The 57,671-nt window shown below is 35.5% G+C and carries 51 protein-coding genes (2 of these 51 cut by a window edge); 25 read left to right on the plus strand and 26 right to left on the minus strand.

Annotated features, from left to right (window positions below):
* The 5 genes from FLA105534_RS05690 to FLA105534_RS05710 form a co-directional block, all read left to right on the plus strand.
* On the plus strand, window positions 1–373 hold the 3' portion of the coding sequence (locus tag FLA105534_RS05690; protein WP_246253171.1) for a hypothetical protein. It extends 20 nt beyond the left edge of the window; the window shows 373 of its 393 coding nt (coding positions 21–393); its start codon lies off the left edge, out of view; its stop codon occupies window positions 371–373.
* 112 nt (window positions 374–485) lie between these two features.
* Complete coding sequence (gene pgi / locus FLA105534_RS05695) at window positions 486–2,129, plus strand: glucose-6-phosphate isomerase (protein WP_173965070.1); 1,644 nt, start codon at window positions 486–488, stop codon at window positions 2,127–2,129.
* A 322-nt stretch (window positions 2,130–2,451) separates the two neighbouring features.
* Window positions 2,452–5,301: a TonB-dependent receptor gene (locus tag FLA105534_RS05700; protein ID WP_173965071.1), complete on the plus strand. Its 2,850-nt coding sequence runs from the start codon at window positions 2,452–2,454 to the stop codon at window positions 5,299–5,301.
* A 105-nt stretch (window positions 5,302–5,406) separates the two neighbouring features.
* On the plus strand, window positions 5,407–5,829 hold the full coding sequence (locus tag FLA105534_RS05705) for a hypothetical protein (RefSeq protein WP_173965072.1): 423 nt from the start codon (window positions 5,407–5,409) through the stop codon (window positions 5,827–5,829).
* Between the two features lie 89 nt (window positions 5,830–5,918).
* Window positions 5,919–6,410 (plus strand): septal ring lytic transglycosylase RlpA family protein, encoded by a 492-nt coding sequence (locus tag FLA105534_RS05710; RefSeq protein WP_173965073.1) that lies wholly within the window; start codon window positions 5,919–5,921, stop codon window positions 6,408–6,410.
* A gap of 64 nt (window positions 6,411–6,474) precedes the next feature.
* On the opposite strand, the gene FLA105534_RS05715 is transcribed toward FLA105534_RS05710, so the two are convergent.
* Complete coding sequence (locus FLA105534_RS05715) at window positions 6,475–6,930, minus strand: DinB family protein (protein WP_173965074.1); 456 nt, start codon at window positions 6,928–6,930, stop codon at window positions 6,475–6,477.
* 77 nt (window positions 6,931–7,007) lie between these two features.
* On the opposite strand from FLA105534_RS05715, the gene FLA105534_RS05720 reads away from it, so the two are divergent.
* The 5 genes from FLA105534_RS05720 (at window position 7,008) to nadD (ending at window position 10,156) form a co-directional block, all read left to right on the plus strand.
* Window positions 7,008–7,358 (plus strand): arsenate reductase family protein, encoded by a 351-nt coding sequence (locus FLA105534_RS05720; RefSeq protein ID WP_173965075.1) that lies wholly within the window; start codon window positions 7,008–7,010, stop codon window positions 7,356–7,358.
* Between the two features lie 230 nt (window positions 7,359–7,588).
* On the plus strand, window positions 7,589–8,449 hold the full coding sequence (locus tag FLA105534_RS05725) for a YicC/YloC family endoribonuclease (protein ID WP_173965076.1): 861 nt from the start codon (window positions 7,589–7,591) through the stop codon (window positions 8,447–8,449).
* Window positions 8,450–8,540: 91 nt separating this feature from the next.
* On the plus strand, window positions 8,541–9,113 hold the full coding sequence (gene gmk, locus FLA105534_RS05730) for a guanylate kinase (RefSeq protein WP_173965077.1): 573 nt from the start codon (window positions 8,541–8,543) through the stop codon (window positions 9,111–9,113).
* 32 nt (window positions 9,114–9,145) lie between these two features.
* Window positions 9,146–9,511, plus strand: a complete 366-nt coding sequence (locus FLA105534_RS05735; protein WP_173965078.1) for a four helix bundle protein — start codon at window positions 9,146–9,148, stop codon at window positions 9,509–9,511.
* Between the two features lie 39 nt (window positions 9,512–9,550).
* Window positions 9,551–10,156 (plus strand): nicotinate (nicotinamide) nucleotide adenylyltransferase, encoded by a 606-nt coding sequence (nadD, locus tag FLA105534_RS05740; protein ID WP_173965079.1) that lies wholly within the window; start codon window positions 9,551–9,553, stop codon window positions 10,154–10,156.
* Window positions 10,157–10,286: 130 nt separating this feature from the next.
* On the opposite strand, the gene FLA105534_RS05745 is transcribed toward nadD, so the two are convergent.
* From FLA105534_RS05745 to FLA105534_RS05785, 9 genes are all read right to left on the minus strand, one after another.
* Window positions 10,287–11,756, minus strand: a complete 1,470-nt coding sequence (locus tag FLA105534_RS05745; RefSeq protein ID WP_173965080.1) for a nicotinate phosphoribosyltransferase — start codon at window positions 11,754–11,756, stop codon at window positions 10,287–10,289.
* Between the two features lie 24 nt (window positions 11,757–11,780).
* Entirely contained in the window at window positions 11,781–12,512 is a 732-nt protein-coding gene (locus FLA105534_RS05750; protein ID WP_173965081.1) for a metallophosphoesterase family protein, read from the minus strand.
* Window positions 12,513–12,515: 3 nt separating this feature from the next.
* Complete coding sequence (locus FLA105534_RS05755) at window positions 12,516–13,355, minus strand: ADP-ribosylglycohydrolase family protein (RefSeq protein WP_173965082.1); 840 nt, start codon at window positions 13,353–13,355, stop codon at window positions 12,516–12,518.
* 42 nt (window positions 13,356–13,397) lie between these two features.
* On the minus strand, window positions 13,398–13,952 hold the full coding sequence (locus FLA105534_RS05760) for an RNA 2'-phosphotransferase (RefSeq protein ID WP_173965083.1): 555 nt from the start codon (window positions 13,950–13,952) through the stop codon (window positions 13,398–13,400).
* Window positions 13,953–13,984: 32 nt separating this feature from the next.
* Complete coding sequence (locus tag FLA105534_RS05765; RefSeq protein ID WP_173965084.1) at window positions 13,985–14,518, minus strand: NADAR family protein; 534 nt, start codon at window positions 14,516–14,518, stop codon at window positions 13,985–13,987.
* 95 nt (window positions 14,519–14,613) lie between these two features.
* The gene (prs, locus tag FLA105534_RS05770) at window positions 14,614–15,447 is read right to left on the minus strand and encodes a ribose-phosphate diphosphokinase (protein ID WP_173965085.1); all 834 of its coding nucleotides are present in this window, start codon (window positions 15,445–15,447) and stop codon (window positions 14,614–14,616) included.
* 74 nt (window positions 15,448–15,521) lie between these two features.
* Window positions 15,522–16,214: an NUDIX hydrolase gene (locus FLA105534_RS05775; RefSeq protein WP_173965086.1), complete on the minus strand. Its 693-nt coding sequence runs from the start codon at window positions 16,212–16,214 to the stop codon at window positions 15,522–15,524.
* Between the two features lie 115 nt (window positions 16,215–16,329).
* Entirely contained in the window at window positions 16,330–16,686 is a 357-nt protein-coding gene (locus FLA105534_RS05780; RefSeq protein ID WP_026110082.1) for a PKD domain-containing protein, read from the minus strand.
* A 67-nt stretch (window positions 16,687–16,753) separates the two neighbouring features.
* The gene (locus FLA105534_RS05785) at window positions 16,754–17,659 is read right to left on the minus strand and encodes a LysR family transcriptional regulator (RefSeq protein ID WP_173965087.1); all 906 of its coding nucleotides are present in this window, start codon (window positions 17,657–17,659) and stop codon (window positions 16,754–16,756) included.
* Window positions 17,660–17,744: 85 nt separating this feature from the next.
* Here FLA105534_RS05785 and FLA105534_RS05790 point away from each other — a divergent pair, with 85 nt between their 5' ends.
* The 3 genes from FLA105534_RS05790 to FLA105534_RS05800 all read left to right on the plus strand — a co-directional run bounded on the left by FLA105534_RS05790 (window position 17,745) and on the right by FLA105534_RS05800 (window position 21,179).
* Window positions 17,745–18,506, plus strand: a complete 762-nt coding sequence (locus FLA105534_RS05790) for a type 1 glutamine amidotransferase domain-containing protein (protein ID WP_173965088.1) — start codon at window positions 17,745–17,747, stop codon at window positions 18,504–18,506.
* A 189-nt stretch (window positions 18,507–18,695) separates the two neighbouring features.
* Window positions 18,696–19,853 carry an iron-containing alcohol dehydrogenase gene (locus FLA105534_RS05795; RefSeq protein WP_173965089.1) on the plus strand — a complete coding sequence of 386 codons (1,158 nt, stop codon included), beginning with the start codon at window positions 18,696–18,698 and terminating at the stop codon, window positions 19,851–19,853.
* Window positions 19,854–20,183: 330 nt separating this feature from the next.
* Window positions 20,184–21,179 (plus strand): NAD(P)H-dependent glycerol-3-phosphate dehydrogenase, encoded by a 996-nt coding sequence (locus FLA105534_RS05800; protein ID WP_173965090.1) that lies wholly within the window; start codon window positions 20,184–20,186, stop codon window positions 21,177–21,179.
* A 299-nt stretch (window positions 21,180–21,478) separates the two neighbouring features.
* Here FLA105534_RS05800 and FLA105534_RS05805 read toward each other — a convergent pair whose 3' ends face one another.
* From FLA105534_RS05805 to FLA105534_RS05815, 3 genes are all read right to left on the minus strand, one after another.
* Window positions 21,479–21,886, minus strand: a complete 408-nt coding sequence (locus tag FLA105534_RS05805) for a hypothetical protein (protein ID WP_173965091.1) — start codon at window positions 21,884–21,886, stop codon at window positions 21,479–21,481.
* Window positions 21,887–21,966: 80 nt separating this feature from the next.
* On the minus strand, window positions 21,967–22,986 hold the full coding sequence (locus FLA105534_RS05810; RefSeq protein ID WP_173965092.1) for a phenylalanine--tRNA ligase subunit alpha: 1,020 nt from the start codon (window positions 22,984–22,986) through the stop codon (window positions 21,967–21,969).
* Window positions 22,987–23,094: 108 nt separating this feature from the next.
* Window positions 23,095–23,451, minus strand: a complete 357-nt coding sequence (locus FLA105534_RS05815) for a hypothetical protein (RefSeq protein WP_173965093.1) — start codon at window positions 23,449–23,451, stop codon at window positions 23,095–23,097.
* 241 nt (window positions 23,452–23,692) lie between these two features.
* Between FLA105534_RS05815 and FLA105534_RS05820 the strand changes: the two genes are divergently transcribed.
* The 5 genes from FLA105534_RS05820 to lepA all read left to right on the plus strand — a co-directional run bounded on the left by FLA105534_RS05820 (window position 23,693) and on the right by lepA (window position 29,552).
* Entirely contained in the window at window positions 23,693–24,232 is a 540-nt protein-coding gene (locus FLA105534_RS05820) for a CvpA family protein (protein WP_173965094.1), read from the plus strand.
* Window positions 24,233–24,367: 135 nt separating this feature from the next.
* Window positions 24,368–25,495: a helix-turn-helix domain-containing protein gene (locus tag FLA105534_RS05825; protein ID WP_173965095.1), complete on the plus strand. Its 1,128-nt coding sequence runs from the start codon at window positions 24,368–24,370 to the stop codon at window positions 25,493–25,495.
* Between the two features lie 326 nt (window positions 25,496–25,821).
* Entirely contained in the window at window positions 25,822–26,814 is a 993-nt protein-coding gene (locus FLA105534_RS05830) for an alpha/beta fold hydrolase (protein ID WP_173965096.1), read from the plus strand.
* Window positions 26,815–26,821: 7 nt separating this feature from the next.
* Window positions 26,822–27,493, plus strand: coding sequence for a hypothetical protein (locus FLA105534_RS05835; RefSeq protein WP_173965097.1), 672 nt, complete (start codon window positions 26,822–26,824; stop codon window positions 27,491–27,493).
* A gap of 262 nt (window positions 27,494–27,755) precedes the next feature.
* Complete coding sequence (gene lepA, locus FLA105534_RS05840) at window positions 27,756–29,552, plus strand: translation elongation factor 4 (RefSeq protein WP_173965098.1); 1,797 nt, start codon at window positions 27,756–27,758, stop codon at window positions 29,550–29,552.
* 80 nt (window positions 29,553–29,632) lie between these two features.
* Here lepA and FLA105534_RS05845 read toward each other — a convergent pair whose 3' ends face one another.
* Both FLA105534_RS05845 and FLA105534_RS05850 read right to left on the minus strand, forming a co-directional pair.
* The gene (locus tag FLA105534_RS05845; RefSeq protein WP_173965099.1) at window positions 29,633–30,127 is read right to left on the minus strand and encodes a hypothetical protein; all 495 of its coding nucleotides are present in this window, start codon (window positions 30,125–30,127) and stop codon (window positions 29,633–29,635) included.
* 10 nt (window positions 30,128–30,137) lie between these two features.
* Entirely contained in the window at window positions 30,138–30,662 is a 525-nt protein-coding gene (locus FLA105534_RS05850; protein WP_173965100.1) for a hypothetical protein, read from the minus strand.
* Window positions 30,663–31,015: 353 nt separating this feature from the next.
* Here FLA105534_RS05850 and FLA105534_RS05855 point away from each other — a divergent pair, with 353 nt between their 5' ends.
* Window positions 31,016–31,972, plus strand: coding sequence for a helix-turn-helix transcriptional regulator (locus tag FLA105534_RS05855; RefSeq protein WP_173965101.1), 957 nt, complete (start codon window positions 31,016–31,018; stop codon window positions 31,970–31,972).
* A gap of 45 nt (window positions 31,973–32,017) precedes the next feature.
* Here FLA105534_RS05855 and FLA105534_RS05860 read toward each other — a convergent pair whose 3' ends face one another.
* Both FLA105534_RS05860 and FLA105534_RS05865 read right to left on the minus strand, forming a co-directional pair.
* Entirely contained in the window at window positions 32,018–32,518 is a 501-nt protein-coding gene (locus FLA105534_RS05860) for a DinB family protein (protein ID WP_173965102.1), read from the minus strand.
* A gap of 54 nt (window positions 32,519–32,572) precedes the next feature.
* Window positions 32,573–33,058 (minus strand): DinB family protein, encoded by a 486-nt coding sequence (locus FLA105534_RS05865; RefSeq protein WP_173965103.1) that lies wholly within the window; start codon window positions 33,056–33,058, stop codon window positions 32,573–32,575.
* A gap of 214 nt (window positions 33,059–33,272) precedes the next feature.
* On the opposite strand from FLA105534_RS05865, the gene thiL reads away from it, so the two are divergent.
* Window positions 33,273–34,319 carry a thiamine-phosphate kinase gene (gene thiL, locus FLA105534_RS05870; RefSeq protein WP_173965104.1) on the plus strand — a complete coding sequence of 349 codons (1,047 nt, stop codon included), beginning with the start codon at window positions 33,273–33,275 and terminating at the stop codon, window positions 34,317–34,319.
* Window positions 34,320–34,540: 221 nt separating this feature from the next.
* Here thiL and FLA105534_RS05875 read toward each other — a convergent pair whose 3' ends face one another.
* From FLA105534_RS05875 to FLA105534_RS05895, 5 genes are all read right to left on the minus strand, one after another.
* Window positions 34,541–35,239 (minus strand): response regulator, encoded by a 699-nt coding sequence (locus FLA105534_RS05875; RefSeq protein WP_173965105.1) that lies wholly within the window; start codon window positions 35,237–35,239, stop codon window positions 34,541–34,543.
* A complete protein-coding gene (locus FLA105534_RS05880; RefSeq protein ID WP_173965106.1) occupies window positions 35,236–37,287 on the minus strand; it encodes a tetratricopeptide repeat-containing sensor histidine kinase in 2,052 nt (683 codons plus the stop codon). Before FLA105534_RS05880 ends, FLA105534_RS05875 begins: the two co-directional genes overlap by 4 nt.
* A gap of 97 nt (window positions 37,288–37,384) precedes the next feature.
* Window positions 37,385–37,618 carry a hypothetical protein gene (locus FLA105534_RS05885; RefSeq protein ID WP_173965107.1) on the minus strand — a complete coding sequence of 78 codons (234 nt, stop codon included), beginning with the start codon at window positions 37,616–37,618 and terminating at the stop codon, window positions 37,385–37,387.
* A gap of 174 nt (window positions 37,619–37,792) precedes the next feature.
* Window positions 37,793–38,602 carry a LytR/AlgR family response regulator transcription factor gene (locus tag FLA105534_RS05890; RefSeq protein ID WP_173965108.1) on the minus strand — a complete coding sequence of 270 codons (810 nt, stop codon included), beginning with the start codon at window positions 38,600–38,602 and terminating at the stop codon, window positions 37,793–37,795.
* A gap of 268 nt (window positions 38,603–38,870) precedes the next feature.
* Window positions 38,871–40,412, minus strand: a complete 1,542-nt coding sequence (locus FLA105534_RS05895) for a glycine--tRNA ligase (RefSeq protein WP_173965109.1) — start codon at window positions 40,410–40,412, stop codon at window positions 38,871–38,873.
* A 98-nt stretch (window positions 40,413–40,510) separates the two neighbouring features.
* On the opposite strand from FLA105534_RS05895, the gene FLA105534_RS05900 reads away from it, so the two are divergent.
* Complete coding sequence (locus tag FLA105534_RS05900; RefSeq protein ID WP_246253172.1) at window positions 40,511–41,194, plus strand: ComF family protein; 684 nt, start codon at window positions 40,511–40,513, stop codon at window positions 41,192–41,194.
* A gap of 91 nt (window positions 41,195–41,285) precedes the next feature.
* On the opposite strand, the gene FLA105534_RS05905 is transcribed toward FLA105534_RS05900, so the two are convergent.
* The gene (locus FLA105534_RS05905) at window positions 41,286–43,826 is read right to left on the minus strand and encodes a zinc-dependent metalloprotease (protein ID WP_246253173.1); all 2,541 of its coding nucleotides are present in this window, start codon (window positions 43,824–43,826) and stop codon (window positions 41,286–41,288) included.
* 356 nt (window positions 43,827–44,182) lie between these two features.
* On the opposite strand from FLA105534_RS05905, the gene FLA105534_RS05910 reads away from it, so the two are divergent.
* The 4 genes from FLA105534_RS05910 (at window position 44,183) to FLA105534_RS05925 (ending at window position 48,029) form a co-directional block, all read left to right on the plus strand.
* Window positions 44,183–45,112, plus strand: coding sequence for a bifunctional riboflavin kinase/FAD synthetase (locus tag FLA105534_RS05910; RefSeq protein WP_173965111.1), 930 nt, complete (start codon window positions 44,183–44,185; stop codon window positions 45,110–45,112).
* 271 nt (window positions 45,113–45,383) lie between these two features.
* Window positions 45,384–45,821: a hypothetical protein gene (locus FLA105534_RS05915; protein WP_017497388.1), complete on the plus strand. Its 438-nt coding sequence runs from the start codon at window positions 45,384–45,386 to the stop codon at window positions 45,819–45,821.
* A gap of 171 nt (window positions 45,822–45,992) precedes the next feature.
* A complete protein-coding gene (bioB, locus tag FLA105534_RS05920) occupies window positions 45,993–47,081 on the plus strand; it encodes a biotin synthase BioB (protein WP_173965112.1) in 1,089 nt (362 codons plus the stop codon).
* Window positions 47,082–47,162: 81 nt separating this feature from the next.
* On the plus strand, window positions 47,163–48,029 hold the full coding sequence (locus tag FLA105534_RS05925; protein ID WP_173965113.1) for a cupin-like domain-containing protein: 867 nt from the start codon (window positions 47,163–47,165) through the stop codon (window positions 48,027–48,029).
* A 69-nt stretch (window positions 48,030–48,098) separates the two neighbouring features.
* On the opposite strand, the gene FLA105534_RS05930 is transcribed toward FLA105534_RS05925, so the two are convergent.
* The 3 genes from FLA105534_RS05930 to FLA105534_RS05940 form a co-directional block, all read right to left on the minus strand.
* On the minus strand, window positions 48,099–51,596 hold the full coding sequence (locus tag FLA105534_RS05930) for a T9SS sorting signal type C domain-containing protein (protein ID WP_173965114.1): 3,498 nt from the start codon (window positions 51,594–51,596) through the stop codon (window positions 48,099–48,101).
* A 575-nt stretch (window positions 51,597–52,171) separates the two neighbouring features.
* Window positions 52,172–56,032 (minus strand): T9SS sorting signal type C domain-containing protein, encoded by a 3,861-nt coding sequence (locus FLA105534_RS05935; RefSeq protein ID WP_246253174.1) that lies wholly within the window; start codon window positions 56,030–56,032, stop codon window positions 52,172–52,174.
* Window positions 56,033–56,205: 173 nt separating this feature from the next.
* Window positions 56,206–57,671: the 3' end of a T9SS sorting signal type C domain-containing protein gene (locus FLA105534_RS05940; RefSeq protein ID WP_173965115.1), read on the minus strand. It continues 2,893 nt past the right edge of the window; the window shows 1,466 of its 4,359 coding nt (coding positions 2,894–4,359); the start codon falls outside the window, past its right edge; it ends in the stop codon at window positions 56,206–56,208.

The raw sequence follows: 57,671 nt of genomic DNA on the forward strand, positions 1-57,671 counted from the left end.
TTCAAACAATATTTCACCACTTCACCTTTCAGGAATGAAGCGAATTTTATTATTCCTCTCTTGCACAATAACAATAGGCTGCTCCAATAATCCCCACACTTTTATTTTAAACGATAAAAAAGAAAACAAATACTTTATAGCAGAATCAATCAACCAGGCATTTGAAGAAGATCTAATCGAGAAATCGCCTTTAATTGTCATAAACGGAGTTCCTTTTAGGTACAACAAAAAGCAGGACACCATATTATTGCCTCTTAAAAAATCTGACATTATTAGCTTAGATTTTCTAAACAAAAACAGCAGCCGCATCATTTACAATGAAAAAGAAAACGATGGTGCCATCATCATAACGGCAAGAATTAAGACCAAATAAACACATATATCGTTTTCGTAACTAATTGTTATATAATCGTGAAGCCTTACACTATTAAAAAGTAATTTCAGTATTTTTGTTTTTTATAACCGCATTCTCAATTAAACAAAAAATGGCTTTAAACACAACAAACCCAACTGGGACTGAAGCGTGGAAAAATCTACAAAACCACTATAACGCAATTCACGAAACAACAATACAAGAATTATTTCAACAAGACAAAACGCGCGTTGAAAAGTTCAATTTACAATGGAATGACTTCCTTGTTGATTATTCTAAAAACAACATTAGTCAGGAAACCATATCTCTTTTATTAGAATTAGCCAACTCAATTGGATTAAAAGAAGCCATCTCACAATATTTTGAGGGAGAAATCATCAACCAAACCGAAAACAGAGCCGTTTTACACACTGCATTACGCGCACGGGAATCGGCAGTTATTAAGGTAGATGGCGAAAATGTAATCCCGGAAGTTTACGAAGTAAAAAACAAAATCAAACAATTTAGTCATGAAGTTATTTCGGGAGAAAGAAAAGGTTTCACCGGAAAAGCTTTTACGGATGTTGTAAATATTGGTATTGGTGGTTCTGATCTTGGACCTGTTATGGCAGTTGAAGCTTTACAATTTTACAAAAACCACTTAAATCTTCATTTTGTATCTAATGTTGATGGTGATCACGTAAACGAAGTAATTAAAAAATTAAATCCTGAAACAACATTGTTCTTAATTGTTTCTAAAACTTTTACTACTCAGGAGACTTTATCCAACTCTGAAACCATTAAAGAGTGGTTTTTGAAATCGGCTTCTCAGGAAGATATTGCGAAACATTTTGTTGCCGTTTCTACCAATATTCAAAAAGTAACCGAATTTGGAATTAATCCTGACAATGTTTTCCCAATGTGGGATTGGGTTGGAGGAAGATTTTCTTTATGGAGTGCCGTTGGACTAAGCATTAGTCTAGCAATTGGTTTCGACAACTATAATGATTTATTGAAGGGTGCGAACGAAATGGACGAGCATTTTAAATCGACAGAATTCGACGAAAACATTCCAGTGATTCTTGCATTGTTAAGCATTTGGTATAATAATTTCTTTGGTGCTGAAAGCGAAGCATTAATTCCATATACACAATACCTGCAAAAACTTGCTCCTTACCTACAACAGGCCACAATGGAAAGTAACGGAAAAAGTGTTGGTCGTGATGGAAAACCGGTTAACTACCAAACCGGAACTATCATCTGGGGAGAACCGGGAACGAATTCTCAACATGCTTTTTTCCAATTGATTCATCAGGGCACAAAATTGATTCCGACAGATTTTATCGGATTCGTTCAACCATTATACGGAAACGAGGATCATCACAACAAATTGATGTCAAACTTCTTTGCTCAAACAGAAGCTTTACTAAACGGTAAAACCGCTGCACAGGTTCAGACCGAATTTGACAAACAAGGATTAACTGCAGAAAAAGCATCTTACTTACTACCATTTAAAGTTTTCACCGGAAACAAACCAACAAATACAATCTTAATACAAAAACTAACCCCAAAAAGCCTGGGATCATTAATCGCTTTATACGAACACAAAATTTTTGTACAAGGTATTATCTGGAATATTTTCAGTTATGATCAATGGGGAGTGGAATTAGGAAAACAACTGGCAAATTCAATTCTGGATGAAATTAACACAAAGACGGTAAAAAATCATGATAGCTCGACTTCATTTTTGTTAAATCACTTTTTGAAAAACAAATAAAACCACCAGAAGTCTCATTACGCAACATACTGAAACGCCTTGATTTAATAAAAATTAAGGCGTTTTTTCATACATATAAACCTTAAAAACAAACCAAACTACCTGTTCTTGCAAGTTTAGCACTACAAGACCACTAGGATCATTACGATTTTAACAAAATTAATGTCTGAAAATTTAAAAAAACCACATTTTATCTAACAAAAAATAGAAAAATCATTTTAATACGCAACACATTATATAAAAGTTAATTTTCTTAACATTTTGATAACACTATCTGATTAAATTGTTATAATTTTGCCAAAAACAATAAACTAATTAACAAATGAAGACAATGAAAAATTGGTTACTTACTGGACTATTGTTCATGATAGTTTCAACCGCATTTTCTCAAGGAAAAATTTCCGGTATGATTACCGACGGAGTGGGTTCACTTCCGGGAGCAAACGTTGTGATCAAAGGATCAACAGTTGCTACTTCTACAGATTTTGACGGTAAATTTACTCTTAATGCAACAACAAGTACAGGAGAAATCGTTATTTCTTTTTTAGGTTACGAGAACTTAACTCTTAGATTTTCAGTTAAAAATGGTCAAACTACTAATCTAGGAACAATTGTTTTGACTTCTAATTCTAATGAATTAAGCGAAATTGTTGTAAAAAGTACAATCGTTGACATCGCAAAAGACAGAAAAACTCCTGTAGCGGTTTCAACTATTAAAGCTGCTGAAATCCAGGAAAAACTTGGAACTCAGGAATTTCCAGAGATCTTAAGAAACACTCCTTCTGTTTATGTAACTAAAGCAGGTGGTGGTTTTGGAGATGCCAGAATCAATATTCGTGGTTTTACTCAAAACAATATTGCTGTTATGATCAATGGTATGCCAGTTAACGACATGGAAAATGGTTCTGTTTTCTGGAGTAACTGGGCTGGTCTTTCAGATGTTACATCTGCTATGCAGGTACAAAGAGGTTTAGGAGCATCTAAACTTGCAACTCCTTCTGTAGGAGGAACGATCAACATTGTAACTAAAGCTTCTGATAGAAAAGAAGGAGGATCTTTTTCTTCTGGTTTCGGAAACGGTAGAAATTTCAAAATTCAAGGTTCATACAATACTGGAAAATTAGAAAACGGTCTCTCTGCATCTATTTTGTTATCTAAAACAATGGGAGACGGGTATATCAACGGAACTCAATTTGAAGGAGCTAACTACTATGTTGCTTTAGGATACGGCAGCAAAAGTGGAAAACATGACTTTCAACTTACGGTAACAGGTGCTCCACAATGGCACAACCAAAGATCTACAGTTTCTACAATCGCAACTTACCAACAATATGGTAGAAATAACGAACCAAATATCAGATACAACGCTGACGCAGGATATCTGAATGGTGAGGAATACAATATCAGAAAAAACTACTACCACAAACCGGTAGCGTCTTTCAACTGGGATTATAAAATCAACGAAACTACAAAACTTTCTTCTGTTGTTTACGCTTCTATGGGTCGTGGTGCAGGAGCTAGTGCAACCGGAGGAATTAAAGGAAAAGGATACAATGACGCTATAGCGTTCAGAACTGCTGACGGTTTAGTAGACTATGATAAAATTTATGCTTACAACTCTGGAAAACCAGTTACTATCGCAGGTTTTACAGGACCTCAAACAAGACAAAAAATTGGTGGAGTTTACCAAAACAGTTCATACTTTAATGCAGGTTCAGATGTAGCAAATTACAATCCAAGCACAAATATGAATACATCTGGTATCTCACAAACGTCATCTATCAACTCTCATGACTGGTTTGGTGCAGTAATCAACTTAAACAAGAAACTTTCTAATACCTTAACTTTAGATTTCGGTTTTGACGGAAGAACTTATAAAGGATACCACTTTACTGTTGTAAATGATTTATTAGGTGGTGGTGAGTATTTTGACAACTTTATTGCTAGTCAAAAACCAAACGGAAGACAGCTAACTAACACTTATAACACTGATGTTCAATGGAATGTTTTCCAGAATAGAAAATACGACAAAGTATCTTTCAACAGTACTGGTAATGTAAAATGGTATGGTTTATTTACTCAATTAGAGTATTCTAAAGACAACCTAACAGCATTTGTTCAGGGAGCAATTTCTCAACAAGGATACAAAAGAGAAGATGACTTCGTTTATTTACCAACTGACCCATTAGCTTCTACTCCTTACAAAAACTTATTAGGTGGTAATGCAAAAGCAGGAGCTAACTATAACATTAGCGAAAAAAGCAACGTATATGTAAACGCTGGATATTATTCAAAACAACCTTTCTTTAACTCTGTTTATCCAAACAACAGATCAACAGTAAACCCTAACCTTACTAACGAGAAAATTATTGGATTTGAAGCTGGATACGGTTTCCGTTCTAGATTCTTCAATGCTACAGTAAACGTTTACAACACAACTTGGAACGACAGATACTTAAAAGGTAATGCACTTCCAACTACTCCTGCAACTCCTGCAAACTCAACTTACACAGAGTTCTTAGGACTTAACGAAGTTCACTCAGGAATTGAATTTGAAGGATCTTCTAATATCACAGAAAGATTAAAAGTAACAGGAATGTTCTCTTATGGTATCTGGGAATACAAAGGAAACGCAACTGTTAACGCTTACTTCCAAGCAGACAACTCGCCTGTACCAGGATTCCAAGGAACTACAGTTTATATGGATAAAGTAAAAGTAGGTGACGCTGCACAAATGACTGCCTCTTTAGGAGCTTCTTATGAAGTTTTAACAAGAGTAACTGTTGATGCTAACTATAACTTTAATGACAATTTGTACGCAGGAATTAACCCAACTAGCTTTACATCTGCAACAAACAAAGGAGCATTACAATTGCCTTCTTATGGTTTGATGGATGCTGGTTTCTCATACAAAATGTTAACTGGAAAAAACAAAGACAAATCGGTTAACTTCAGATTAAACGTAAACAACGTATTAGACAAAATTTACATTGCTGAGTCAAGAACTAATACTTTTGCTGACGACAACCTTCCGGTAGCTTCTGGTCAACCAGCAGGTTCAAAAGGAACTTATGCTTCTAATGGAATGCTTTACAATGGAGTTGCGAACGTAAACCAGGTTTACTTTGGTTTCGGAAGAACATGGAACTTCTCTCTACGTTACGATTTCTAATATTTAGAATCTAAATAAATACGAAAAGCGGCATTGACTTTTAGTCTGATGCCGCTTTTTTTATGCCCTTTTTTGTTATATTTGTTTTATCAAAAAATCTAATTTATGTACTATTTTTTACAAAAATTCCATTCAGGCTGGGCTTATTTAGCACTGTTGCTTTTACTAATTGCAGTTGTAAATGCCATCATCGGTCTTACTTCTAAAAAAGACTTTACAGGCAAAGACCGCAAAATTGCACTGTTTGCTTTGATCGGAACTCATACACAGTTATTGATTGGTCTTATTCTTTATTTTGTATCTCCTAAAGGAATAGCTGTCCTTGGACAAATGTCTAATGCAGCACTTAGACTTACTTCTTTAGAGCACCCTTTAATCAACATTATTGCTATCATTTTGATCACAATCGGATGGTCTAAACATAAAAAATTGGTAAATAGCGAAGCGAAGTTTAAAACATTTGCTATATTTTACGGATTAGGATTATTACTTATTTTAAGTAGAATCCCTTGGAACCTATGGTTCTAAAAAAAACCAATTAAAGCCCTAGAATTAGGGCTTTTTTTATCTCGGCATATTATTTGTACAAACTCCCCAAGTCTGAAAAAAAATAAAACATGAGAAATAAAAAATATATTTTACTCACTTCACTTACTATAACTTTTTTAAGTTGTTTTACCTATGTCATAAGTCAAACAAAGCCTGCAACTGAACCTAAAATCACTCAGGACACTGTCAAAACTGCCAGACCTAATTTAATTGCAATACCAACTGATTCTGTTTTTACAGACAAAGGTTTAAAATTAAAACCATACAAAAAAAATGCGCATGCCTCCTATTACGCTGACCGTTTTAATGGTAAAAAAACAGCCAACGGAAGCCGATTCAGTAATAGTGCGTATACCGCAGCACATAAGAAGCTTCCCTTCGGAACAAGAATAAAAGTTACAAATGAAGCCAATGGAAAATTTGTAATTGTAAAAGTTACAGATCGTGGTCCATTTGTTAGAACAAGAGAACTAGATTTATCCAAAAGAGCCTTTATGGAAATCACTAAAAGCAAAGGAAGTGGTGCCATGAAAGTAACTATTGAAACTATAATAGAGTAATGAAATTTTAATATTCAAACCCGACAGCTTTAAAAATCTGTCGGGTTTGTTGTATTTTTAAGGTCTAAACAAACTTTCGGAGACTCATTACAATTCCAGTATGAACCCCTTCGTGATAATTATTAAAATCTAAAGCACCATTTATATTTTTCAAGGTATATCCTAAGCTAGTGGTGTATTCATTGTAATCAACAAAAATACCTGCAGCGAAATCATTCTCAACTTGCTCTAAAGTAGTCGATAGCAACGTTCGTATTTCATCGACTTCTGCCTGCGACACGTCCCCTTCCGGTTTAGTATCTTTTCGATATTTAGCAATGAACTCCTCAGAAATAGTAACCGGCAAGCCTGATAACTTATAAACCAAAGCCTGCTGTGAAGCAACGCAATGTGCGATATTCCAAATAATATTATTCTTAAATCCCGGTGGAATTTTATTTAACTGTTCTAATGAATGATTGTCTAAAACTTTCAAAAGAATCTCCCTGATGGTCTTTTGCACTTCAAAAACTGAGTTCATATATTTATTTTTTTTCTAAAATTAGGCAATTTTAAGTTTCAAATGAATTTTCTTTGTAGTCTCTTAAATTTAAAATTATGAACAAAATATACTACTTAGCTTCCTGCGACACTTGCCGAAAAATTATTAAAGGCTTACCCAAAGACAACAATCTGGTTTTTCACGATATCAAACAAAACCCTATTACAGCCGAAGAGCTTGAAGAGATGTACAAACTTGCCGGAAGTTATGAGGCTTTGTTTAGCAAGAAAGCACAATTGTACAAATCGATGGATTTAAAAAACAAATCTCTAACTGAGGATGATTATAAAAAATACATTCTGGAACACTATACATTCATAAGCCGTCCGGTTTTTATCATTGATGGCAAAATTTATATCGGAAACAGCCAGCAAAACATATTACAGGTAATGAAAGCTTTAGGCTAAAAAAATTAGCCCCAAATTGCACAAATTTTCACTAATTACATGCCATTTAACTTTCTCAACTCTGTTTCAAACTTGTGTTTCGTGAAATTTAGATTTACAAGCTCCGGTATTTATGAAAATTTGTGTTTTTTTGACAAAAAATTTAAAAAAACCTTACTCTTAACACTTTACCATTTTACAGCCAAACACTGCAAACTTTTATTTATCTTTGCGCCTTTATACTCAATTATATGATACAATCTATGACAGGGTTTGGCAAAGCTTCTTTGCAATTGCCTACAAAAAAAATTACCGTTGAAGTAAAATCCTTAAATAGCAAAGGTTTAGATTTAAATGTTAGAATGCCTTCACTTTACCGCGAGATGGAATTAGGCTTAAGAACTCAAATCTCTACCAAACTAGAAAGAGGAAAAATTGATTTCGGAATTTACATTGAAAGTACTTCTGAACAAACCTCAACTAAAGTAAATGTTCCTGTTGTAAAAAACTACATTGCTCAACTAAGAGAAGTTTACCCCGATGCCGACGAAACTGAATTAATGAAGATGGCTGTTCGCATGCCTGACACTCTAAAAACAGAACGTGAAGAAATTGACGAAAATGATTGGGAGCAAATCCAGGTGATCATTGAGGAAGCTCTAGAGAACATTCTGACTTTCAGAAAAGACGAAGGCGAATCTCTTGAGAAAGAATTCAATCTTAGAATATCGAATATCCGTCAATATATGAACGACGCTCTGGCACTTGATCCGGAACGTATAAAAGCAATCAAAGACCGTTTACAAACTGCTATTTCGGAATTGAAAGTAAATGTGGATGAAAATCGTTTTGAGCAGGAATTGATTTATTATCTGGAGAAACTTGATATTACCGAAGAAAAAGTTCGCTTAACCAATCACTTAGATTATTTCCTTGAAACTATTAAAGGTACTGAAGCCAATGGTAGAAAACTAGGATTCATCACTCAGGAAATGGGTCGTGAGATCAATACCATGGGTTCAAAATCGAATCATGCACAAATGCAAAAATTGGTGGTAATGATGAAAGATGAACTGGAAAAGATTAAAGAACAGGTTTTAAATGTACTTTAAAAGCTGTAAGCCTTAAGCGTTAGGCTATAAGCAAAAAAACATAGAGTAAGTGAGCTTAAAGCGTACCGCCTAAAGCCTAAAGCATAAATTAATGAACAAAGGAAAATTAATTGTTTTCTCAGCACCTTCGGGATCGGGAAAAACAACTATAGTAAAGCATTTATTAGGGAAAGAAGATTTAAATTTAGAATTTTCAATCTCGGCAGCTTCACGCGAACCACGCGGAGAGGAAGAACACGGAAAGGATTATTATTTTATTTCGTTGGAACAATTCAAAAAACACATTAAAGCAGAGGAATTCCTGGAATGGGAAGAAGTATATCGTGACAACTTTTATGGCACTTTAAAATCAGAAATTGAAAGAATCTGGGCTTTAGGAAAAAATGTCATTTTTGATATTGATGTTGCGGGCGGACTACGTATCAAGCACAAATTTCCCGAACAAACTTTGGCTGTATTTGTAAAACCTCCAAGTGTTGACGAACTAAAACGTCGACTAAAACAACGTTCTACAGAAAGTGATGACAAAATAAACATGCGAATTGCAAAAGCTTCGGTTGAACTGGCAACCGCTCCGCAATTTGATACGATTATCAAAAATTACGATCTGGATACCGCTAAAGAAGAAGCGTATCAATTGGTAAAAGATTTTGTTTCTAAGTGATTAGTGAAGAGTAATTAGTAAATAGCATGAAAATGAATGGAATAAAATCTTATAAAGATTTATTGATTTGGCAGAAAGGAATTAAAATTGTTTCTCTGATTTATCAGCTAGTAAAATCATTTCCAAAAGAAGAACTATTTGCTTTAACTTGTCAATTAAAAAGAGCTTCTGTATCCATCCCATCAAATATAGCAGAAGGTTATGGCAGAAATACAGATAAATCTTTTAGTCATTTTTTAAATATTTCTAGAGGCTCATTATTCGAGATTGAAACTCAATTAATAATTGCAAATGATCTTGGTTTTATAACTAGTCAAACTCTTTATAAAGAAATTTTAAATCAAATTGAAGAAGAATCAAAGATGATTAATGCTTTTTCTAAGACACTAAAAGACTAATCACTTTTTACTAATTACTAATTACTAGTTACTTCAATTATGAAAATAGGCCTTTATTTCGGAACGTATAATCCCATTCATGTTGGTCATTTAATTATTGCCAACCATATGGCCGAGTTTGCCGATTTAGACCAGATATGGATGGTCGTTACACCACACAATCCGCTCAAAAAGAAGTCTACCCTATTAGACGATCATCAACGTTTGCAAATGGTTTATTTAGCTACGGAAGATTATCCGAAAATAAAACCCTCAGACATAGAGTTCAAATTACCCCAACCCAATTATACCGTCAATACGTTGGTTCATTTGCATGAAAAGTATCCAACGCATGACTTCTCTTTAATTATGGGCGAAGACAACTTGAAAACGCTTCATAAATGGAAAAACTACGAGGTTCTTTTAGAACATTATGAAATTTATGTTTATCCAAGACTTGAGGAAAAAACAACAATTAATCTTTTAGAAGAAGAGCAACCTAATGCTTTGAAATCACATCCCAACATTCATATAATTGATGCTCCGGTTGTAGAGATTTCTGCTACTTTTATTCGAAAAAGTATCAAAGAAGGAAAAAATATTCAGCCTTTATTACCTCCAAAAGTTTGGGAGTATATTGATCACAATAATTTTTATAAGAAATAAAAATTAGTGTGATTCGACAAAGATTGACGATTTTGATCGTAGAGTTTCTGGTGTGATTTCTCCCTTCGGTCGAAATCACAAACAAAGAGCAAAAAAAAGCCTGAATTTAAAAATTCAGGCTTTCTTGTTTTTATACTTCAACGTTTACTGCGCTTTTCACTCTTGTTCGAATCTCACTTAGCGACTGCTCTACTAGAAGTTTCCCGTCTCTGAAAACTTCTTTCAATTCGCCTTGTTTTTCTTCTTCCCAGGAAACATTATCCGTTAGATGATATACACCATCAATTAAATCAATTTTCATTAATCCTTTGGCTGATTTTTTAGTTCCATCATCTGTTATTGGATCTTTAAAGATAGCTCTTCCTTCTCCGTCAACTTCTCCATAAGTGGCTTTCATCGCAAAACCAAATGTATCTCTGGTGTTGTATTGGTACGTGAATGAACCAATTCCCAAAACAACGTTGGTAGAAGCAAAACCTTTTTCTTTTAATCTTTCCCCAATCTGAGTTGCTCTGTCTACTGTAATACTATCCCCGTAAATAGCACCAATTTGAGGAATAAGCTCTTTAAATCCTTTTGCATTAACTGTACCTCCAAAAACATCCCAAAGCAGCTCAATTACCCCTTTTTTCTCTTCTTCTGTTTTTCCGTTTGGATTACCACAAATAATATCTACCGGATCTCCACTATCAGGACGAATCACTACCTTACCTTCTCTTGCAACTATATCTTCTTTTAATCGAGGCAAATAATCGGTAAGCACTTTCCATAAGTTCCAGGTATCAGAAACAATAGAAACGATCCCTTTTGGATAAACTTCTGTCACTAACCTTTTAAACGTTTCACATTCACCTTCGGTCGTTCCCATACACATTACGGAATGCTCTGTTGCCGCAACCGAACCTGCGATTAATTCGGTATCTGAATTAGCCTTGTAATATTCTTCAAAAAAGTCAATTACCGGAATGGTATCTGAACCTGTAAAGCTCAACAAATGTCCGGCAGCGGAAGTAATTGCTGCTTCAATTCCACCCATTCCCCTCATCGAAAAATCATGTGCCTGCCAGTCAACAAATTCAGGAACTGATGATGTTTCGTCGGCAAATTTGTCCAATACTTTTCGATATTCTTTAGCAATCGTAGCAGAGTTACAAGGCAGCCATACTACTGCAGACAATAAGGTTTCAAAATAATTAGTTAGCCAGAAAAACTCCGGAAGCGTATTGTACATCGTAAACATGGGTACTCTTAATGGCACGCTAACACCTTCGGGCAACGCTTTAAAAACCATCGGAATATATCCTAAATCATGTAAATCTTCAATATGTTTGGTTCCAACCTGATTTTCACCCAGATAATTATTGATTCTGCGCGCGTATTTTTTAATAACTTCTTCTTTTGGCTGTTTAAAAAAATCAGTCTCAAAATCATGAATAATATATTTTTTGATGAAATATTGCAATCCGAAAAACACAACTTCTTCCAAACCTTCGATTCTTGATTTTCTTGGTGTCCAGTTGGAGTATACCAATGTGGTTTTATCCGGATATTGTCTTCTGTGGTCAACTTTGTAACCGTCGGTTAATAATAGTGGGTTCATAAAATTTCTTAGTTATTTTTTAAATTATTTATTTCTTCCTTTTTCATTTGAATAAAGCTGTTGTACGACATCACTTTGCCAATATCCTTTTGTTTCAACATCAAGACAACTTAATTTACCATAAAAACCAGCTCCGGTATCAACATTCCACACATTACAGCCTTGCATTGGAATCTCTATATTGTAATGAAGGGTTGGCGTGTGACCAATATAAATCTCATTGTAAAGTAATAATCTTTTCGGATAAGAAAGCGAATTTTTCTGAATTCTCTTATCCATTGTCAAAGCCATTTCCCACAGCGTCCTATCCCACGAATAATTGGTTTTGTAATGTTCTTTCTCCGGACCATGCATCGATGAAAAACCGGCATGAATGAATAAGTTGTTGTTTTCGTCTACAAAATAATCTTTCATAGTATTGAAAAATTGACGATGTTTTTCTTTTTCTGAACGTTCAATACCGACATAACTTTCTATAGTCGATTTTCCTCCATGCAAAAACCAAATATCGTTTATAACCTCATCCTCTAACCATTCCTGACACCAGACATCATGATTTCCTTTGATAAAAATACACTCCTGTTTTTCAGATAGATCAATAAGAAAATCAATTACTTCTTTTGATTCACTCCAGCCGTCTACATAGTCTCCCAGGAAAATAAACCGATCCTTTTCTGAACAATCCATTCTTTCCAATAATTGAATTAATGCTTTTAATCCCCCGTGAATATCCCCAAAAACAAAGGTTCTTTTCATGATTTAATTAAACTTATTATCGAGAGCCGCATCTAATTTTATCAGAAAGTCTCTTCCAAATGTATCATTCTCTAAACCTTCATACAAAAATGCAGGCAAGGTTTTATCGCAGTTTTCTTTGTTACTCAAAATCGCCATGCATAAGGCGGCAACCGTATCTGTATCTCCACCGTAATCTATACTCGTTTTTAAGCAATCTTTCATAGAAGTGGCTTCCGAAACGATTTTAATGACCGCTTGCGTCGTTGGATAACCGTGCATATCAATTGGCGAAGTAATCCTATAGGTTTCATTTTCCTTTAGCGTTTCATTCAAAAATGGGATCAGGGTTGATCCATCCCCTAAATTGTATTTAAAGTAGTGAACCGCCAACGCAATACGCTTCGCACAACTGATCCCTTCGACTGTATAATGGGAAGTTCTTGCCTGAATTTCGCAGAACTGCATCAATTGATCGATATCCCTTAAGTAGCCAATACTATAAGCTCTCATGGCAGAACCGTTTCCACTACTTCCTTTATCGATTATCTTGATAAAATCAATTCCGCTCTTACTGGCGTCCAAAGCATTGTAAACTCTATCCGAGTACCCTCTTCTTTTATCTCTATGAAATACCTCAACAAACTTATCTGCTACTTTGATTTCGTTCCAATTATCCTCTTCTAATAACAATTCTGAAATGGCAATTGCCATTTGGGTATCGTCTGTATAACGTTTGTAAATTTCAGTATAAAGTCCGTGTTTGTGATACTGCGTTAAATGGTTGTTTTGCGCAATAAAATCTAAATCCCGAAATTCAAAACCTGCACCGTATGCGTCACCTATTGCTGCTTCTAGTATCATAATGAGTTGTGTTTTATAATTTAAAAATGGCGCCTGATGCTTTTACGATTTAAATTCTATATACTTTGCCGGAACCTCAGCAGTTAGCCAAACATTATTTTCGGACAAATAAAATTTAAATCCGTCTCTGTACATGGCACCGCTTCTTACGGTCAGAATCTCCGGAACGCCTCGCCTGCTTCCCACCTTTATGGCAGTTTCCTTGTCTTTAGAAAGATGTACGTGCTGACGGCTCATTTTTTGTAAGCCTTCACGTTTTATGCTTTCCATAAACTTTCCAATTGTTCCGTGGTATAAAAACTCTGAAGGTTCGGTTTCATCTAAATTTAATTCAACCGAAATGGAATGTCCCTGACTTGCTCTGATTTTCGTTTTATCTTCATTAAAAGCAAAACGTTTTTTATCATTATTTTCTACCACGTAATCTAAAAGTTCAGCAGTCATTTGATTTTGACTTCCTCTATTATTACATTTTAGAATCAATTCTTCAACATCTGTCCAACCGTTCTCGTCTAATCTTAAACCGATAGTTTCCGGTGAATGCCGAAGCACCAGACTCAGAAATTTACTCACGCTTTTTGCTGTTTTTTCATTCATGTCTTTAGTCTTTAAGCTCTCTTTCAATAATCCTATACCTTTCTCAATTCATCCCTAACTCCCATCAAAGCAAAACCTAACAAATTCAAGCCTTTCCATTTAGCAGGATTCAAAACATCTTTGTGGTCACCAGCCATACCAATTCCCCAAATGGCATCAACCGGGCTGGCTTCTACAATAATTCTATCGTTTGTATTTAGTAAAAAAGTTTTTAGCTCTGGATTCTGATTGAATTTATGATAATTGCCTTCTTTCACAATGTCAAATCTGGCAGCTAACCAAAGCGTTTCATTATAATTCTTTACCTCTCTTCCTAACTTTTTGGCTTCCGCAGGGGATTTTGCCTGAAGGATTTTCGGCAAAACCTCATCATCTTTAAACAATTCGGCTTTCTTGGCCATCATCCAATGTTCGGCAGTTTTATAAGTTACTTTTTCTACTTCAAAAGAACTTAACCACCATTGACTAAAACAGGTTTTAGAGATGCTTCCGTCTTTATTGGGTTGGTGTCCCCAGAAAAATAAAAATTTACTTTCCGGAGTTATATTTTCTATATTGTATTTCATTTTTTCTATTATTGAAACAAAGAAGTAAGTTCTTTGTTTTTTCGTTTCAGGATTGAGATTTGCTACATAGCTTGAAACCTGAAACCTGAATTTATTTAAACTAATTGATCCAATCCAATCACCTGAACGCTTTCGCCTTCGAAATCTTTTACGGAATTGGTGGTAAAAATAGCATCGAAGCAATTTAAAACTTCAAAACCTTTATTGAATATTCCGTGGCTTACGGCCAAGTATAATTTTCCGGCATTTTTCTTTTTTAATTCTTCAGCCAATCCAACGAAAGTTCCTCCTCCATCACAAATATCATCCACAATTAAACAATCCATTCCGTTTAGATCGTCTTCGTATACTTTAAAACCAGATAATCTTCCGGTTTTTACATCACGGCTTTTGCTGCATTCTACCACATCAATACCGCCAAGAAACTCAGAAACTTTGTAGATTTTCTTCAAAGCGCCACCATCCGGCGAAATTAATTTTACGTTTTCACCGATTAACTTCAAAACTTGCTGAATAAAAGTGTGGTTTGGGATGACTTCGCAGTTGTTTACCAATGCCGAAGTAACCTCAGAGTGCGCATCAAAAACAAACACTTTATTCAACTGAAGTGTATTAATAATATCTGCATATACTTTTACTGATAAAGATTCGCCTTTAATCATGACACGATCCTGTCTTGCTGCCGGGAAGTACGGAATGAACAGATCAATTACTTTAACCTCCATTCTACGTAATGCGTCTACTGTGATGCACAATAAACCTAAATCGTTGAATGAATTTAACCGGTGTGTAATGGTTACTTTTTGTGTAGTGTCAAAATCAGGGTTAATTTTGATATGAGGCTCTCCTCCTGAAAATGTAAAGCTTTGGAATTTTATTTCTTCTTTATTAAGAATTGGAGTGAATTTTGGGTCTAAATTAAGTATCATAGCTTTTTAGTTTGCGTTAATTATACGCAAATATAGATCAATATATTTATTAAACAATTTATTTTGTGTAAAATTTACGCAAACTTTATTTCGAAGTGAAACCCCTTTTCTGTTAACTCTTTATATTTCAAATCATTGAACTTAAAAAGTTTTGCGGGGCGACCGCTTTTAACAGGCGAAAAATGATCTGTTTGATCTAAAAAACCATAGCTAAGTATCTTCTTTCTAAAATTTCGTCGGTCAATTTCTTTCTCTAAAATGGTACAATAAAGATTTTCCAGATCCGAAAACAAAAACTCTTGCGGAAGTAAATCGAAACCAACCGGTTCATAAGTCAGTTTTGCTTTTAATCTTGCTATAGCAGTTTTTACGATTAAATTATGATCGAAAGCCAGAGAGGGAATCTGATCTATTTTGAACCATTGTACACGTTCGGCATCGGTATCTGCCTTAATTTCCAGACTTGAAGCGTCTACTAAAGCATAATAAGCAACCGAAATCACACGATTTCTGGAATCTCTGTTAATATCATCTCCAAAAGTATATAGCTGCTCCATATAAGTAAGCTGAACATTGGTCTCTTCGTGCAGCTCTCTAATAACCGCTTCACTTAAAGATTCATCGTGCTTTACTAAACCACCTGGTAGAGCCCAATACTTTTCGGCAGAGCCAAACTTTTGCTCAATTAAAAGTACATACAAACTGTTGTTCTTATATCCAAACACAATGGCATCAACCGCAATTCGAATATTTTGAAAATTCTCCATATCTAAAAAATCATATCTCACAAATATAACGAATGAGAGCCAATTTTATAATCTATCGCCTAAGCAATAAATCATAAAACTAACTCTCATCAATATGTTCTTTCTTTCGAACTGCCTAGTTTATTGTTACTGTTCGTTTTGGAATAGAAGTACAATCTGCACCATTTTTTGCAACAGTAACCTCTGCACTAACTTCATAAGTTCCTGCCGCCGGGTAAATATGAGTAGTACTAGTTCCGGTTCCGGTTGTACCGTCTCCAAATGTCCACTTTACACCAACTAAAGTTCCGGTTCCGCTATATCCAACAGAATAGTTCATTAATTTTGGATTAGTAGCATCTGTAGAATTGTGTAATTTTACAAAAATCGCTTCTCCCAGACAATCTATAATCACCTCGTCGTCATGTTTGCTACAAGAGTTAGCCGTATAAAATACCAGGGCAAGCATTAAAATTGATACGATCTTTTTCATTTTTAAAAATATTAAGAATTTATCTCCCAAAATTATTCTTTAAAAATACAGAAAACAATGATTTCTGTCATAATCTGTTACCAAAAAATAATTTTAATTCTTTGGAAATAATTTCAAAAAACGAATTCAAATTACTGTTTTTAGCGGTCAGTACAAACACATATACTTCCGGTACATGAAAACTGTTCCACAACAATTGCAATCTATTCTCTTTGATATATTTTCTAGCATTACAATTCCAGGTTATAGCCACTCCTTCATTATCGGATAACATGCGGAGCATTTCAGATTCTGACGGAATAATGTAATTGGGCACCATTGATGGCCTTTTTTTATTAAAGGCATGCAGCCAGAATAATTTTATGTGCGGAATTCTCGCATCGTGACTGTACCACTTTTGCTCATTGAGCCACTGTTCTACCCCTGTATAATTATCTGATTTTAATTTCTGACGAAATTCAGAGGCATCCAAACTTGTCGGCGCCACCATTATGAGCTTAATTTTACCCACAATTTCATAGATTGTATCAAACGTATCATATCTTTTTGTGGTTATTGCAAAATCAAGTTTTTTAGCATCAACTAACTCAAAGAGCACATCATTTTCTGCAAAAGTAAAATCGATTAAATCAAACTTAGAAATCAACAGATTTCCAATACAATTAAAAAGATTCTTCGAAATACCAACCGAAATTAATCGGGTAGCATCCTCTGCTTTTGCGCGAAAAGTACTCTCTACATTCTCAAGCCGGTCAAGTGCGTCTATGATTAAATTATTGAGTAACTTAGCGTATTCCGTTGGTTCTACGCCTTTTGACTTTCGATTAAACAATTTATTCCCAACATGTGCTTCCAGCATTGAGATTTGCTGGCTAACTGCAGGCTGACTCATAAATAACTCTTTTGCAGCGATAGAAAAATTTCCGTTTTTATATACAGCCTTAAAGGTTCTGTACCACTCCAGATTCACCATGACATAAATATATTTATAACAAACATAGTTTATTTTATTTTTACTGATATCACTTTAACCGTAAATTTGATCAAAATTTAAACTTATGAAAAAGATAACCTTACTTACGATTATAGCCTTTAGTGCTTTTAGCATCTCGGCTATAGCTCAAAAATCAACAAAAAAAAGTGCCAAAAAAGTACTATTTGTTGTAACCAGCAACGATAAACTGGGGAATACCGGAGAGAAAACCGGATTTTGGTCAGAAGAATTTGCTGCACCTTATTATGAATTATTAGATCAGGGGGTCGAGATTACGATTGCTTCACCTTTAGGAGGTCAGCCACCAATTGATCCTAAAAGTGCCGATCCGGCATCGGCAACTGCAGACACTAAACGTTTTGATGCCGATAAAACTTTACAGGAAAAATTAAAACACACGCACAAACTTTCAACCATCAACCAAAAAGATTATGATGCAGTTTTTTATCCAGGAGGTCATGGACCTCTTTGGGACTTGGTAGAAGACAAAAACTCGATTGCTTTAATCGAATCTTTCTATACCCATAAAAAACCAGTTGCTTTTGTTTGTCACGCTCCTGCAGTTTTAAAAAACGTAAAAGTTAAAGGCGAATTTTTAGTAAAAGGCAAAAAAGTAACCGGTTTCACAAATGCCGAAGAAGAAGCGGTGGGTTTAACCAAAGTAGTACCGTTCTTATTGGAAGATGCTTTGACAAAAAATGGAGCTACCTTTTCGAAAGCAGCCAACTGGCAACCGTATGCTGTGGAAGATGGCCTTTTAATCACCGGACAAAACCCTGCTTCATCTAAATTAGTAGCCGGAAAATTATTACAACAGTTAAAGTAAGAAAGGTGCTGAGGTACTAAGGTTCTTAGGTACTTAACAAAAAAACTTAGAACCTTAGTACCACTGCACCTCAGAAACTTAAAAATAAAACAATTAAAACAACAAAGATCCTAAGGTTATGAATTACTACGATCATAAACAAAAAAACTTAGTACCTCATAACCTTAGCATCTTAGAAACTCTAAAAAAATGCTAAACTTTGAATTATACAATCCGACGAATTTAATCTTCGGAAAAGGACAAATTGAAAAACTTTCTACTTTGGTTCCTAAAGATGCCAAAATCTTGCTGGCCTATGGTGGTGGAAGTATTTTTAAAAATGGAATTCACGAACAAGTCATCAATAACTTAAAAGGTTATGATATTGTAGAATTTGGCGGAATCGAACCCAATCCGCATTTCGAAACTTTAATGAAAGCGGTTGCTGTTATAAAAGCTGAAAAAATTGATTTCATCTTAGCTGTCGGCGGTGGTTCTGTAATCGACGGTGTGAAATTCATTTCAGCAGCTGTGAATTTCGACGGAGATCCGATTGATATTTTACAAAAACGTTTGCTTATTAAAGAAAACGCTCTGCCTTTTGGAACTGTTTTGACTTTACCTGCAACGGGAAGCGAAATGAATTCAGGAGCTGTTGTTACTATCGAAGCAACACAGGAAAAACTGGCTTTTGGCGGAAGTGCCCTTTTTCCTAAATTTTCAATTTGTGACCCAACTGTAATTGCCTCATTACCAAAAAGACAATTGCAAAATGGTGTTGTGGATGCGTATACACACGTAATGGAGCAATACCTGACCTACCCGCATGAAGGATATTTGCAAGACCGAATTGCCGAAGGAATCTTGCAAACCTTAATTGAAGTTGGTCCAAAAGTAGTCGAAAATCCAACCGACTATGCTTTGGCTTCCAATTTTATGTGGAGCTGTACAATGGCTTTAAACGGACTCATTCAAAAAGGAGTTCCTTCTGACTGGGCTACACATATGATTGGTCATGAATTAACAGCTTTATACGGAATTGATCATGCCAGAACGTTGGCGATTATCGGACCAAGTTTGTACCAAATAATGTTTGATACCAAAAAAGAAAAGCTGGCACAGTACGGCAGGAGAATTTTCAACTTAACGGGTTCTGACGATGAAGTTGCAAAAGAAGCAATCGATAAAACCGTTGACTTTTTCCATACTATGGGAATGGACACTAAACTCTCACAATACACTGACGATTACAGCAAAACAGCCGATTTTATCGTAAATCGTTTTAACGAAAGAGGCTGGAAAGGTCTTGGAGAAAAACAATTGATTACGCTGGAAAAAGTAAAATCGATTGTTGAAATGAGCTACTAAAACATAAGTCCCAAATAAAAAAATCCAAATTCCAATTTTAAGCTCATTTGGAATTTTACAAAAAAGGCGTTCTCACTTTCGAGGAACGCCTTTTTACAATACTAAAACAAAATTAACTAACTCAATTCTTGCTAAACTCATTAAATTCTAATTTATAAATAGTTACAACGTATTGATTGTCTTTTTATTGTGCATACCGAAAAATATTTAATTTTTAAATTTAAAACCTTCTGTAAACCATTGCATTTAATAGTGGTTTCTAAATTTCTTAAATGAGATTTTGTATTATTACTACATTATTAAGTACTTTTGCTTTAAATTATTAAAATAATGAGCGAAAATTTAAAATTTGCAGTAATTGGAGGAGGAAGCTGGGCAACAGCAATTGCAAAGATGTTATGTGTAAATCTTTCAGAAATTGCCTGGTACATGCGTAACGATGCTGCTATCGAGCACATTCAGAAATACAAACACAATCCAAACTACTTAAGTTCGGTTGAATTTGACACTACAAAACTTAAACTGACCAACAATATTAATGAAGCTGTCGCTTATGCCGACTATGTGATTTTTGCTATTCCATCTGCCTTTTTAGATGGAGAATTAAAAAACTTAACGGTTTCACTGGCAGACAAAATCATCTTTTCGGCAATTAAAGGAATTGTTCCTGAAACGAGTTTGATCGTTGGAGAACATTTTCACATTCAATACGACATTCCGTACTATAACATTGGTGTAATTACGGGCCCATGTCACGCTGAAGAGGTAGCATTAGAGCGACTTTCGTATTTAACAATCGCTTGCGGTGATCCTGATAAAGCACATGTTGTCGCAAAACATTTATCCGGAAATTACATCAAAGCCAAAATTTCTGATGATATTATTGGTACCGAATATGCAGCAATGCTTAAAAACATCTACGCTATCGCAGCAGGAATTGCACACGGTTTAGGTTATGGAGACAACTTTCAATCGGTTATGATGAGTAACGGAATTCGCGAGATGAAAAAGTTTATCCGAAAAGTTCACAAAATGAAACGTAACATTAATGATTCAGCTTATTTAGGTGATTTATTGGTTACAGGTTATTCTGTGTTCTCGCGAAACAGAATGTTCGGAAACATGATTGGTAAAGGCTATACAGTAAAAAGTGCCATGATGGAAATGAGTATGGTTGCCGAAGGTTATTACGCCACTAAAAGCGCTTATAAACTAAATCAGGGCTATGGTGCAAAAACACCAATTATCGATGCTGTTTACGCTGTTTTATACGAAGGAAAAGATGCCAAATCGGTTTTCAAAAAATTAACAGAGTCTTTGGATTAGTTTTCTTTTTAGAGAAGATAGATTTATAGAGGCAAGAGTATAGAGAATAGAGTATAGAGACAAGAGCAAAGATGCAAGATTATAGATTGTGAACTTGTTTTTGCCAGATAAAAAAAAAGAGTCAGGACAGAATTAAAATTCATCTTGACTCTTTTTTATTTTAATATAGAGAAATTTAAACCCTCGCTTCTAGCTTCTATAGTCTTTACTCTATATTCTATTCTCTATATTCTATTCTCTATATTCTTGCATCTTTGCTCTTGCCTCTATTCTCTTGCCTCTACAAATCTCCGTTCTACCTACTTCACCATAACTCCTTCAACAAACAAAATAGGCACTTCCTCCGTATCATTTTCGTTGATTAGGTTTGATTTAAAAGTAAATTTCTTGTCGTACAAAGTATTTCCAATAAAGAACGTCACCATAAATTCGTTGTTCAACACCAGTAAGCTCTTTTCTACCATTTCGATTTTCACAACCGAAACTGCAGGAACCTCAACAAATGCATGACGTAAAACGGACGTTTTTTTCATCTCTCCATCGATTGTTCCAAATGCTTTTGAAACGACCATCACGCTGTCCAGGTTAAAATCACTGTCGTTTACCAGGTAAGCGTACCATACTTTTTCCATAAAGTCATCGCTCCACTCTTGTACTGCTGCAAGAAATACGTTTTCTACTTCCGGTATTGTTATGTCTTTTTTCATAATCTTAGTAATTCGTAAAATATAAATAGTGATTAGAAAGAAGACTTCTCACTAATCACTATTTACTAATAACTTTATTTTTAAATATTGGCCTTAAACTGCTCTAAGAAACGAACATCATTCTCGTAAAACATACGAATATCGCCAATTTGATACAGTAACATCGCGATACGCTCTACTCCCATTCCGAAAGCAAAACCGTTGAATTCGTCAGGATTGATGTCGCAATTTTTAAGAACATTTGGATCTACCATTCCACAACCTCCAATTTCCAGCCATCCTGTTCCTTTAGTGATACGGTAATCGGTTTCGGTTTTTAGACCCCAATAAATATCAATTTCGGCACTTGGTTCTGTAAACGGAAAGTAGGACGGACGTAAACGAATCTTAGATTTTCCGAACATTTCTTTCGTAAAATAAAGCAAGGTTTGTTTCAAATCAGCAAATGAAACATCTTTGTCAATGTACAAACCTTCTACCTGATGAAAAATACAGTGTGAACGTGACGAAATCGCTTCGTTACGAAATACACGTCCCGGAGAAATTGTGCGAATCGGCGGTTTATGATTTTCCATATAACGCACCTGAACAGATGATGTATGTGTACGCAACAGCACATCCGGATTCGTCTGAATGAAAAAAGTATCCTGCATATCACGTGCCGGATGATATTCCGGTAAGTTCAAAGCGGTAAAGTTATGCCAGTCGTCTTCGATTTCCGGACCTTCAGAAACATTGAAACCAATGTTCGCAAAAATATCAATAATCTGATTTTTAACGATTGAAATCGGGTGACGTGAACCAATAATTACCGGTTCAGCCGCACGTGTTAAATCGCCAAAAACTCCTTTTACCTCTTGTTTGCTTTCCAACTCTTCCTGAATAACTCTTACTTTTTCTTCGGCAACCGATTTCAAAGTATTTATTACCTGTCCAAAATCTTTTTTCTGGTCGTTTGGAATGTTTTTGAACTCTGTAAAAAGCTCTTTCAACAAACCTTTACTTCCTAAATACTTAATACGGAATTGCTCTAAAGATTCTTTATTTTTATCATTAAAGGCCTTAGCTTCCTCTATATGTTCTTTTATCTTGTCTATCATCGGTCTTGCTTTGAAGGTGCAAATTTACGTAATTTTAGTTGAAAGTATACAGTCTCAGTCTCAGTTTTCAGTCTCAATTGAACTGAAAACTGAGACTGGGACTAAAAACTACTCTATCAGTTCTCTTTCTAAAAAATAATTCACAATGGCTTCTTTCATCAAAACCGATTGTTCTCCCGCTTTCAACGACGGTAATTCTTCTTTTACTTTATAATGTGGCCATCCGTCGGCATCAAAAAAGTCAAATTCATAAAACCCGTATGGTTCTAATAATCGACAAATGGCGATGTGCATCAGGTTTAATTTTTCATCTTTTTTGAATTCACGATGTACTTTCCCGAGTTCCTGAACTCCAATTAAATAAATTATGGCATCTAAATCTAAGTCTTCGCCTTGCGAAAATTGATTAGACAGTATATCGACGAGCTTTTCCCATCGCTCTTTTAGTTGTGTATCTCTGGACATTGTATGATTTTAGATTGTTGATTTTAGATCTTAGATTGTTGAAAAATTCAATTCTGAAGGGGACAGAATTACAATCCTAACTCTAAATTTTGAGTTGCAAAGATACACAGTTCAATACATTGCACCTAAAAAAATTAAACACACAGAAAAAGAGAGCTCCAAAAAACGGCTGAAGCTTTGCCACTCTGAACCTCCGAACCTAAAAAAGTATATCTTTGCGCTTTTTTAAACACACCAAAATATGAGTTTTTTTGATATAATTGTGGCCGCTCTTTTAGCTTTTAGTTTATATAAAGGAATTAAAAACGGGCTTTTTGTTGAAGTTGCTTCTTTCATTTCTTTATTGTTGGGAATTTATATCGCCATTAAATTCTCTTCTTTTATGAAAGAACTTATCATGAAACACGTTTCATGGAATCCGAATACGATACAAATTACTGCTTTCATTCTGACTTTTATTTTAGTCGTTATAGGTGTTTATTTCTTAGCTAAGATTCTTACCGGAATTGCCGATTTTGCTTTTCTGGGATGGGCCAATAAACTGGGCGGAGGCTTTTTCAGAATTTTAAAAACCATTCTGATCATGAGTATTTTTATTGCTCTTTTTGAGAAAATCAATTTCAATAATACTTTTGCTAAAAAAGAAACATTAGATCATTCCATTTTTTACAATCCGGTTAAAAAAGTAGCAGCTTTCGTTTATCCTTCTGTCGAAAAATGGTACGAGGAATTCAAAGATATTCATGCCGAAACGGCTAAAGAAACTTCTAAAGAAGAGTAATATCCCTATAATTATATCTTACTGATTTAAAAAATAGTAATCTTTACGAAACACCACGACCTCAGATAATTGAACAAAATAAATTATCTTGCCTGATATTTCCAACAACCGATTTAATTTATAATCAAAACCTGTATGTTGTATTTAACCGGCATTATAATCACCTTTTTTCTGGTTGTTGTACTGGCAAGCAAAAGGAACAAAACCGAGGCCGACAAGATTCTGGCACTCTGGCTGTTTTTTACCGGCTTTCATTTATTCCTGTTCTATCTTCATTACAAAAATGATTATAGCGACTTCCCTTTTTTACTGGGATTAGAGCTTCCGATGCCTTTAGTTCAGGGACCTTTTTTATTTTTATATACTTCGGCTTTAACGAACCAAAATCGCTATAAAAAGTTTAATCTTTTACATTTTATTCCTTTTCTAGCTGCCATTCTGGTATTGACACCTTTTTATAATTTGTCTTTCGACGAAAAAGTAACTGTTTTCAAAAATGAAGGAAAGGGATACGAGACCCTGATCACTGTTTTGTATGCCGCAGTACTCCTTTCCGGAATTGTTTATGCTTTACTTTCCTTGCAGAAACTCGTAAAACACCGCAAGAACATCAACAATCAATTTTCGTTTACCGAAAAAATCAACCTGACCTGGCTGCGCTATTTAATTATCGGATCCAGCATCATCTGGATCGTGGTCATTTTCTCTGACGATCAGTATATTTTTTCGGTTGTCGTTTTTTATTTGATTTTTATTGGGTATTTCGGTGTCAAACAAGTTGGGATTTTTACAAACCAACACTTTTCCGAAAACAACCTAACTACGACTTCAGTAGCAGAAAAAACCACTGTTGCCCATCAATCTGAAAAAATTAAATACGAAAAATCAGGCCTTACCACTACAGAACTTCAAACCATTCATCAGAAGCTGACTCAGATTATGCACGATGAAAAACTCTACAAAAATGCCGATTTAACTTTAACCGAGCTGGCCCAGAGGACAAGCGTTCATCCAAATACACTTTCGCAGGTCATCAATTCGGTCGAACAGAAAAATTTTTACGATTACGTCAACTCCCAACGTGTTGAGGAATTTAAAAAAGCAATCCGTTTGCCTGAAAATCAAAAATTTACCTTCCTGTCTGTCGCATTAGAATGTGGCTTTAATTCGAAAACGGCTTTCAACCGAAATTTCAAAAAAGAAACCGGACTTTCTCCTTCTGAATATTTAAAAAAACTTTCATTTGAAACCTGTCGGGTTTGAATTTATAATTCAAAAATCAATTCTCCTAAACACATAGAAACATAGTTTTTGTAAACTCAGAAAAGGCATTTCATTTGTTTCAAACAAACATAGCTATGTGCAAAAACTTGTTTTTTGATCTCCTTTATTTTAAGATAAAAATCTATGTCCCTATGTGTTAAAAAATGAGCTCATTCCTTAATCCCTGAAATAACTTCAATTTTAAACCTAATAGTTTTTAAAAACCTGTCAGATTTTTAAGTTATAAACTGGAACCACCTTACAAGTTGGGGCGACCAGCATAGTACCACAGTACATCTTTGCAGAAATTTAAACCAATTTATGCAATGAAAACCAAAGTACTTTACTCAGCCGTAATCGCTGTTTCAATTTTCTTTTTTATTGGATGCGAAAATGAAAATGACATTCAGGGCCTTGGAAATTTAGTTCCCAAAACTGTCGATCAGGATGCCTCTATCCCTTCTATTTTTATAAACGGAACGCAGCTGCACGCTGAAACTTTCGGAAATCCCAACAACCCAATGCTCGTTTTCCTCCATGGCGGGCCCGGCTCAGACTATAGAAGCGCCTTGGATGTAAAACAACTCGCCAATGAAGGCTATTATGTGATCTTCTACGATCAAAGAGGCTCCGGATTATCCAAAAGACATGACAAAAACACGTACTCAATTCAACTCGTACTCGATGATCTTACCGAAGTCATAAAATATTACCGAAAAACCAATGCTCAAAAAATATTTCTCTTTGGGCATTCCTGGGGCGCCATGCTCGCCGCAGCTTATGTAAACAAATATCCCACTACTATTAGTGGTGTTATTCTGGCAGAACCGGGAGGTTTAAACAAAAAACTATTAGACGATTATGGCGAAATAAGCCGGAAAATAAAATTATTCTCCGAAGCCACCAGTAACTTACTGTATGTCGATCAGTTTTTGACCGGAAAAGAAAACCAACATGAAATTCTCGACTACAAATTCGGCATTTCTACGAGTTTCTCTTATGCAAAAGGCAACAAAGAAGGTATTCCGGGACCATCACCATTTTGGAGGATCGGAACAACGGTCTTAGAAAGCTTTACCGATATCGCCGAAAATGATGGCTTTGACTTTACGTCAAACCTAAGTCAGTATAAAACCAAAGTTCTCTTTTTGTACGGTGAGTTCAATCAATCGTACGGTTTGTCTTTTGCTCAAAAAGAAGCAGCTTTTTTTCCGAATGCTGCCATAGTCGAAGTAAAAGAAGCCGGACATGAGATGATTTACTTCAATTGGAAAAATGTACATCTCTTAGTGTTGAACTATTTAAATGCTCTAAAATAACCAGACGATGAAAACAATACTAGTAATAATCACCTTTATTCTTTCTCTTTTCTTAACCAAAACCTATTCACAAACTATAAACTGGGAAAATCTTAAAGAGAATCAAAAACACATTCTAAATATAAATGCCGGCTGGGAATATAGTTTTGTTTACGGACTTGCTTACGGTTACCATCTCAAAACCAAACTGCCAATTGTAATCGAAGCATCTTTTTCCTTACCATCAGGTGAAACAATACCGGATGATTTTAAAAGTAAAATTGGCGGACAACTGAATCTCTACCAACTGAATCATTTCCGTTTTAATGCAGCCATTCACGGAATTTATCGCCGATACGAAAATCCGTTAGTCACCTTACAAAACTTTGGCGCCGATGCAACTGCGATTATTGGATATTATAAACCAAAATGGTTTGCCGCCGGAGAATTTGGTTTTGACAAAGCGATTGTTACTCATTTTAAAAATTCGGCAGTTTATAAAGAAGTCTACCCCGACGTAAAAAATGGTTGGTATGAACCGTCAACCGGAGGCAATTTCAACTATGGCATACAAGCCGGATATTCCTTTCGCCGAAGTGACCTTACTTTACGACTGGGAAAAGTAATTACCCAGGATTTTAAAACAGAACCTCTGATTCCACTATACTTTCAACTGGGTTATAATTTAAAATTAGAATGATTTAGTTAATTACACTAAACCCGACAGGTTTCAAAAACCTGTCGGGTTCTATTTTCCCTCTCTTTTTAGAGAAAATCACAATCTATTTTAACATTTTAAAAGCCATTTTAAAATTCCGTATTCAACTATCCAAGATCAACATTCCAGAATCCAAAACTTTGCGCTATCTTTGCGGCTTAATAACATGCTCTAAGGCAATTGCTACAGTGCAAATTTATACCCGGAAATTACTTAAACTCGTTTAGAGAATTGACATATTAAAATGAAGAAGATACGTAACTTTTGCATTATTGCACACATTGACCACGGTAAAAGTACACTGGCAGACCGCTTATTGGGCGCTACACAAACCGTTACAGCTCGTGAAGAAAAAGCACAATTGCTTGACAACATGGACCTGGAACGTGAGCGTGGAATTACCATTAAGAGTCACGCCATTCAAATGGAATACACTTACAAAGGCGAGGAATATATATTAAATTTAATTGACACTCCCGGTCACGTTGACTTTTCATACGAAGTTTCACGATCTATTGCGGCCTGCGAAGGTGCTCTTTTGATCGTTGATGCGGCTCAAAGTATTCAGGCACAAACTATTTCTAATTTATATCTGGCTTTAGAGAATGATCTTGAGATTATTCCGGTTTTGAATAAAGTAGATTTACCTAGTGCCAATCCTGAAGAAGTAAGCGATGATATTATCGATTTATTAGGATGTAAATTAGAAGATATTATTCATGCTTCGGGAAAAACCGGTTTTGGTGTAGAGAATATCTTAGCAGCTATTATTGAAAAAATCCCGGCTCCAAAAGGAAATGTTGATGAACCATTGCAGGCATTGATCTTTGATTCACATTACAACCCGTTTCGTGGAATCGAGGTTATCTTCAGAGTAATGAATGGAGAAATCAAAAAAGGACAGAAAATTAAATTCATGGCTACCGGCAATGAATATTTTGCCGATGAAGTGGGAACTTTAAAATTAAATCAGGTTCCAAAAAATGTAATTTCTACCGGTGATGTTGGTTATTTAATTTCAGGAATTAAAGAAGCCAAAGAGGTAAAAGTAGGAGATACTCTTACAGATGCCAAAACACCAACAACCAATATGATTACAGGTTTCGAGGATGTAAAACCAATGGTTTTCGCCGGAATTTATCCTGTTGATACCGAAGATTATGAAGATTTGCGTTCTTCTATGGAGAAATTGCAATTAAATGATGCTTCGTTAGTCTTTACTCCAGAAAGCTCTGCCGCTTTAGGATTTGGTTTCCGTTGCGGATTCTTAGGAATGCTTCACATGGAAATTATCCAGGAACGTTTAGAGCGTGAGTTCGACATGACGGTTATTACTACTGTACCTAACGTTTCGTATTTGGCGTATACCAAAAAAGATCCCGAAACTGCATTTGTTGTAAACAATCCTTCAGACTTGCCTGAACCTTCTCGTTTAGACCGTGTTGAAGAACCTTTTATAAAAGCAACCATCATTACAAAAGCCGATTTCGTTGGAAACGTAATGAGTTTGTGTATCGAAAAACGTGGTCAGATTACCAATCAAACGTATTTGACAACAGAACGTGTTGAGCTGAATTTTGACATGCCATTGGCCGAAATTGTATTCGATTTTTACGATCGTTTGAAAACAGTTTCTAAAGGTTACGCTTCTTTTGACTACTCTCCTATTGGAATGAGAACTTCAAAACTCGTAAAACTGGATGTTCTTTTGAACGCTCAGACGGTTGATGCACTTTCTGCTTTGATTCACGAAGACAACGCTTACAACATCGGTAAAAAAATGACCGAGAAATTACGCGAGCTGATTCCAAGACAACAATTCGACATTCCGATTCAGGCAGCGATTGGTGCTAAAATTATCGCTCGTGAAACCATTAAAGCACTTCGTAAAGACGTTACCGCAAAATGTTATGGTGGAGATATCTCTCGTAAACGTAAACTTTTGGAGAAACAGAAAAAAGGTAAAAAACGTATGCGTCAGGTAGGAAACGTTGAGATTCCACAAGAGGCGTTTATGGCTGTTTTGAAATTGAACGACTAGATTTTTTTATTTTAGAAAAAAGAATAAAGAGGAAAGAATATAGATTAAACCCGATGACTTATGTTGTCGGGTTTTTATTTTTATGCTGATGGCTGTGTAAAAGACCAGCCTGCCACGATTAAGTCGCGAACTACCTCATTTCTTTCTGCTCCATCTTCCAGAGTGTAAATATCATGACTTACCACAAAAGATTCTGTCATTTTTTTTGATCCATAAATTCCTCCAAAAATCATTGCAAAAATTCCTCCCACTACAACAAACGGATTAAGCAGCATGAAGTTATAAACCAAAAGAAAAATTACCAGCACAATACTAATTCCTGTTATTAACTGTGACTTCGAAGTTGATTTTTCATGAATTGCTTTACAAGAAGAGCATCTTGGAATTCCAATTAAAATTTTAGAATATTTAACCGATCGGTATACGACAATATTAGTCCTGTCCGCTTCTACAAAAAGGGGTACAAAATAGCAGTCATTCATACTTTTCATATAATCTTGCTCGCAATAAGTACACTTGGTTTCATTAGGTTCGAATCTTTTTTCATATTCGTTAAAGAAGTAATTTTCTATCATATATATAATTTTATTCTTGGTCTGACGGCATTAATAATGAAAGAAGGTATTTCATTAATAATCCTGGCCCAAAAGAAAACAGCAGAGGAATTAGAATTTCTATACTAAAATAAGAATTTCTGCCTTTAAGGTAGAAAGCACAGAAAATTGGCATAAGAAAAGCACCAATTCCATAACCTGTCATTGCAGGAATTGGATTTTCAGGAGAGCTCCAGTAGCCGCACATACAGGCCGCAACAACCGAAACTAATATCATTAATCCATTGTTGCCTCCCAATATTCCAATTAAGGCTGAAATAATAATGACCGCCGCAAAAGATATTTTATCTCTTTCTTTGGCTTTCTCTGCTTCTTTAGCTTCAATAAACAAATCATCTTTGTGGCTTTTCAGTAGATTGTCTAATATTTTTTTTACTTGGTCTGGTTCGTAACCCTGATCAATTAAATTAAAAAATTCCAATTCTCTCTTAAAAGTTCCTGCTTTTAATTTATTCTTTAAATCTAAAGTCTGCTGGTAGGTAAATTCTTTTTCCATTTTGTTTTTTTTAGGCCGGAATAAATGTAAAAAAATCTGAACAAATAAAAAGACTTTTATTCATTTGGCTCCAAACTTCTTTTCGAAATTACAAAACTGCCGTGCGCCTCTACAAGATTCAGCTTGTGGAAACACAAAATAAAAAAATGGATTGTCTGCAAAACCGTTCTTAACACAATTTCGAAATAGAATTTCGACACAGATATCAAAAAATAAAATTAATTGACATTGCGGATAATTTTTAATCCATAAATCTGTCCTAATTTGGAACACATTTATTATTTCTTTAAACTCTGAACCTTTGTATCTTTGAACCTTTGCAACTTTACAAAAAACCTCTGAACCTAGAAAAAATGGACGAAACTCCAAAACGATTTGACCGAATTGTCGCCATCCTCATCCAATTACAATCCAAAAAAATTGTAAAAGCACAGGAATTGGCTGATCGTTTTGATTGTAGTTTACGAACAATCTATAGAGACATTCGAACGCTGGAAGCTTCAGGAGTCCCTATTTACAGTGAAGCCGGAGTTGGTTATGCTTTGATGGATGGTTACAGATTGCCTCCCGTTATGTTTACACGCGAAGAAGTAAGCAGTTTTATTGCCGCCGAAAAACTCATGCAAAAATTTACCGATCCATCTCTTGGAGCACATTATGCTTCGGCTATGTACAAACTGAAATCTGTTTTAAGAAGTACCGATAAAGACTGGCTCTCCAATATCGAATCCAGAGTTGTAATGAACACTGCTGAACCTCTGTTTAACGATAATTCGCCAAATACTTTAGCACTTCTTTTTGAAGGTATTGCGGAGAAAAAACAGCTTTTACTTTCGTACAAAACCTACGAAACCGATACGGCTACGCAAAGAAACATAGAACCTGTTGGGGTTTTTCACGATAACAACAACTGGTATTTTTTAGGATATTGTCATTTACGACAAGATTATCGTCAGTTTAGAACAGACAGAATTCAGGGTATTCGAAAAACAGATGCTGATTTTACGATCGAACACGATGCTTTAGAAACGTATATAAAGAAAACAGAAACGTGCCCAACAACAAAAGTCCGAATTTTAATTGACAAGAAAATCGCCCGTTATCTGAGTACCGAAAAAAAGTACCACGGATTCATTTCAGAAAAAGAAGTAGACGGAAAAATAGAAATGACTTTTATGTCACGCGATATCGAAAACTCATTTCCGCGCTGGTTTCTAATGTATGGAGATTACGCTACGATTCTGGAACCTGAAAAACTCAAAACCTCAACGCTCGCATTACTGGAAATCAACCGAAAAAGACTGTTATAAAAAAAATGCCTAAAGATGAAGTTCATCTTTAGGCATTTTTCAAATCTAGTGTTTCTCTTTTACCACATTGTAAAAATTATAATCGGTATTCGAAGCGTCGGTAATACCAATATTTCTTCCGATAGTTACAATTTGACCTCTGTGATACGTTCCGTGATTCACCACCTGCAACAAGTAATCGCTAACAGGCAAATCACACTGAAACCATGGATTTTCGATTTTGATTGTTTTCAATAACTGTTCGTCTGATAATGATGTGATGAATGCCGCTAATTTTGCAGAGGTATTCAATAAACCTTCAAATACTTCATCCTTGTTTAAATCAGTACTCACTCTTCTTTCGGGCTGGGGAGTTTCAGTTATTACCGAAAACCAATATTCCTCAGTTTCCCAAATATGATTTAGCGTTTTAATAATGCTGGGGTAGCTTGAAAGAACTTCTTTATGTAGCAATTCATCTGTTTTTGCCGAAAGCCAATTCACAAATTGCTGATTTACCCACAAATTATAATCGGCATAATTGGTCATAATTTTTTTAAAACTCATACTGTTCGATTTAAATTTGAATAAAATAGATTGAAATTTATTTAGCACTTCTGGCTATAGTCCTCTCTCCCAAAAAAATGGAGGCTCGATATTTAAGGCTCTTAAATACACATAACCTTGTCCGCGGTGATGCACTTCGTTATCAATAAAATATAATACATTTTGAATTATAGGAAATTCGTACTGACCAAACAGATTAAAGGTTTCGCTAAAATCTTCGATCGACAATTGTTTCCAATATTCGTTAATTTCGGCTGTTGCTTCATCCCATTTTTCCAGGTACTGTGCTTTAAAGATCAATTTTTCAGATGCTTCGGTATAAGGTTTGATCTCTTTATTTACAATCCCTTTTAATGCAGGAGCCGCGATAGCCAAAAGTTCGTCAGTCAACTGAGCGAAAGTTCGCATTCCTCCGATTGAAAATTCGAAAAAATCTTTCTCCGGAAATTTTTCAATAAGGTTACGTGTAAGCTTACGGTGTCCTTGCCAGTGGATCAATAAATCTTCGGGAGTAATTACTTGGGCTGCTAATGTTTTCATAGTTTTAAAGTTTTAATTATTTCTTACTTCAAAAGTATTGAGGGTCGGTGACAACAGTTTGTCAGCAGGAAATAAAAAAATAAAATATTTTTCATTTTCTCTTCTAAAGATACGTTTCTCTACAGATAAAGAAGGCGTTCAAAGAGAACATCTCCTTAAATTCGATAAAACCTTTGTACCTTTGCCCCTTACAAACTTTGGAACTTAAAAGAAAATGATCGAAGATAAAAATCCGCAACGTACCAGTATAGCACAATTAGGCGAGTTTGGCCTAATTGACCATTTAACCAAAAATTTTGATGTTACCCAGGAATCTACCCTGAAAAGTATAGGCGATGATGCCGCTGTTCTTGATTTTAAGGACAAAAAAGTAGTGGTCTCTACCGATTTATTAATTGAGGGAGTGCATTTTGATCTGGCGTATATGCCTTTAAAACATTTGGGATACAAATCGGTTGTTGTTAACCTGTCCGACATTTGTGCAATGAATGCAAAACCAACGCAAATAACGGTTTCTGTGGCGGTTTCTAACCGTTTCCCACTAGAAGCCTTAGAAGAATTATTTGAAGGCATTACACATGCTGCAAAAGAGTACAAAGTAGATGTTATTGGCGGCGATACTACCTCATCACAAAAAGGACTAATTATTAGCATCACCGCAATTGGAGAAGCTAACGAAGAAGAAATTGTTTACCGAAATGGTGCCAAACAAACCGATTTACTTGTCGTTACCGGAGATATAGGAGCTGCTTACATGGGATTGCAGGTATTGGAGCGTGAAAAACAGGTTTTCCAGGTGAATCCTAACAGCCAACCGGATCTGGATATGTACAGTTATTTGATCGAACGCCAGTTAAAACCCGAAGCCCGAAAAGATGTTCGTACTTTATTACACGCTCTCGAAATTAAACCTACGGCGATGATTGATATTTCAGACGGATTATCTTCTGAAATTATGCACCTCTGCAAACAATCAAAAGTGGGTTGTAATTTATATGAAGATAAACTTCCGCTAGACCCTCAATTCATTTCAACTTGCGAAGAATTCAATATCGATAGTACAACAGTGGCTATAAACGGCGGTGAAGATTATGAATTGCTATTTACGATCGACATCAATGATTTTGACAAAATAAAAGGAAACCCAAACTTCTCGATTATTGGTCACATGGCTGATGAAAGCGAAGGAGTACATCTTGTAACACGTGCCAATACGAAAATTGCTTTAAAAGCCCGTGGTTGGGATGCTTTGACGGAATAGTTTTTTAGTCGCGGTTTTCAGTCCCAGTTTCCAGTTACAGTGTTTAATAAACTGCTAACTAAAACCTGAGACTGAAAACTGAGACTGAAAACTGAGACTGAAGACTGAGACTGAGACTGAAGACCGAGACTGAGACTGAAGACTGAGAACTAAAATAAAAAAAATCCAAATTCCAGAAACATCACCGGAATTTGGATTTTTTTTATTTGTAATTTCCTTCTCTACAAAAGCCCTTTGCATTTTGCTTCTTTGACTAAGTCGTCATCAGAACCGCTTTTCACTTTAAGAAGTTCCTTAAGCCCCGCTTTACGCTTTTCGATAGCATTAACAGAAATTGGGATGTATTGCGGCATATCTTCCAAAGAAGTTCCTTTTGACAAATGAAACAAAATCTGCTTATCAAATTCATCAATTTCAATTGAATTATGAGTCGATTGATTGAGCATCTTTTGAACGGACTGGCTGTAATACTTATCACTTTTCATGACTTTATCAAACGCAAAAAGCAATTCATCAAAAGTAAGATCATTTTTAATGATTAAACCATTAGGACTAATCGTTCTGATGATTGTTTTAATTTTTAATAACTCGGTATACATTGTAAGCAGAATTATTTTGCATCTTGGCATTTTCTTCAAAAGTAACTTCGCCAGATCTTCACCCGAAAAAATATCTTTCTCTTCATACGCCGGCATGCTGATATCTAAAAAAGCAACATCAAATTCCGGAGTCCGAGCATCTTCGATTAAGTCATATCCTGATTTGCAATCGTGGGCCTGTAAAATAAGAAACTCATATTGTTTAGGATTGTAGCGCGTGATCGCATTTTTATATCCTTCAATAATAAAAGGGTGATCGTCAACAATTAAAATATTTTTTTTAATTAATTGAGGAACCGGGGCGTTGGGGTCAATTGTCATTTATGCTGTAGGTTTATTTTTTGATCTATAGGAATTTTAACCATCAAAAGAGTTCCTTCTCCTTTGACTGATTTTAATGAGACCACACCTTTACATTCTGCGGCTCTGTATTGAATATTATGCAATCCTATTCCGTTTTTCGTTGTTCTGGTATTAAAACCAACTCCATCATCAGCAATTGACAAAATCAGATGATCGACTTCACTTTTAAAACTGACCGTAATCGTACTCGCCTCTGCATACTTATTGCAATTCTGAAGTGCTTCCTGAACAATTCTGTATAAATTAATCTTTACTGTATTACTCACCAGTTCCCATTTAATATTAGAATCAAAAGAGGTAATTAATTCTGAATCATACGTGTTTCTTTGATCTTCAAACAATTTGTTTAAAATCGCGATAAAATTATTAATTAATTCCGATTTCTCTCTGTTTAAATCATGCGAAATCTCACGTATATCTTCTTCAATTTTTTTCAGTTCCTCAAGGTATTTTTTTCTCTTGGGAGCTGCCTCGGTCTCATCTACCTTATCTAAACTGTCAAGGCTGATTCTAATACCAAACATTCTTCCCAACACACCATCGTGTAAATCCTGCGCTACTTTTTTCTTTTCTTTAATTCGAGTCTGTTCAATATCGTTTTGTTGCAGAATCATCAAATTATAGATGTCTTCGTTGGCAACTTGCTGTTGCTGCTTAAAAAGTAATTCCCTATGTCTTGCCTGCTGTGTTTTGTAAACATAGAAAAACAAACCAATTAGCGTGCAAATACTGAAGACGTAGATTAAGGTTTTATTTTTTTCTTGTAAGTTTGAATTTTGATCTTTTATTTCGTTGGTTTCATATTGAATCCTCGAGAATTTCTCTCCTATAATCCTCTCCTCTCTTACCAGTTTTTCATTTATTTCTATATACTCCTTTGAATATTTTGGAGCATTCTCAGGATCAACAATAGCAATTTGTTTAAGAGCGTCTAAAGTATTTCCTAATTTATTTGAAACCCGGGATAAGTTTAAAGCTTGTTTTGAAAATTGAAAAGCTCTCAAAGTATCTTTCTTAAATCCATAATATTCAGATAGATGTATTTTATTCAATATAATTCCCGAGGTAAGCTTTAAACTATCTCTAATTTTCAACGCCTCATAAAATTGTCCGGGAAGTTCATCAAATTCTTTTGACTTAAACTTAGCATAAGCCAGATTATCTAAAAGCATTGCATATAATGTTGCACTTTCTTCAAATAAATTCTTTTGCAACAAACCTTTCCTAAAATATGTCTTCGCCTTTTCGTAATCCTCCATACTTAGGTAAACAAAGCCTATGTTGTTTAGCGAAGTAGCTTTTAACTGTAAATCTAATGGAATTGATTTATCTTCTAAAATAGACAGTGCCTTATTGTGAAACATCAATGCTTTATCATATTCTGTCCGTTCATTATACAATACTCCTAAAAGATTGTAACAATCATAAAGTTGATTATTAACTTGTTTCTCCTTTTTTAAAATCTTAAGTGCTTTAAATACCATTATTTCACTTTCGAAATAATCTGCTTCACTAAACTGCAAATCTGCTTTGAGAAAAAATGTCTTGGCGAGGTTAAGCTCGTCGTTAATTCGCAAATATATTTTCTCTGCCGCAAAATAATTTAAAAAGGCACTATCTGAAATCGTTTGTGATCGATAATAATCTCCCAGATAGGTATAAACCTTAGCAATACTAGATGAATCTTTACTATCTATTGCTCGTTCCAGAATTAACTTTGATGTTTTTTTATAGGCTTTCCAATCGCTCATGTTATAATAACGATTAGCCACTTTAAACAGATTTACTCTATTAAGAGAGTCATTTTTTTGACCTACAATTATATCAAAAGCTTTTTGATTATAGCTTTGTTTATAATTCAGGGGCATATTAATATCACTAGCCAATGAAAAATAGATAGAGAGACTATCTGTTGAAGAATTTTCATCTTTATTTTTCTTTGTTTCATTCGTACATCCGAACAAGATAAGAGTTAAAAACAATAATATCCGAAAATGCTTTTTCAATGTGTATCTTTGATTTTTATCAAAAATACTAAAACTATAGACATAAAAAAAGGCTGTCTAAAAAGACAGCCTCCTATTTATTTATACTTTTATATACTTAATCCAATTTTATTGTAGTTCTTGTTGATTGACTAACAGCAGCAAAACTTTTTAATTGAATTTGTGCACTCAGAACATCTTGTTTTCTAGTACCTGTTCCTCCTGTTTTTTGTCCTCCACTACCATCAGTAGCGATACAATTTTTATTATTCAAGACTGTTGCAGGATTTACAAATGAAGTTGCTACCATTACTAAAGAAAATATTCCTAATACTAAAGCTGTTTTTTTCATGATCTGAGGGTATTAAATGTTTGATTTTTTGTTTTGGAGAATCATCGCTTTGTGCGAATCATGGTGTAAAACTAAGCCCACATTTAAAAAAAATTAATATGAAAAAACAGGTTTATGGTAAAACATACCCAATTACTAGTCAATGGGGGGCAAATCAATGTAATTACCTAATTTTTAGACTTCTAAATAATTTCCTACAGCAAAATCGGCAATAATTAAATCAACATTTGATTTATAGGTTTTTGAAAATGGGATTTTTTTGGAAGAATTTCTAATATAGCAAGTTGAGTTTCCGCTATGAATCCTAGCAATATAATTCTGATTGATTATATAACTATTGTGAATCCGAATAAAAGGATGTGACAAAATACTTTCGAAATGTTTTAGTGTTTTAAAAGCCGTTATCATTTCGCCGGAATTCAAATAAATATCTGTCGAGTTGTTATCTGCCTGAAAGTAACTGATATCATTGGCATTGATGTACCGATAATCACCATACGATTTCACGCATAATATAAGTGGCTGCTCTGTATCTTTAACGGGTTTTGCAAACAACTCGCTCAATGGAGTACTGTCTTCTTCAATTGGATCAGAATCGTTTACAGGAAGTGTTTTTTCGAGTTTTAGAATAGTCTTCAATACATCAGACCGCAGGACTGGCTTCAATATATAGCCAAAAACACCATACTGAATGGCCTCAAAAGCAAGTTCTTTCTTTGCCGTCGTAATAACTATCTTAGGGATAAGGAATAAGAAACGATGCAATTCATTTATAAAGGCCAGTGACAAATTACTGGATAAATCTTTGGGAGCAATTTCTAAAAAAATAAGGCAGGGCCGGTGTTCTAAAACCAAATTCAGACCCAATTGGTAATTCGCAGCCGATCCCGCGAAAGTCAATTCTGAAAAACCTTCTGCAATTGTTCTGGTTTTCAAAATACTTTCCACATCATCATCAATGATAATATACGAATACTTTTTCAATCTTACATTTTGTTGATTTTTCATGAACCCCCTACAACTACCCCTTTAGTTTCATCAATCTTTTTTAAAAGATTTTTATCTAGTAATTTATTCGCAATTAAAAATACGAATTTCGATTATTCTACTATTTCATTGTTAATATGTTACAAACAAATGTTAACACAAAAGGGTGAAATGCAGAAATAGTCGCCAAAATACACTATTTGACATTAAAAAAAACCCAAACTCCTTATGGAATTTGGGCTTTTATATTAAAGTATGACAAAATTTACATTTTCATCAACCAGTTTTTCATTGAAACTTCGTTTTCAATTATATCTTTCAATTCTGAAATCTTCACACGATCTTGTTTCATTGTATCTCTGTGACGAATCGTTACTGTTTCATCTTCGATGGTTTGATGATCTACCGTAATACAAAACGGCGTTCCAAGGGCATCCTGTCTTCTGTAACGACGACCTACTGCATCTTTTTCATCATAAGCTACATTGAAATCCCATTTTAAATCTTCTATGATTTTTTTAGAGATATCAGGTAAACCGTCTTTTTTAACTAAAGGCAATACAGCCGCTTTTGTTGGTGCCAAAACAGCCGGTAATTTCAACACTGTTCTTGTTGAACCGTCTTCCAGTACCTCTTCTTGTAATGAAGTTGCAAAAACAGCTAAAAACATACGATCTAAACCAACAGAAGTTTCTACTACATACGGCACATAGTTTTCGTTTAATTCTGGATCAAAATATTGCAGTTTTCTTCCTGAATATTCTTCGTGTGCTTTCAAGTCAAAATCAGTACGAGAGTGAATCCCTTCTAATTCTTTGAATCCGAATGGGAAGTTGAACTCAATATCTGCGGCTGCATTTGCATAATGCGCTAATTTTTCATGATCGTGAAAACGGTAATTATCTTTTCCTAATCCTAAAGATAAGTGCCAGTTTAAACGTGTTTGTTTCCAGTGCTCGTACCATTTCATTTCTTCACCCGGACGTACAAAAAACTGCATTTCCATTTGTTCAAATTCACGCATACGGAAAATAAATTGTCTCGCAACAATTTCATTTCTAAATGCTTTACCCGTTTGAGCAATTCCAAAAGGAACTTTCATACGACCTGATTTTTGAACATTCAGGAAATTTACAAAAATACCTTGCGCAGTTTCCGGACGTAAATATAAATCCATTGCAGAATCTGCAGAAGCTCCTAATTTCGTTCCGAACATTAAGTTGAACTGACGAACTTCTGTCCAGTTTTTAGACCCTGTTTCAGGATCAGCAATTTCTAATTCTTCAATTAATGCTTTTACATCTTCTAAATCTCCATTGCCCAAAGAACGCCCCAGACGCTCTCTGATTTCTTTTTCTTTAGCCAGATATTCAATTACACGGGCATTTGTTGTAACAAATTCCTGCTCATTAAAAGCATCTCCAAAACGAGCGCTTGCTTTTTCAATTTCTTTTTTAGCTTTCAGATTAAGTTTTTCTGCATAATCTTCTACCAAAACATCGGCTCTGTATCTTTTCTTTGAATCTTTATTATCAATTAATGGGTCATTGAACGCATCAACGTGGCCTGAAGCTTTCCAGGTTGTTGGATGCATTAATATTGCAGCATCTAAACCAACAATATTTTCATTCATCTGAACCATTGATTTCCACCAATATTCACGAATATTCTTTTTTAACTCGACACCATTTTGTGCATAATCATACACTGCACTCAATCCATCGTATACTTCGCTTGACGGAAAAATAAATCCGTACTCTTTTGCGTGCGAAACCACATTCTTAAATATATCTTCTTGTTTTGCCATAGTGATGCAAAAATATAAAAAGTACGTTTAAAAAAAAGAAAAATAATAAAGTTTGAAGTAATGATTTGGTTATTTTTGTAACTAAATTCTCTCTATTTGTGTTTAATTATCTTATCAACCTCTTTTTTCCTAAAGTCTGCGTCGGATGTCACATGCTTTTACGCAGTGGTGAAACTATTATATGCACAAGCTGTCGTCATGAATTACCTCTTACTCAACACCATTTAGATCCAAAAAACGAAGCTCTAAAGAAATTTTACGGCAGAATCGATATTCAGCATGCATCGGCATTTTTATATTTCAACAAAAAAGGAATTGTTCAGGAGCTTATCCACAATCTTAAGTACAAAGGTCATGAAGAAATCGGAACTGTATTAGGAAACTGGTACGCCGAAGACTTAAAAAAATTAAACTTAGAATCTCCTTTTGACGTTATCATTCCAGTGCCTCTACACCGCAGAAAACTAAAAGAACGAGGCTATAATCAGATTACTGCTTTTGGGAAGACTTTGTCTAAAAACTTAGAGATTACTTATGATTGTACTTTATTGTATCGAAAGAAATATTCAAAAACCCAATCTAAGAAAAATCTTTTAGGAAGATCTGAGAATATTGAAAACATCTTTGATGTCCAATTTTCAGAAGGAAATCACAACAAGCATTTTTTAATCGTTGATGATGTACTCACTACGGGGGCCACACTTGAGGCCTGCTCTAGGGCTTTACAAAAAATTCCGGGCGCTAAAATCAGTATTATTTGCATAGCAATGGCAAACTCTTAGTATTAAATTCCAATAAAAAAATCCAAATTCCAAAAACTGTTCGTTGATAGTTCTTGGAATTTGGATTTTTTTATTGGAATTTATTCTTTCTCTAGTTCACAATTATTTTCTTAACCGTTCTGCGATCACCGTCAATCACGGTCACCAAATACATCCCCGAAGAGACTCCGGATAACTGAATATTTTGATTAAAATAAGGCGTTTTATCATATGAGTTAAAATACACTTGTTTACCAAGAATATCATGAACATAAACTTGAACCCTATTGATCGAATCACTTGAAAACTGAATCGTAAAACTTCCCTTATTTGGATTTGGATATAACGTAAACGCTACATTTTCAAGATCTATTTCTCCTAAAGTAAATGTTTGATTGCAAATATTTAAGGATGCTGAATTGATCGTTCCAAAATTACCTGAAACCGCATCACGAACTCTAAAACTCCAGGTTCCTTTTGGATCCTGACCATTAAAAGCGCTCAATGCATCTACAGGAATAACAATCTGACTTGTTACTTTGGAACAATCTAAAGTAAATCCGGCATCATCAAACTGAAGTATTAAGCTAGAATTTATCCCTCCACAACTTTTATTATTATACAAATTCACAACTGTACCCTGCGGACTTACCATTTGTATTTCGAGATCAGAAAGCTTATCGTGTGTTACATTAACCAAAACATTGACATCGGAAACTTTTCCGGTTGATGCCGGTACATTTACTGTTTTGGCCGTAAAACTAGTTCCGGACGGAATTGCAAAAGAATTCCCAAAACTATAAGAATCACAAGTGGTAGTAGAGCTGTAACCCACTGCAAATGATTTACTGTTTATTGCGTAATAAATATTTGCGGTTGGTTCAACCTTAATCCTGCAATTAGTTGAAGCAGTTACACTGCCAGGAACCTGAATCAACTGCGAACCATCATTTGGTGTATTTGAGGCTAAAATTACAGGGTATGTCAAACCTCCATCCAGAGACAATTTAATGTTTACCGATGAAGATCCCGGTAGGGTGTTGGTATTATTTACTGCCCAGGTTACTGTTTGACTCGATCCTATTTGCCAGCTTATATCGCTGGTGTTTTGTGAAGTAACTGTAAATGGCCCTGCATTAGTTACAACAGTTGCAATCATAGTATCTGTATTCGTCTGTGCAGCTCCTAATCCTCCATTGTCTCTTGCCGTTAGCGTAAAATGCAATGTTCTTGCAACCGAAGAGACAGATTCCCAGGTCGTGGTTAGTTTATTCAGAAGCACGGTGTTTAAATCGGGCATATAACGAACAGGTGAACTTCCCGGTACTATAGATCTAAACAAAGGGCCGTTTGGTTTTGTGGGATAAGCAATACTGTTGCTGTTCGCGGTTGATGATGATGTTGCACTATCAAATTGTTCCCACGTATAGGTAATCGTACCAACTGAACTAGAACCTGAGCCAACTAAAACAAAAGGTGTGCTCATTGGAATTGTATAATCTAAACCTGCATCGACAGTTGGAGGATTATTGGTAATTACCGTATTAGCAGGACAACTCTTTCCGGCAAGAGTATTCTGAATTTGCAAAATACTTGCATAAGCAAAATAATCATCTGAATTACTTTGAACATCATATCCCTTAGATACTCCCGCATACCCCATAATGGTTGAGCCACTTCCCGGCTCAACATTTAAACCTGTTCTTTCTGACGCATCATAGGAAAAAGTATGATTTGCTCCTAATTGATGTCCAATTTCGTGCGCTACAAAATCAATATCAAAGGTATCGCCTTCCGGCTTTTTATCAGATGGTGACGTATAAGCACTTCCTTTTCCCATCGCTTCTGATGGCGTTGGACTACTACAAACACAACCTATACAGCCTGCATTACCTCCGCCTCCATCGTGTCCAAACAAATGTCCGATATCATAATTAGCTTCTCCAATCACACTTGTTAAAGTGCTTTGAACTTCTTTACTCCAATAATCATTACCATCTGAAGGATCTCTTGAGGTCCCTCTTGTTGGATCAGAATAAGGATCAGTTAGTGCATTTGTATAAATTATGGCATCATTATTTGCAATTAAAACTACTCCCACGGCAAGATCTTTATTAAAAACCCCATTTACTCTAGACAAAGTAGCGTTCATTCCAGCTACCGCGCCCGCTTTTGTGCCTCCAAAATAAGCAGTGTATTCTCCAGTACAGGACAACGCCAATCGCAGGGTTTTGAAAACTTTATTGTTTGCTGCCGACTTTGCAGTATTTGATGAGGAGCTTTTATTCAACGCAGTGTCCAGTGTCTTACAGTCTAATTGAGATTTGGCAGCCGCATCAGTATTGGTAAACAAAACATAAGAAGACTTATCATCCTGATTTTGTTCTATATACTCCGCTGGTCTATCGGCACGGAGTACCATAGTCTGGATTCCAATCGGTGCCACACTAAAATAAACTTTAGCCGTTTTATCATCTAAACCACGTCCTTCATAAGCTCTGATTTCAGGATATTTTGCCTGCAACTCAGGTTCAAAATTCGAATGTTCCGAAACTGAAAAGCGTTCCAAGACACCACTGGCATTAGGAATCGTAATTTCTGTCGAAGCACTTTTTTCTGATTTATTAGTAGTTGCAGCAAGTCTTGATTTCAAAAAATCTGAATTCAGTTTATAGTACAACCGCCCAGAGTCAGACGAGATTCCTCTCTTACTTGAAGAAACCGCACTCACTTTCTGCCACAAAACATCACTTTGGGCATACATATTTGCACAGCAAAAAATAAAAAATAAAAAAAGTAGATTTTTTCTCATATTTTGGAAATAACAGTATACCAAAATTACGTTAATAAAACCGAAATTTTACACTTATCACAGACAATTAATGCTTTTTGGTCTACAAGTTGTCCCATTTTCACAAAAAGTAACGGCTTGAGATTAAAAAATCAATTAGCCTTAGTATCAAATTTAAAATAGATAGTATAAATTTGCACCATCTTAAATTATTTGTTTTGAAGCTCTTTCATTCTATAAACGATTTTCAGTCCACCAAGAAAACAATTTTAACTCTTGGAACATTTGATGGTGTACATATTGGTCATAAAAAAATTCTGGAACGCATTACCCAAAACACCGAAAATGGAAAGTATGAAAGTTTAGTCCTTACCTTTTTTCCACATCCAAGAATGGTATTACAGGAAAAATCAGAAATAAAACTTTTGAATACCATTGCCGAAAAATCAAAACTTCTGGAAGCGACCGGAATTGAAAATCTTGTGATTCATCCTTTTAACGAAAGTTTCTCAAGATTAACCGCTGAAGAGTTTGTTCATTCCATTTTGGTAGATCAGTTTCATATTCAGAAAATAATTATTGGACATGATCATCGCTTTGGCAGAAACAGAACCGCTAATATTGATGATTTAATTGCTTTTGGTCTTGAATATGGTTTTGAAGTTGAACAAATTTCAGCTCAGGAAATCCAGGACGTTTCTGTAAGTTCAACCAAAATCAGAAAAGCACTGAACGAAGGAAATATGACCTTAGCCAACAATTATCTGGGCTACAGCTACTTTTTGTCGGGTGAAGTCGTTAAAGGCAAACAATTAGGTAGAACTATAGGTTTTCCAACTGCCAACATACAAATTGATGAAGATTATAAGTTAATCCCAAAAGCTGGTGTTTACATCGTTAAAGCTCTAATTGATCAAAAAGAGGTTTTTGGAATGATGAATATTGGTTTTAATCCAACGGTTAACGGACAAAAACAAACTATCGAAGTGAATCTTTTTGATTTTGATGCTGACATTTACGGCAAAAAAATTGAAGTTTCGCTATTGCAACACCTCCGCGAAGAACAAAAATTTGGTTCTGTCGATTTATTAAAAGAACAATTAAATCAGGACAAAAAAGATGCTTTGGCATTTTTAAACAGAGTTTGACAAGCTTTCTCTTTGCAAATTAAAATCTAATCCCTTACCGGAAGATTAAATTATTCCTTTACTCGTCTATTAGGATTACAAGCTTGTGCGCTGACAAAATTATTTTGAATTACTCCTTCTCTTAACTGAAGTCATCCGTTCTGTTTTTTAAATAGTAAGCTGAAACATACTTTTCACCATTTTTAAATCATCGTAGTTATTTTTTTAGTAAATTTGATATAGAACTCTGTCTATCAAATATTTGCTATTAACTTCTTTAAAAATAACCACTATGAAATTACCTAAAGAAATTACCAACGGTTTTCTGATTTTCCTTGGAATCGGAATTTACTTTTTATTGATGAACGTATTAGGTTTGGCGCATTTATTCTATTTGCGAACCCTGAATGTCTTTTTTATATTTTATGGTGTAAATAAAACAATGCGAATGAACCTTCATGAAGGCGAAACTAATTTTGTGTCGAATGCAGTTTCAGCAATGGCAACCTCTGTTGTTGGTGTAGCTTTAAGCGTTTTTGGATTGTTAGTTTATAGTTATGCCAGAGGTGGAGATGCTTATGTAAAAACACTTTCAGAAACATTTATGTTTGGCGGAAATCCTTCTGTACCAACCTACTGCATCTGCTTACTATTTGAAGGAATTGCTTCCTCAGTAATCGTCACGCTGATGATGATGTTGTACTGGAATAATAAATATGCAGCCGATTAATTTTTCAAAATAAATCAAACTATTTAGCACTCTAAAATCATAAAAAATTACAATTCTATGATTTTAGAGTGTTTCTTTTTTGAAATTATCTGTCAAATATTCATTTACAGGATTGGGCATTGGTTGATTGGAACAATTTAACTACTTTTGGAGCATCAAAAAACTGCATCAATGAGCATTACAAAACACAATTGGACAAAAGACGAAATAATCGCCATATATAATAAACCTATGATGGACTTGCTGTACGAAGCAGCAACAATTCACAGACAAAAGCATGATCCTAACGTAGTTCAGGTATCTACTTTACTTTCAATCAAAACCGGAGGCTGTCCGGAAGACTGTGGGTATTGCCCACAAGCTGCTCGTTATAACACCGGAGTTGAAGGAAATGATTTAATGAGTGTTAGTCAGGTTAAAGCACAGGCTTTACGTGCAAAATCAAGCGGATCGTCTCGTGTATGTATGGGAGCTGCCTGGAGAAACGTAAAAGATGGCGAAGAATTTGATCAGGTTTTAGAAATGGTTCGTACCATTAATAAACTTGACATGGAGGTTTGCTGTACCTTAGGTATGATTACCGAAAATCAGGCACAACGTTTGGCTGAAGCTGGTTTATATGCTTACAACCACAACTTAGATACTTCTGAAGAATATTATAAAGATGTTATTTCAACACGTGGTTTCGAAGACCGTTTGCAAACGATAGAAAATGTTCGTAAAACGAATGTGACAGTTTGTAGTGGTGGAATTATCGGAATGGGAGAAAGTATTGAAGACAGAGCCGGAATGCTTGTCGCGCTTTCTACTTTAAACCCTCAACCTGAATCTGTACCAATTAATGCCCTTGTAGCTGTTGAAGGAACTCCAATGGAAGAGGAAAAGCCAGTTGAAATTTGGGAAATGATCCGTATGGTCGCTACAACAAGAATTGTAATGCCGGATACACAGGTTCGTTTGTCTGCAGGAAGAACAAATATGAGCCGTGAAGGACAGGCAATGTGCTTTTTCGCGGGTGCAAATTCTATTTTTGCAGGTGATAAATTGCTTACTACACCAAACCCTGATGTTCATGAAGACATGAAAATGTTCGAAATGTTAGGATTGAATCCACAAAAACCATTTACAAAAGTTTCGCAGCCTAAAACCGTTGAAGCATCTGATTCACAGTTTGCTCCTCTAGGCGAGAAACCAAAATGGTCAAGACCGGGACATACAATTGATAGAAACCTTGAGGCTTCTGTCAAATCAAAAAATTAAGAAAAAGAGTTCATAAATCTCGATAAATATTTTTAAATTGCTTATAACATGTGTTATAAGCAATTTTTTTATTTAAGAGAGATGAAGTTAAAACAAATCGAACGGGTAAAAAAAATTTCAAAAGCAGATTTTATTTCCCAATATGTAAAAAAGCAAATTCCTGTTGTTGTTGAAGAATTGACCGAAGACTGGCCAGCTTATCAAAGATGGAAATTATCTTATATCAACGAAGTCGCAGGAAACATCATCGTTCCCTTATACGATGACAGACCCGTAAATCATGAAGACGGATTTAATGAAGCTCATACTACCATGAAAATGAGCGATTACATTCATCTTCTGGAATCGAAGCCAACCAATTATCGCATTTTTCTTTATAATTTAATGAAAGAAGTCCCGTCTTTAAAAGAGGACTTTCTATGGCCGGATATAGGTTTAAATCTGGTCAAACAAATGCCTATGCTTTTTTTTGGTGGAGAAAAGGCACGTGTATTCATGCATTATGATATTGATTACTCTAACATTTTACACTTTCATTTTCATGGAGAAAAACAATGCATGCTCTTTGCTCCGGATCAGTCTAAATATATGTATAAAGTGCCCCACGCTTTAATTTCAAGAGAAGATATAGATTTTGACAATCCTGATTACGAAAAATTCCCAGCTCTAAAAAAGACACAAGGATTTATCACCAATCTAAAACACGGTGAAATGTTATACATGCCTGAAGGGTACTGGCATTACATGAAGTATTTAACACCTGGTTTTTCGATGAGCCTAAGAGCTTTTCCTAAAAATATTATAAACTTATCGAAAGCTGTTTACAATGTTTTTATCATGCGTAACTTTGATATTATGATGCGCAAATTCAAAGGTCAAAAATGGATTGATTATAAAAATGAAAAAGCAATTCAAAATACCAATCAAAATCTGCAAAAACCTTTCTGAAAGCCTTTTCTGATTGTTTAAAAAGCAGTCGCAAAATTTCAGTTTGCAACTGCTTTTTCTATTAATTATCTAAAAAACTATTTTTTTAGTTCGTGTAGCATCATTTTCTAACGTCACTTTTACCAGTACCATCTGATTCCCTGGTGCCAGATTTGGTATTTGTAATTCTTTATTGCTAATTTTCTTTTTGTTGTACATCAATTTCCCCGACACATCAAAAACTGAGACCTCTTTAACCTGTTCATTTGATGACATCACGTTTATTATTCTATTTTTGACTGAAACAAAAATGGCATTCTGCAGGTTTTCGAAATCATCGGTGCCTAACGTTTTTCCTTTATAACGCAACACCAGTCGATCTGCAAAAGTTCCTATTGCGGTTGTAAAAGTGTAATTACTCTGTTTTAAATCATGAATTACGCCCATTACTTTATCTTCGATATAAATCGGCTGTTCGTTCATATTAAGGTCTACTTCGTCAATCGAAATCGTAAATTCACCCGCGATTGTAGTACGATACCCTAACGGAACGAGATCGGTATCAACAAAAGGCAAAGCCCTTCCCTGAATTACATAATTGTTCCCGTTAGCTATACTGTAAAAATCGAGATAAGGATTAGCATTAAAACTAATTCCGTCATAGTTGGCATCATACTCATTCGTAGCTCCCTCAATATACCCTACAAGTAACTGTTTAAAGGCCCCGGATGTATTGGTCATGTTTAACCAGATACGTTTTTTTACCAGAGCCGTTTCTTTTGATGTGTTTTCAGATTTAAAAAACTGATTATTATTTCCTGCTACCCGCATCGAATTGTTAAACTGTACTTTCCCTGCGGCTATAGTAGTTACAAAAAATGATTGTCCCGCTGCTATTTTACCCGTTGGTTTAATTCCATTATCATTGGCCGGAATATCACTATGTAATGGATCTGATTTAGCAGAAACTCCGCCACTTAAATTATAAGAAGCATAATCATCGGTTGTATACTGATTTGTATAGGTTAACTGTACAGGCGTATTGTGTGTCCAAAAATAAATGGTTCCACCCAGTAAACTGTTTCCGCTCAGAAGAGCATCGGCATTTAAAGCAGATGGATAAGGATTTCCTACTAAATAACTTTTTCCCGAACTTAAAAATTCTCCTTCCAAACTTCCATTGTTCGGAACTCCTGAAAAAATTCCCGTAAAAGGTGCTTTAATAGTATTCGAATAGGTCTCCGGGCCACGAATGATATACCCTTTGCCTACTACCATATTAGTGGTTCTATCGGTAACTACCCATTGTGTGCCATCAAAACCATAATATTTTGTTGCTGCTGTTCCAGATGAAAGATCAATTAATCTTTGAGGATTTACGGGAGTTGACCAATACAGATAATCTTTTTTTAAGATCCCGGGACTTGTTCGCTCATAAAAAACACTTCCTGAGTTAACTGCAGTATTCACCTGAAACAAACTTGAACTGGTTTTGAAAGTCAAAGAAGTACCTGCTCCCGAATCTACAATTAGTGCATTCTTAACTGTTAACGTATTTGAACTATTTATGGTTACTTTTTTTCCGGCATTTATCGTACAACCACAACTATTCACGTCTCCGGACGAAGAAAAATCATCTGCAAAAACAACATTCTGGCTTGTTGTTGGCGTTCCAAGCGACCATCCTCCTGCAATTGTATAGGTATTCGTTGCCAAAGCATTTACAACAATACTCGACAATGACATAGAAGCGCAGGTGCCCGGATATTGTACCGTAAAATTATATGTACCGGGAGCCAGGCCTGTAATGGTATATTTAGTCCAATCGGCACCTACACCTCCCGAATAAGTATTGGAGAACGAACCAGTTTGAGTAATCGTATAATCGTTTCTGTTTGGCAAATTCTTCAAAACGACAGTACCCGTCAGAACATCACAGGTGGGCTGAACCACCGGATCATTAAGTGGTGTGCCTGGCTGAGTAGTCGTCGTTATATTTTGTACTGTTGCGGTACCAGTAGCACTGGTTCCACAACCATTCTTTGATCTGAGTCTGTAATAATAGGTTGTACCTACAGTCAGTCCGGTCACTGTATAGGTCGTCACATTTCCTATATCAAGAGCATTATATCCTGATACAAAACTGGCAAATGTATTCGCAAGAGAGACATCTAACAGATAACTCACCGCATTGACTTCCGCACTCCAATTTGCCGTAAATGCAGTGCAAAAAGTATTCGTGGCTGCCTGCAATACAACATTACCCGGAGAAACAGCTGGTTTGTAAGTTACGGTATTCGAATAAGCACTCAAACAGGTACCGTTAAATGCTCGAACTCTATAATAATAAGTAGTCGCATTGCTTAAACCTGTAATATTTACCGTTAAAACATTTCCAACATTCAAACCGTTATAGGTTCCAACAAAACTTCCGAAATTAATATCTGTCGAAAGATCCAATGTGTAATAATTTGATCCCGAAACAGATTGCCAATTTGCTGTAATCTGGGTACAGGTTGCTCCGGTTCCTGCTAAAGCAACAGGAGCTGTTCCGGATGATGTTACATTTACTGAAGTAGTATTATTTGCACTGATAGTTGAAGCACAATTATCGGCAGCATTGCCACTTGTTCCAGAAGTTAAAGATGTAACTGTTAAACTTTTACTTCCTAAAGCTGAAAATCCGGGAGCTGTAAAAGTACTAGTTCCACTTGTACTTACAGTCATACTTACCGGTGTCTGAGTTACTCCGCCTACCTGATAAGCAACACTATATGCTCCTACCGGTAAACTACCATTTAGGGTTATTGTTGACGATGTTCCGGTACAAATATTTACGGTCGAGGCTGATATACTTGTTAGACTATAAGTTGGACAAGTATAAACAATCACAACTTTTCCGGTTCCTCCGGCTCCCCCTGTTGAAGCGGAACCTAAAAGTGCCGATTTTCCACCACTCCCACCACCTCCTGGCTGAGTTCCGGGATTACCATTACTATTGGCTAGTAAACCTGTAATACTCGCCCCTCCGGCTCCTCCGACATCTGCCCCGCTAGTACCTCCGGCTCCTCCGGCTCCGGTTACAGCAGGTAAAAGTGTCTCACCGGCTCCACCACTTACTCCGTCGACTTTAGTTGCTCCTGTAGATCCTGAAGCTAATCCTCCGGCGCCTCCTGCCGGATTGGTGACTGTACCATTATTGACAATCCCACCATTTCCTGCAAGTGCCGTTACATAACCTGTAATTGAGGAATTATCGCCAGCACCTCCATTAGCTGACAAAGCTCCTGCACCTCCTTTACCAACCGTAATCGACAAGGTCGTTTGAATAGACATGCTCATAGAGTAGGTACCCCCTGCAAAAGCCCCTCCTCCTCCTCCTCCGGCAGCTCTCTGTAAAGACAGACCCGGAACAGTTGAGCCACCTCCGGCTCCACCGCCTCCCCAGGCGCTCATAGTTACTGATGATACACCCGCAGGAACATAAAAACTACTTGTTCCAACACTTGAAAAAGAGACTGTTTTAGTCTGTGCATAAAAAAACAAAGGGAATGCAAATAACTGAAGTGTAAGTAAATATTTTCTCATCGTGGTATTTTTTAATATTTAAAAACAGAACTTCTCAATCAGACAGAAATCTGATCAAAGTAATTTTTAAATACCTCAAAAAATAAAACAACAATGCACAGGATAGACTAATCCTGAAGACACAAATAAAATATTGATGTGGAAAGTACTTTTTGTTTCATTTAATGGGGCATTTAAATTCGCAATCAGTATTTTAGGCAGATAAAAACTAATGGACACTCTATTCCATATCGTTTTAATAGCAAAGGATAAAAATTAACTTAACAGGCTTTTAAGCATTTCAATCGTAAAGTAACAACAAGGTACGATTTTATTTACAATGAAGACAACTGTTTTTGATTAAACTGTGCGATTTTAACACTTATCCGATCACACAAAACACTAACAAACAACACTTTACCAATAAACACAGGGGATCACGTCCAAAGTACTCTTTTAAAACTATAAAAATTATTACTTAAAAAAATGCGATATTACCTTTCAGATCGCAAAAAAGAAACCTAAAAGTCCTTATTTACGAAAACAATAGTTCATTGAAAACAAACAACAGGAATTAAAAGAAACCCAACATATCTTTAAAGCAAAATTTTTCGGGTTATCATTTTTCCGTTTTTCAATTTGATTTTTAGTATCAAAACCTGGTTGTTTGAATTGAATTTAGCCCCTTGAAATTCCAGATTTTCAATATTCTCTTTTTGATACAGTTGTTTTCCTAAAATATCAAAAATGATTATTTCACTGATTAGTTCCTGTGTAGAAGTCACTTTAACGACTCTGTCCTGAACTGAGATAAAAATATCTTGTTTTTTATCCTCAAAACCGTTTCTCAATAAAGACTCATCTATAAAGCTTAATACAAGACGTTCATTAAAAGTTCCCGGCTGAGTAGCAAATGAATAAGAACTATGACTTAAATTATGCTTTATCTTCAAATCTTTGTCTTCTACAAAGACATTCAACTTCTTGAAAAATTCATCCTGATGATCAATGCTAATACTAAATTTTCCTGCAACAGTAGTTTCATAACCAAGCGGAATTGAATCCGTTTGAACAAAAGGCAATGCTCTGGCCTGAATTACCAAGTTCTTACTTTCAACCCTACTATAAAAATTAACAAACTGGTTTCCATTTATTGATTCTGCATCATAATCTATGTCGTAACTATTTGTTGCATCCCCAATATAACCAATCAAAATTTGTTTAAAAATACCGTCATCGTTCTGAAAATTCAACCATATACGATGCTTTTCAATTGCATTTTTGATATTTCTATCCGAAATCTTATCTGCTTGTTTAAAAAATGTCGAGTTTCTTCCCGTAAGCCGCATACTATTATTGAATTCTATTTCCATCGGACCTTTACTATTGACAAAAAAAGCCTGTCCTGAGGAGATCGTTCCATCAGGAACTGTTTCATTAATTCCTGATGCGATGGCTTTTCTTGTTCCTACACCGCCAAGTAAATTGTAAACTGCATAGTCATCGGAAGTATATTTATAATTGGTAAGCGGTGTATTATGTGTCCAAAAATAAAGTGTCCCCTTAATTTTTGATTTGTTTTCTGCCAAAAAAACATCCGCATTGAGAGAAGATGGATAGGGGTTTCCAATTAAATTGAAGCTATCGGAGATTCCTAATTTAATCTCAATTTTACCATTACTTGGTATTCCTTTAAAGGTCGCTTCAAATTCTAACGGTACTGTCGTGGAAAAATCTTGTGGTCCCTGAATAATGTATCCTCTTCCACGAAGCATTATATTTGTGGGATTCTCCCGATTCCATTTTTTATCCCCATAGTTGTATGAATAAAATTTTTCTGAATGTGACTTGGGAGATACCTCTATTAATTTTTGTAAGTCTACAGGAGATGACCAATACGTATAATCCGATTTTCGTATGGGAGTTGAATTTCTTTTTAAATGAACGACACCTGTATTTACGATGTCGTCATCAGACTGATATAGGCTTGCAGAATCCTCCATTGTTAAAATCCCTTCACCCGCATATAAAAGTTCGATTCCTAAAGTATTCCCATTTAAAAGTGTAACCTTTTTCCCTTTATCGATTACACAACTGCACACATTTGCAGAAGTTAGATTTTCATAATCGCCTTTGAATTCTATTTCTTTTCCTCCCGACGGAAAACCATTGGACCAAATACCTCCATCCCATACTGTTGCATCTAAACAAAGTTTGATTCGCGCAATTCTATGTTTTGAAACGCCTGATATTGAGTTGAAATTTCCCCCAATAATCAACTTATAATCTGGTGTAAAACCCATTGCAAAGAGACTATTGTTAAGCTGGCTTTCGAATGAAGAATCGTAGTCCCCAGATTTTTTCAAACGCAGTAGTCGTAAAGCTGTATTGGATTTATAGGTTCCGGAAAAGGTTCCGCCTACCAAAATACGATCGTCCGGCTGAATTAAAATACTACGAACATCGCCTTTACTAAAACCAGTACCATTCTCAAAAAGCACATCTAAACTCCCATCTCTATTTAGTCGGGTAATGCGTTTTTGTGAGGTTCCGTTGTAACTCAAAAATGACCCCCCTACTACTATTTTCTGATCGGATTGCAGTCCAATTGTGTAAACATTTTTATCAAAACCTATCCCTGTTTTAAACCCTGAATCGACGCTACCATTAGAATTTAGACGAACCAATCTGGGAGATGCATTGCCATTAAAACTATTAAATCGACCTCCTACTATTATTTTATCGTCGGGTTGCACAACTATTGTCTCGACAACTCCATCGACACCAACACCCGAGTTAAAACTAACATCACGTAAACCGTTTTGCAGCAATCGAATTATTCTTCCAGCCGGCGCCCCGTTATAACTTGTAAAGTTACCTGCGACAATTACTTTCTCATCAGATTGAATAGCAATGGCATATACCAGCCCATTAAATCCCGAACCTATATTAAAAGTATTATCTATTGCTCCATCGGGCAAAATCCGGACGATTCTATTGCAGGTAATTTCGTTGTACTTTGTAAAATTCCCACCGAAAATGATCTTTCCATCTGATTGTAATATCCCAGATCTTACCCCATTATTAGCACCTGACTGTCCGGAATTAAAAGTTGCATCGAAAGTCCCATCAGCTAAAACCCTTGCTATTCGTGAACTAAAATTTCCGTTGAACTTCCTGAAATTCCCAAGTACCAATGTCTTTTTATCCGATAGAGGCAGCACGTTCAAAACAGAGCTATCAAAACCAACTCCAGCTGACAAATATCCTTCTACATGTTCTCCATCTCCATTAATTTTTACCAATCTTCCCTGATTCAGACTATCAAAAGCCGAAAACGAACCGGCAACATACCAGGAATTTTCTGTGTCGTTTGCCAAAGCCAAAACTGATCCTGATCCCGGCCCCGAATCAATACCAAAATCCGTTTGAAGAATTCCATTTGAATTTAACAAACAAATTCTATTCACTGCAGTTCCATTATAAAAGCCAGTGAACGATCCTCCTACCATAATATTACCATTAGAATCGTTTTTAATAACCTCTACAGCATCCCCGCTAAAACCAGAACCGGCTATAAAATCATTATCTATGCTACCATCCCGATTCAATCTGATAATTCGGTTAGCGGTAAATCCATTATAGCTTGTAAATTTTCCTCCCAGAATAATTTTCCCATTTGATTGGATAACAATCGTGTTTACGTCTTCGTTAAAACCCATTCCAACATTAAAATCAATATCAACTTTGCCATTCGGAAGTAAACACACTATTCTGTTGGCTGCAATAGTATTAAAAACAGTAAAATTACCTGTCAGCAAGATTTTACCATCGGACAAAATAATTGCATTTGTAATATTTGCCGAAGAGCCTGATCCTGTAATAAAAGAAGGATCTAAGCTCCCATTTGATAGAATGCGCGCTACTCGGTTTACCGTACTATTATTATATTTTGTAAAACTTCCGGTTATAATTATTTTACCATCGCTTTGTGGGCAAATGTTATAAATAATACCTGCAGTGGCAGCAACGGTAGTATCAAAAGTTGAATCGTAAGTCCCATCACTGTTTAATCTGATAAGCCTTCCGGAACTGATTCCATTAAAAGAAGTAAAACTACCCCCTACGATTATTTTGCCATCGGGCTGGATGTAACTGGTATAAACTTTACCGTTGAAACCTGTTCCTGTATTCCATGTTTCATCGATACTGCCATCCAAATTTAAGCGGGTTAAGTAGTGGGTCGAAATTCCATTGAGACTCAAATAATCTCCACCGACAATAAGTTTTTGATCCGATTGTAAAGATACTGTCCGCACAATATTATCAAAACCATCTCCTTTCTGTCCGTCATCAACTGTGTTGAAAGAGATATCTACTTTACCTTGTTGCGCACAAAGTGCCGGACTATGTAAATAGCCAACCAAAATCAGAGAAAAGATTATTTTTTTTATCAAAATACAAAATTCAAGTTAATACATATTGTAAGAATTAACTCAAAAATAAATACTCTGTCTGAGACTTGCAATACCTGATTTCAGTGATATTTTAAAAATCTTTTTTAAGCAAAAAAAGAATCCATTCCGAAAAACGGAATGGATTCTTTTTGAAATGAACTATTATTTATAGTTTATTGAAATATAATTTTTCTTGTAGCTGTAAAATCATTTGCCAAAGTTACCTTAACCAATAAAACCTGATTGGATGAAGGCAAATTCTGAATTTGTAGTTCTGTATTGCTCACCTTCTTTTTATTGTAAAGAATCTTTCCTGACACATCATACACTGTAACTTCCTTGATATTTTCCTGAGAAGATTGTATCGCAATTACTTTATTTTTTATCGAAACTAAGATCCCGTCTTTAACATTTTCAAAGTCTCCGACTCCTAAAGTTTTTCCGGTGTAACGCAATACTAAACGTTCTGTAAAGTTCCCCACTTCTGTTTTAAAAGTATAATTGCTTTGTGTTAAATCATGAATAACTCCTGTCGTTTTATCTTCAACATAAATTACCTGCTTCTCTAATTTACCATCTGCTTCGTCTATCGAAATCGTGAAATCGCCCGCTACAGCAGTTCGGTAACCTAAAGGAACAACATCTGAATCTGTAAAAGGCAACGCACGTCCCTGAATTACAAGTTTCTTCGTATCACTTATCGTATAAAAATCCAAATACTGGTTACCATCAAGAGTTAATCCGTCGTATAGAGTTTCATAATCGTTGGATGCCCCCTCTGCATAACCTAGCAATAATTGTTTGAAAGCTCCAGTTGTACTGATCAAGTTTAACCAGATACGATGTCTTTCGATAGTACTTTTTCTTGAAGTATTTGCAGGCCTGAAAAACTGTCCGTTATCAACCGCTCCTAAACGCATTGCGTTAGTAAACAATATTTTTCCAGCAGCCTTAGTGGTTAGAAAAAATGACTGCCCAGCTGCAATTTCTCCGGTTGGCTTATCACCACCCGAATTCGCTTTTGTTGATCCAAGCAGATTGAATGAAGCATAATCATCCGTAGTATATTGATTACTTGCAACAGGTTTTGCCGGTGTGTTGTGCGTCCAGAAATAAAGGGTTCCATTTATTACATTTTCATTTGTTTTTATAAACCCTTCTATGCCCTCTGAAACAAACCTCTCTCCACTTAAAGCAGACGGGTACGGATTCCCTATCAAATAACTTTTTCCTGAAGCCAACATTTCTGTTTCTATATTTCCATTATTCGGAACTCCTTTAAAACTTGCCGGATAAGCTGTCTTAGAGCTATTCGAATAATTGGACGGGGCACGAATAATATACCCTTTACCTACCACCATATTATCATTCCTGTTCATTCGCACCCATTGTGTACCATCGAAACCGTAATACATAGTGCTAGGCGTTAAAGACGAAAGATCTACCAATTTTTGAGGGCTTACCGGAGTAGACCAATACACATAATCTTTTAGCAATATAGGAGGAGTGGTTCGCTCATAAGTAATATCGCCAGTATTGGTTACGTTATTCTTTTGCACTAAACTTGCTGTATTTTTAAAAGTCATTGTACCACCACTAAGTACTTTAACATCATTGGTAATATTTAAAGTATGCCCGA

Origin of the sequence: Flavobacterium collinsii, from assembly GCF_902804485.1 — a bacterium.
Classification (GTDB): domain Bacteria; phylum Bacteroidota; class Bacteroidia; order Flavobacteriales; family Flavobacteriaceae; genus Flavobacterium; species Flavobacterium collinsii.

Bases quoted from the DNA above. Each gene is read 5' to 3' on its own strand.
- pgi (WP_173965070.1), top strand. From the start codon at position 486: ATGGCTTTAAACACAACAAACCCAACTGGGACTGAAGCGTGGAAAAAT.
- FLA105534_RS05700 (WP_173965071.1), top strand. From the start codon at position 2,452: ATGAAGACAATGAAAAATTGGTTACTTACTGGACTATTGTTCATGATA.
- FLA105534_RS05705 (WP_173965072.1), top strand. From the start codon at position 5,407: ATGTACTATTTTTTACAAAAATTCCATTCAGGCTGGGCTTATTTAGCA.
- FLA105534_RS05710 (WP_173965073.1), top strand. From the start codon at position 5,919: ATGAGAAATAAAAAATATATTTTACTCACTTCACTTACTATAACTTTT.
- FLA105534_RS05715 (WP_173965074.1), bottom strand. From the start codon at position 6,930: ATGAACTCAGTTTTTGAAGTGCAAAAGACCATCAGGGAGATTCTTTTG.
- FLA105534_RS05720 (WP_173965075.1), top strand. From the start codon at position 7,008: ATGAACAAAATATACTACTTAGCTTCCTGCGACACTTGCCGAAAAATT.
- FLA105534_RS05725 (WP_173965076.1), top strand. From the start codon at position 7,589: ATGATACAATCTATGACAGGGTTTGGCAAAGCTTCTTTGCAATTGCCT.
- gmk (WP_173965077.1), top strand. From the start codon at position 8,541: ATGAACAAAGGAAAATTAATTGTTTTCTCAGCACCTTCGGGATCGGGA.
- FLA105534_RS05735 (WP_173965078.1), top strand. From the start codon at position 9,146: ATGAATGGAATAAAATCTTATAAAGATTTATTGATTTGGCAGAAAGGA.
- nadD (WP_173965079.1), top strand. From the start codon at position 9,551: ATGAAAATAGGCCTTTATTTCGGAACGTATAATCCCATTCATGTTGGT.
- FLA105534_RS05745 (WP_173965080.1), bottom strand. From the start codon at position 11,756: ATGAACCCACTATTATTAACCGACGGTTACAAAGTTGACCACAGAAGA.
- FLA105534_RS05750 (WP_173965081.1), bottom strand. From the start codon at position 12,512: ATGAAAAGAACCTTTGTTTTTGGGGATATTCACGGGGGATTAAAAGCA.
- FLA105534_RS05755 (WP_173965082.1), bottom strand. From the start codon at position 13,355: ATGATACTAGAAGCAGCAATAGGTGACGCATACGGTGCAGGTTTTGAA.
- FLA105534_RS05760 (WP_173965083.1), bottom strand. From the start codon at position 13,952: ATGAATGAAAAAACAGCAAAAAGCGTGAGTAAATTTCTGAGTCTGGTG.
- FLA105534_RS05765 (WP_173965084.1), bottom strand. From the start codon at position 14,518: ATGAAATACAATATAGAAAATATAACTCCGGAAAGTAAATTTTTATTT.
- prs (WP_173965085.1), bottom strand. From the start codon at position 15,447: ATGATACTTAATTTAGACCCAAAATTCACTCCAATTCTTAATAAAGAA.
- FLA105534_RS05775 (WP_173965086.1), bottom strand. From the start codon at position 16,214: ATGGAGAATTTTCAAAATATTCGAATTGCGGTTGATGCCATTGTGTTT.
- FLA105534_RS05780 (WP_026110082.1), bottom strand. From the start codon at position 16,686: ATGAAAAAGATCGTATCAATTTTAATGCTTGCCCTGGTATTTTATACG.
- FLA105534_RS05785 (WP_173965087.1), bottom strand. From the start codon at position 17,659: ATGGTGAATCTGGAGTGGTACAGAACCTTTAAGGCTGTATATAAAAAC.
- FLA105534_RS05790 (WP_173965088.1), top strand. From the start codon at position 17,745: ATGAAAAAGATAACCTTACTTACGATTATAGCCTTTAGTGCTTTTAGC.
- FLA105534_RS05795 (WP_173965089.1), top strand. From the start codon at position 18,696: ATGCTAAACTTTGAATTATACAATCCGACGAATTTAATCTTCGGAAAA.
- FLA105534_RS05800 (WP_173965090.1), top strand. From the start codon at position 20,184: ATGAGCGAAAATTTAAAATTTGCAGTAATTGGAGGAGGAAGCTGGGCA.
- FLA105534_RS05805 (WP_173965091.1), bottom strand. From the start codon at position 21,886: ATGAAAAAAGACATAACAATACCGGAAGTAGAAAACGTATTTCTTGCA.
- FLA105534_RS05810 (WP_173965092.1), bottom strand. From the start codon at position 22,986: ATGATAGACAAGATAAAAGAACATATAGAGGAAGCTAAGGCCTTTAAT.
- FLA105534_RS05815 (WP_173965093.1), bottom strand. From the start codon at position 23,451: ATGTCCAGAGATACACAACTAAAAGAGCGATGGGAAAAGCTCGTCGAT.
- FLA105534_RS05820 (WP_173965094.1), top strand. From the start codon at position 23,693: ATGAGTTTTTTTGATATAATTGTGGCCGCTCTTTTAGCTTTTAGTTTA.
- FLA105534_RS05825 (WP_173965095.1), top strand. From the start codon at position 24,368: ATGTTGTATTTAACCGGCATTATAATCACCTTTTTTCTGGTTGTTGTA.
- FLA105534_RS05830 (WP_173965096.1), top strand. From the start codon at position 25,822: ATGAAAACCAAAGTACTTTACTCAGCCGTAATCGCTGTTTCAATTTTC.
- FLA105534_RS05835 (WP_173965097.1), top strand. From the start codon at position 26,822: ATGAAAACAATACTAGTAATAATCACCTTTATTCTTTCTCTTTTCTTA.
- lepA (WP_173965098.1), top strand. From the start codon at position 27,756: ATGAAGAAGATACGTAACTTTTGCATTATTGCACACATTGACCACGGT.
- FLA105534_RS05845 (WP_173965099.1), bottom strand. From the start codon at position 30,127: ATGATAGAAAATTACTTCTTTAACGAATATGAAAAAAGATTCGAACCT.
- FLA105534_RS05850 (WP_173965100.1), bottom strand. From the start codon at position 30,662: ATGGAAAAAGAATTTACCTACCAGCAGACTTTAGATTTAAAGAATAAA.
- FLA105534_RS05855 (WP_173965101.1), top strand. From the start codon at position 31,016: ATGGACGAAACTCCAAAACGATTTGACCGAATTGTCGCCATCCTCATC.
- FLA105534_RS05860 (WP_173965102.1), bottom strand. From the start codon at position 32,518: ATGAGTTTTAAAAAAATTATGACCAATTATGCCGATTATAATTTGTGG.
- FLA105534_RS05865 (WP_173965103.1), bottom strand. From the start codon at position 33,058: ATGAAAACATTAGCAGCCCAAGTAATTACTCCCGAAGATTTATTGATC.
- thiL (WP_173965104.1), top strand. From the start codon at position 33,273: ATGATCGAAGATAAAAATCCGCAACGTACCAGTATAGCACAATTAGGC.
- FLA105534_RS05875 (WP_173965105.1), bottom strand. From the start codon at position 35,239: ATGACAATTGACCCCAACGCCCCGGTTCCTCAATTAATTAAAAAAAAT.
- FLA105534_RS05885 (WP_173965107.1), bottom strand. From the start codon at position 37,618: ATGAAAAAAACAGCTTTAGTATTAGGAATATTTTCTTTAGTAATGGTA.
- FLA105534_RS05895 (WP_173965109.1), bottom strand. From the start codon at position 40,412: ATGGCAAAACAAGAAGATATATTTAAGAATGTGGTTTCGCACGCAAAA.
- FLA105534_RS05915 (WP_017497388.1), top strand. From the start codon at position 45,384: ATGAAATTACCTAAAGAAATTACCAACGGTTTTCTGATTTTCCTTGGA.
- bioB (WP_173965112.1), top strand. From the start codon at position 45,993: ATGAGCATTACAAAACACAATTGGACAAAAGACGAAATAATCGCCATA.
- FLA105534_RS05925 (WP_173965113.1), top strand. From the start codon at position 47,163: ATGAAGTTAAAACAAATCGAACGGGTAAAAAAAATTTCAAAAGCAGAT.
- FLA105534_RS05930 (WP_173965114.1), bottom strand. From the start codon at position 51,596: ATGAGAAAATATTTACTTACACTTCAGTTATTTGCATTCCCTTTGTTT.